This window comes from Kitasatospora sp. NPDC028961 (assembly GCF_055564815.1).
In genome coordinates, this window is the sequence record NZ_JBVHVO010000033.1 from 6297 (window position 1) to 63419 (window position 57123).

The 57123-nt window shown below is 73.1% G+C and carries 52 protein-coding genes; 10 read left to right on the forward strand and 42 right to left on the reverse strand.

Translation table 11 applies throughout. The features are described 5' to 3' along the window. Positions 1 to 299: 299 nt before the first annotated feature. On the forward strand, positions 300 to 2672 hold the full coding sequence (locus ACZ4UX_RS33010) for an immune inhibitor A domain-containing protein (protein ID WP_465709332.1): 2373 nt from the start codon (positions 300 to 302) through the stop codon (positions 2670 to 2672). Positions 2673 to 3089: 417 nt separating this feature from the next. On the opposite strand, the gene ACZ4UX_RS33015 is transcribed toward ACZ4UX_RS33010, so the two are convergent. The 5 genes from ACZ4UX_RS33015 to ACZ4UX_RS33035 are packed head-to-tail and all read right to left on the reverse strand — an operon-like array spanning position 3090 to position 8805. Beyond that, complete coding sequence (locus tag ACZ4UX_RS33015) at positions 3090 to 4103, reverse strand: ABC transporter ATP-binding protein (protein WP_329486897.1); 1014 nt, start codon at positions 4101 to 4103, stop codon at positions 3090 to 3092. Continuing rightward, positions 4100 to 5098 carry an ABC transporter ATP-binding protein gene (locus ACZ4UX_RS33020; protein WP_465709333.1) on the reverse strand — a complete coding sequence of 333 codons (999 nt, stop codon included), beginning with the start codon at positions 5096 to 5098 and terminating at the stop codon, positions 4100 to 4102. The genes ACZ4UX_RS33015 and ACZ4UX_RS33020 overlap by 4 nt, the downstream gene beginning before the upstream one ends. Beyond that, on the reverse strand, positions 5098 to 6084 hold the full coding sequence (locus ACZ4UX_RS33025; RefSeq protein ID WP_465709334.1) for an ABC transporter permease: 987 nt from the start codon (positions 6082 to 6084) through the stop codon (positions 5098 to 5100). Before ACZ4UX_RS33025 ends, ACZ4UX_RS33020 begins: the two co-directional genes overlap by 1 nt. Beyond that, complete coding sequence (locus ACZ4UX_RS33030; RefSeq protein ID WP_465709335.1) at positions 6081 to 7040, reverse strand: ABC transporter permease; 960 nt, start codon at positions 7038 to 7040, stop codon at positions 6081 to 6083. The genes ACZ4UX_RS33025 and ACZ4UX_RS33030 overlap by 4 nt, the downstream gene beginning before the upstream one ends. Positions 7041 to 7053: 13 nt before the next feature. Next, positions 7054 to 8805: an ABC transporter substrate-binding protein gene (locus ACZ4UX_RS33035; RefSeq protein WP_465709336.1), complete on the reverse strand. Its 1752-nt coding sequence runs from the start codon at positions 8803 to 8805 to the stop codon at positions 7054 to 7056. A 214-nt stretch (positions 8806 to 9019) separates the two neighbouring features. On the opposite strand from ACZ4UX_RS33035, the gene ACZ4UX_RS33040 reads away from it, so the two are divergent. Continuing rightward, the gene (locus ACZ4UX_RS33040) at positions 9020 to 10495 is read left to right on the forward strand and encodes an aminopeptidase P family protein (protein WP_465709337.1); all 1476 of its coding nucleotides are present in this window, start codon (positions 9020 to 9022) and stop codon (positions 10493 to 10495) included. Between the two features lie 30 nt (positions 10496 to 10525). On the opposite strand, the gene ACZ4UX_RS33045 is transcribed toward ACZ4UX_RS33040, so the two are convergent. The 5 genes from ACZ4UX_RS33045 to ACZ4UX_RS33065 form a co-directional block, all read right to left on the reverse strand. After that, positions 10526 to 10681, reverse strand: coding sequence for a helix-turn-helix domain-containing protein (locus ACZ4UX_RS33045; RefSeq protein WP_465709338.1), 156 nt, complete (start codon positions 10679 to 10681; stop codon positions 10526 to 10528). 11 nt (positions 10682 to 10692) lie between these two features. After that, positions 10693 to 10854 (reverse strand): hypothetical protein, encoded by a 162-nt coding sequence (locus ACZ4UX_RS33050; RefSeq protein WP_465709339.1) that lies wholly within the window; start codon positions 10852 to 10854, stop codon positions 10693 to 10695. A gap of 142 nt (positions 10855 to 10996) precedes the next feature. Beyond that, positions 10997 to 12025: a nitronate monooxygenase gene (locus tag ACZ4UX_RS33055; RefSeq protein ID WP_465709340.1), complete on the reverse strand. Its 1029-nt coding sequence runs from the start codon at positions 12023 to 12025 to the stop codon at positions 10997 to 10999. A gap of 61 nt (positions 12026 to 12086) precedes the next feature. Further along, complete coding sequence (locus ACZ4UX_RS33060) at positions 12087 to 12734, reverse strand: response regulator transcription factor (protein ID WP_359807237.1); 648 nt, start codon at positions 12732 to 12734, stop codon at positions 12087 to 12089. Then, complete coding sequence (locus tag ACZ4UX_RS33065) at positions 12731 to 13939, reverse strand: sensor histidine kinase (protein WP_465709341.1); 1209 nt, start codon at positions 13937 to 13939, stop codon at positions 12731 to 12733. Before ACZ4UX_RS33065 ends, ACZ4UX_RS33060 begins: the two co-directional genes overlap by 4 nt. 186 nt (positions 13940 to 14125) lie before the next feature. On the opposite strand from ACZ4UX_RS33065, the gene ACZ4UX_RS33070 reads away from it, so the two are divergent. Both ACZ4UX_RS33070 and ACZ4UX_RS33075 read left to right on the forward strand, forming a co-directional pair. Beyond that, complete coding sequence (locus ACZ4UX_RS33070; protein WP_465709342.1) at positions 14126 to 15202, forward strand: ABC transporter permease; 1077 nt, start codon at positions 14126 to 14128, stop codon at positions 15200 to 15202. After that, positions 15199 to 15879: an ABC transporter ATP-binding protein gene (locus tag ACZ4UX_RS33075; protein WP_465709343.1), complete on the forward strand. Its 681-nt coding sequence runs from the start codon at positions 15199 to 15201 to the stop codon at positions 15877 to 15879. The genes ACZ4UX_RS33070 and ACZ4UX_RS33075 overlap by 4 nt, the downstream gene beginning before the upstream one ends. Position 15880: 1 nt before the next feature. Here the strand turns inward: ACZ4UX_RS33075 and ACZ4UX_RS33080 are convergent, their stop codons facing one another. The 25 genes from ACZ4UX_RS33080 to arc form a co-directional block, all read right to left on the reverse strand. Next, positions 15881 to 16477, reverse strand: a complete 597-nt coding sequence (locus tag ACZ4UX_RS33080; protein WP_465709344.1) for a Uma2 family endonuclease — start codon at positions 16475 to 16477, stop codon at positions 15881 to 15883. Between the two features lie 103 nt (positions 16478 to 16580). After that, positions 16581 to 17294, reverse strand: a complete 714-nt coding sequence (locus tag ACZ4UX_RS33085; protein ID WP_352290960.1) for a GntR family transcriptional regulator — start codon at positions 17292 to 17294, stop codon at positions 16581 to 16583. A 183-nt stretch (positions 17295 to 17477) separates the two neighbouring features. Beyond that, positions 17478 to 18533 carry an ornithine cyclodeaminase family protein gene (locus tag ACZ4UX_RS33090; RefSeq protein ID WP_465709345.1) on the reverse strand — a complete coding sequence of 352 codons (1056 nt, stop codon included), beginning with the start codon at positions 18531 to 18533 and terminating at the stop codon, positions 17478 to 17480. Next, positions 18530 to 19558 (reverse strand): proline racemase family protein, encoded by a 1029-nt coding sequence (locus ACZ4UX_RS33095; protein WP_396489531.1) that lies wholly within the window; start codon positions 19556 to 19558, stop codon positions 18530 to 18532. Before ACZ4UX_RS33095 ends, ACZ4UX_RS33090 begins: the two co-directional genes overlap by 4 nt. Further along, on the reverse strand, positions 19558 to 20931 hold the full coding sequence (locus tag ACZ4UX_RS33100; RefSeq protein ID WP_465709363.1) for an aldehyde dehydrogenase family protein: 1374 nt from the start codon (positions 20929 to 20931) through the stop codon (positions 19558 to 19560). Before ACZ4UX_RS33100 ends, ACZ4UX_RS33095 begins: the two co-directional genes overlap by 1 nt. A gap of 22 nt (positions 20932 to 20953) precedes the next feature. After that, positions 20954 to 21958 carry a proline racemase family protein gene (locus tag ACZ4UX_RS33105; protein WP_329486915.1) on the reverse strand — a complete coding sequence of 335 codons (1005 nt, stop codon included), beginning with the start codon at positions 21956 to 21958 and terminating at the stop codon, positions 20954 to 20956. Between the two features lie 89 nt (positions 21959 to 22047). Beyond that, entirely contained in the window at positions 22048 to 22911 is an 864-nt protein-coding gene (locus tag ACZ4UX_RS33110; protein WP_380387401.1) for a dihydrodipicolinate synthase family protein, read from the reverse strand. Positions 22912 to 23028: 117 nt separating this feature from the next. Beyond that, complete coding sequence (locus tag ACZ4UX_RS33115; RefSeq protein ID WP_465709364.1) at positions 23029 to 24441, reverse strand: FAD/NAD(P)-dependent oxidoreductase; 1413 nt, start codon at positions 24439 to 24441, stop codon at positions 23029 to 23031. Between the two features lie 37 nt (positions 24442 to 24478). After that, positions 24479 to 24823, reverse strand: coding sequence for a (2Fe-2S)-binding protein (locus ACZ4UX_RS33120; RefSeq protein WP_329486918.1), 345 nt, complete (start codon positions 24821 to 24823; stop codon positions 24479 to 24481). A 94-nt stretch (positions 24824 to 24917) separates the two neighbouring features. After that, positions 24918 to 26081, reverse strand: coding sequence for an NAD(P)/FAD-dependent oxidoreductase (locus ACZ4UX_RS33125; RefSeq protein ID WP_465709346.1), 1164 nt, complete (start codon positions 26079 to 26081; stop codon positions 24918 to 24920). A 198-nt stretch (positions 26082 to 26279) separates the two neighbouring features. After that, on the reverse strand, positions 26280 to 27170 hold the full coding sequence (gene tatC, locus ACZ4UX_RS33130; protein ID WP_465709365.1) for a twin-arginine translocase subunit TatC: 891 nt from the start codon (positions 27168 to 27170) through the stop codon (positions 26280 to 26282). Positions 27171 to 27311: 141 nt separating this feature from the next. Continuing rightward, a complete protein-coding gene (gene tatA, locus ACZ4UX_RS33135; protein WP_329486921.1) occupies positions 27312 to 27611 on the reverse strand; it encodes a Sec-independent protein translocase subunit TatA in 300 nt (99 codons plus the stop codon). Positions 27612 to 27844: 233 nt separating this feature from the next. Next, on the reverse strand, positions 27845 to 28021 hold the full coding sequence (locus ACZ4UX_RS33140) for a hypothetical protein (protein ID WP_329486922.1): 177 nt from the start codon (positions 28019 to 28021) through the stop codon (positions 27845 to 27847). A 10-nt stretch (positions 28022 to 28031) separates the two neighbouring features. Then, positions 28032 to 28322, reverse strand: coding sequence for a hypothetical protein (locus ACZ4UX_RS33145; RefSeq protein ID WP_329486923.1), 291 nt, complete (start codon positions 28320 to 28322; stop codon positions 28032 to 28034). 3 nt (positions 28323 to 28325) lie between these two features. Further along, positions 28326 to 29282, reverse strand: coding sequence for a helix-turn-helix transcriptional regulator (locus ACZ4UX_RS33150; protein ID WP_352290955.1), 957 nt, complete (start codon positions 29280 to 29282; stop codon positions 28326 to 28328). Beyond that, entirely contained in the window at positions 29279 to 30295 is a 1017-nt protein-coding gene (locus ACZ4UX_RS33155; protein ID WP_329486925.1) for a helix-turn-helix transcriptional regulator, read from the reverse strand. Before ACZ4UX_RS33155 ends, ACZ4UX_RS33150 begins: the two co-directional genes overlap by 4 nt. 169 nt (positions 30296 to 30464) lie before the next feature. Then, positions 30465 to 30839 carry an FKBP-type peptidyl-prolyl cis-trans isomerase gene (locus ACZ4UX_RS33160; RefSeq protein ID WP_329486926.1) on the reverse strand — a complete coding sequence of 125 codons (375 nt, stop codon included), beginning with the start codon at positions 30837 to 30839 and terminating at the stop codon, positions 30465 to 30467. A 161-nt stretch (positions 30840 to 31000) separates the two neighbouring features. Then, on the reverse strand, positions 31001 to 32320 hold the full coding sequence (locus ACZ4UX_RS33165) for an FKBP-type peptidyl-prolyl cis-trans isomerase (protein ID WP_329486927.1): 1320 nt from the start codon (positions 32318 to 32320) through the stop codon (positions 31001 to 31003). 241 nt (positions 32321 to 32561) lie between these two features. Further along, the gene (locus tag ACZ4UX_RS33170; RefSeq protein WP_329486928.1) at positions 32562 to 33548 is read right to left on the reverse strand and encodes an FKBP-type peptidyl-prolyl cis-trans isomerase; all 987 of its coding nucleotides are present in this window, start codon (positions 33546 to 33548) and stop codon (positions 32562 to 32564) included. A 126-nt stretch (positions 33549 to 33674) separates the two neighbouring features. Continuing rightward, the gene (pafA, locus tag ACZ4UX_RS33175) at positions 33675 to 35036 is read right to left on the reverse strand and encodes a Pup--protein ligase (RefSeq protein WP_329486929.1); all 1362 of its coding nucleotides are present in this window, start codon (positions 35034 to 35036) and stop codon (positions 33675 to 33677) included. A gap of 274 nt (positions 35037 to 35310) precedes the next feature. Continuing rightward, positions 35311 to 36105 carry a proteasome subunit alpha gene (prcA, locus tag ACZ4UX_RS33180; protein WP_465709347.1) on the reverse strand — a complete coding sequence of 265 codons (795 nt, stop codon included), beginning with the start codon at positions 36103 to 36105 and terminating at the stop codon, positions 35311 to 35313. A gap of 30 nt (positions 36106 to 36135) precedes the next feature. Beyond that, positions 36136 to 36978, reverse strand: coding sequence for a proteasome subunit beta (prcB, locus tag ACZ4UX_RS33185; RefSeq protein WP_329486931.1), 843 nt, complete (start codon positions 36976 to 36978; stop codon positions 36136 to 36138). A 161-nt stretch (positions 36979 to 37139) separates the two neighbouring features. Next, positions 37140 to 37358 (reverse strand): ubiquitin-like protein Pup, encoded by a 219-nt coding sequence (locus ACZ4UX_RS33190; RefSeq protein WP_329486932.1) that lies wholly within the window; start codon positions 37356 to 37358, stop codon positions 37140 to 37142. A gap of 173 nt (positions 37359 to 37531) precedes the next feature. Beyond that, positions 37532 to 39043, reverse strand: a complete 1512-nt coding sequence (gene dop / locus ACZ4UX_RS33195; protein ID WP_359807198.1) for a depupylase/deamidase Dop — start codon at positions 39041 to 39043, stop codon at positions 37532 to 37534. 228 nt (positions 39044 to 39271) lie between these two features. Further along, positions 39272 to 41038, reverse strand: a complete 1767-nt coding sequence (arc, locus tag ACZ4UX_RS33200) for a proteasome ATPase (protein WP_465709348.1) — start codon at positions 41036 to 41038, stop codon at positions 39272 to 39274. Positions 41039 to 41323: 285 nt separating this feature from the next. On the opposite strand from arc, the gene ACZ4UX_RS33205 reads away from it, so the two are divergent. Continuing rightward, a complete protein-coding gene (locus ACZ4UX_RS33205) occupies positions 41324 to 41626 on the forward strand; it encodes a ferredoxin (protein WP_329486935.1) in 303 nt (100 codons plus the stop codon). 227 nt (positions 41627 to 41853) lie between these two features. Here the strand turns inward: ACZ4UX_RS33205 and ACZ4UX_RS33210 are convergent, their stop codons facing one another. From ACZ4UX_RS33210 to ACZ4UX_RS33220, 3 genes are all read right to left on the reverse strand, one after another. Beyond that, entirely contained in the window at positions 41854 to 42459 is a 606-nt protein-coding gene (locus tag ACZ4UX_RS33210; protein ID WP_465709349.1) for a hypothetical protein, read from the reverse strand. Between the two features lie 141 nt (positions 42460 to 42600). Next, positions 42601 to 43563 (reverse strand): tRNA (adenine-N1)-methyltransferase, encoded by a 963-nt coding sequence (locus ACZ4UX_RS33215; RefSeq protein ID WP_465709350.1) that lies wholly within the window; start codon positions 43561 to 43563, stop codon positions 42601 to 42603. Between the two features lie 45 nt (positions 43564 to 43608). Beyond that, complete coding sequence (locus tag ACZ4UX_RS33220) at positions 43609 to 44829, reverse strand: site-2 protease family protein (RefSeq protein WP_465709351.1); 1221 nt, start codon at positions 44827 to 44829, stop codon at positions 43609 to 43611. Positions 44830 to 45001: 172 nt separating this feature from the next. Here ACZ4UX_RS33220 and ACZ4UX_RS33225 point away from each other — a divergent pair, with 172 nt between their 5' ends. Continuing rightward, on the forward strand, positions 45002 to 45922 hold the full coding sequence (locus tag ACZ4UX_RS33225; protein ID WP_352290948.1) for a RecB family exonuclease: 921 nt from the start codon (positions 45002 to 45004) through the stop codon (positions 45920 to 45922). Next, the gene (locus ACZ4UX_RS33230) at positions 45923 to 46594 is read left to right on the forward strand and encodes a response regulator transcription factor (RefSeq protein WP_329486940.1); all 672 of its coding nucleotides are present in this window, start codon (positions 45923 to 45925) and stop codon (positions 46592 to 46594) included. A 99-nt stretch (positions 46595 to 46693) separates the two neighbouring features. Here the strand turns inward: ACZ4UX_RS33230 and ACZ4UX_RS33235 are convergent, their stop codons facing one another. The 3 genes from ACZ4UX_RS33235 to metH form a co-directional block, all read right to left on the reverse strand. Continuing rightward, complete coding sequence (locus tag ACZ4UX_RS33235; protein ID WP_329486941.1) at positions 46694 to 48307, reverse strand: ABC transporter substrate-binding protein; 1614 nt, start codon at positions 48305 to 48307, stop codon at positions 46694 to 46696. A 356-nt stretch (positions 48308 to 48663) separates the two neighbouring features. Next, complete coding sequence (locus ACZ4UX_RS33240; RefSeq protein ID WP_329486942.1) at positions 48664 to 49368, reverse strand: HAD family hydrolase; 705 nt, start codon at positions 49366 to 49368, stop codon at positions 48664 to 48666. A gap of 145 nt (positions 49369 to 49513) precedes the next feature. Continuing rightward, entirely contained in the window at positions 49514 to 53017 is a 3504-nt protein-coding gene (metH, locus tag ACZ4UX_RS33245) for a methionine synthase (RefSeq protein ID WP_465709352.1), read from the reverse strand. 254 nt (positions 53018 to 53271) lie between these two features. Here metH and ACZ4UX_RS33250 point away from each other — a divergent pair, with 254 nt between their 5' ends. After that, positions 53272 to 54249: a glycoside hydrolase family 18 protein gene (locus ACZ4UX_RS33250; protein WP_465709353.1), complete on the forward strand. Its 978-nt coding sequence runs from the start codon at positions 53272 to 53274 to the stop codon at positions 54247 to 54249. Between the two features lie 10 nt (positions 54250 to 54259). Here ACZ4UX_RS33250 and ACZ4UX_RS33255 read toward each other — a convergent pair whose 3' ends face one another. Continuing rightward, positions 54260 to 54778 carry an SRPBCC family protein gene (locus tag ACZ4UX_RS33255; RefSeq protein WP_329486945.1) on the reverse strand — a complete coding sequence of 173 codons (519 nt, stop codon included), beginning with the start codon at positions 54776 to 54778 and terminating at the stop codon, positions 54260 to 54262. A 156-nt stretch (positions 54779 to 54934) separates the two neighbouring features. Here ACZ4UX_RS33255 and ACZ4UX_RS33260 point away from each other — a divergent pair, with 156 nt between their 5' ends. Together ACZ4UX_RS33260 and ACZ4UX_RS33265 are read left to right on the forward strand one after the other, a co-directional pair. Next, entirely contained in the window at positions 54935 to 55747 is an 813-nt protein-coding gene (locus ACZ4UX_RS33260; RefSeq protein WP_465709354.1) for an SGNH/GDSL hydrolase family protein, read from the forward strand. Positions 55748 to 56022: 275 nt separating this feature from the next. Next, complete coding sequence (locus ACZ4UX_RS33265; RefSeq protein WP_465709355.1) at positions 56023 to 56973, forward strand: PAC2 family protein; 951 nt, start codon at positions 56023 to 56025, stop codon at positions 56971 to 56973. Positions 56974 to 57123: the final 150 nt, after the last annotated feature.

Genomic DNA, 57123 nt, shown 5'->3' on the forward strand with positions numbered 1-57123 from the left:
CCGCCTGCGCCCCGGCCGGTACGGCGGAGCCTGCGACGGGGGATCAGGACCCGGGCCGGGCCGGATGATCCGGCTGCCTCCGGCCGCCCGAGGCCCCCCCCCCCCCCCCCCTTCCACCCCCCCCCCCCCCCCCCCCCCCCCCCCCCCCCCCCCCCCCGCGTCCGGCCCGTCGCCCCGTCCCATCCCTTCCGTGTGACCCATGACATGTGAAATATTACCTGCGCTCCACCGACTGTTTCCCGACTCCACCGACTCCCCCGACTCCCCCGACCACCCACCGTCCGGAAAGGACCGGTCAGTTGCGCAGACTGTCCGCGGCACTCGCGGCCGCGCTCACCACGAGCGCGATAGCGGCCTCCCTCCTCGGCACCCCCGCCCAGGCCGCTCCCCCCTCCCCCGCCCTCACCGCGGCCGCCGCCGCCCAAGGCGCCGAGGAGGGCGGCGCCGAGGCCCCGCCCGGCCCGCTCGCCCCCCAGGAACGCGAGCGCCAGTCGCTTCGCACCAAGGCCCTGGAACAGGTCAACAAGGGCTCCGTGGCCAAGACTTCGCAGAAGCGGGCGCCCGCCAGGGTGAAGATCGGCAACGACTACGTCCAGCTCGCGCAGCAGCGCACGGACAAGGTCTTCGTGATCCTCGCCCAGTTCGGCGACCAGGTGGACAACACCACCGAGTACAACGGGCAGCCCCGCTACGGCGGCACGCCCGGCCCGCAGCACAACACGATCCCCGAGCCGGGCAGGAGCGACAACCACACGCTCTGGTCCAAGGACTTCGACCGCGACTACTACCAGCAGCTGTTCTTCGACGACGCGCCCGGCGCGGTCTCGATGCGCAACTACTACCGCACCCAGTCCTCCGGCCGCTACGACGTCGAGGGCACGGTCAGCGACTGGGTCACCGTGCCGTACAACGAGGCCCGGTACGGCAGCAACAAGGGCCCCCAGGGGTCCGGCGCCTGGACGCAGGGGCAGGAGTTCGTCCGGGACGCGGTCAAGGCCTGGTACGACGGCGAGGTCCGCAAGGGCCGCTCCGCCGCGGACGTCAAGGCCGAGCTGGCCCAGTACGACGTCTACGACCGCTACGACCACGACAAGGACGGGGAGTTCAGCCAACCGGACGGCTACCTGGACAACGTCATCGTGGTGCACGCGGGCGTCGACGAGACCTGGGGCGGCGGGGCGCAGGGCGCCGACGCCCTCTGGGCGCACCGCAGTTGGGCCTTCCCGGACCCGGCCGGCCAGACCGGCCCGGTGGGCAACCGGATCGGCGGCGCCCCGGTCGGCGACACCGGCCTGTACGTCTACGACTACGTGCAGGGCGGCGAGAACAGCGGCGTCGGCCTGTTCGCCCACGAGTTCGGCCACAACCTCGGCCTGCCCGACCTGTACAGCACCAGCGGCGGCGACAACAGCGTCAACTTCTGGTCGCTGATGTCCTCCGGCTCGTACCTCGGCAAGGGCAGGAACACCACCGGCGGCTACCCCGGTGACCTCGACGCCTGGAGCAAGCTGCAGTTCGGCTGGCTCGACTACGACGAGGCGCAGGCCGCCACCCGCTCCAGCCACGCGCTCGGCGTCAGCGGCTACAACACCGACCAGGCCCAGGCGGTGCTGGTGCACCTGCCCGACGGCACCACCAGCACCGACCTGGCCGACCCGAACCAGGGCGCCCACCACTGGTGGAGCGGGACGGGCGACAACCTGGACAACTCGCTGGCCCGGACGGTCGACCTGCGCCCGGTGAGCGGACCGGTCACGCTGACCGCCGCCACCTGGTACGACATCGAGCAGGACTACGACTTCCTCGCGGTCGAGGCCTCCACCGACGAGGGGAAGACCTGGAAGGCGCTCGGCGGCACCGTCGACGGCACGCCGATCGGCAACACCACCGCCAACACCCCCGGTCTGACCGGCACGTCCGGCGCCTACCGGCAGCTGTCCGTCCCGCTGGACGGCTACGCGGGGCAGCAGGTCCGGCTGCGCTTCCACGTCACCTCGGACAACAACACCCACGGCCGCGGTGTCCTGGTCGACACCGTCCGGGTCGCCGCCGGCGCCACCGAGCTCTTCGCCGACGGCGCCGAGAACGGGGCCAACGGCTGGACCGCGACCGGGTTCTCGGTGGTCACCGGCCGCACCGCGGTCACCTCGCACCCGCGCGCCTACCTGGTGGAGAACCGCCGGTACGCGGGCTACGGCGCCTTCCTGAAGACCGGCCCGTACAACTTCGGGTACACGGGCGTCGACGGCAAGAAGGACATCGTCGACACCTACCCGTACCAGGAGGGCGTGCTGGTCTGGCTCTGGGACACCGGGTACGGCGACAACAACACCAAGGACCACCCCGGCGGCGGGCTGATCCTGCCGGTCGACGCCCACCCGGCGCCGATCCGGTTCGCCGACGGCACGCTGGTCAACGCCCGCGCGCAGACCTTCGACGCGACCTTCTCGCTGAAGCGGACCACCGGCTTCACCCTGCACAAGGCCGGTGTCCCGGTGCGGATCGGCGCCGAGCCGGCCGTCGCCGCCTTCAACGACCGCACGGGGGTCTACTCCGACCCCGCCACGCCGCAGCTCGGCGTCAAGGTGCCGGACACCAACACGAAGATCGAGGTCGTCCGCGAAGCCCAGGACGGCCGGATCACCACCGTCCGGGTGGGCCCGGCCTCCTGAGGCCCGCCACCCGCGCGCACCGCACCACGGGCCGTGGCCCCCGGATCCGTCCGGGGGCCACGGCCTCGCGTCGTCCGGGGCCGGGCGCTCCCGCAGAGGCGGCCGGGCTCCGCGACCCGCCGGCCGCCCGGCCCGCACCGACCACGCCAGGCACGCCGGGCACAGCGTCCGCACCGGGCACCGCCCCCACCCCCGCCCCCACCGGCCCGCGAGACCCCCGCGCCCCGACCGCAGAAGGCCCGTACCCACCAGCGGGTACGGGCCTTCGAGACGTTGGAACCCGGTCGGACGCGGCCCTCAAGAGGTTCCCCGCCGCGCCCGACCGGGGGTCGGGAGGAGGGCCCGCGGACGGGCCCCCGGGGTGCCGCCGGACCGCCCGGCCCGCAGGCGGGCAGGGGTGGTCCGGTGGCCGGAGCGTCAGGCCTCCGGGAAGTGGCAGGCCGCCTGCCGGGTGCCCGGTCCGGCGATCCGCAGCAGCGGACGCTCCGTCCGGCAGAGCTCCTGGGCCTTCGGGCACCGCGGGTGGAAGCTGCACCCGGACGGCGGGTTGGCCGGGCTCGGCGGGTCACCGAGCAGCACGATCCGCTCGCGCGCCCGCTCGGCGGCCGGGTCCGGCAGCGGCACCGCGGAGAGCAGCGCCCGGGTGTAGGGGTGCGCGGCGTTGCCGTAGACCTCCGCCTTGTCGCCGATCTCGACGATCCGGCCGAGGTACATCACGGCGACCCGGTCGCAGACCCGCTTGACCACCGAGAGGTCGTGCGCGATGAAAACGTACGCCAGGCCGAGCTCGTCCTGGAGCCGCTCCATCAGATTGACCACCTGGGCCTGGATGGAGACGTCCAGCGCGGAGACCGGCTCGTCGGCGATGACCAGCCGGGGCGAGGTGGCCAGCGAGCGGGCGATGCCGATCCGCTGGGCCTGGCCGCCGGAGAACTCGTGCGGGTAGCGGTCCAGGTGTTCGGGGATCAGTCCGACCAGCTCCATCAGCTCGGCGGCCCGCTTGCGCGCCCCGGCCGCGCCGGCGCCCTGGACCAGCAGCGGCTCGGAGATGATCCGGGCCACCGTCTGGCGGGGGTTGAGCGAGGAGTACGGGTCCTGGAACACCATCTGGAGGTGCCGCCGGTGCGGGCGAAGCGCGGCCTGCGACAGGCCGCCGATCTCGGTGCCGTCGAAGGTGACGGTGCCCGCGGTGGGGTCGAGCAGCCGGACGATCATCCGGCCGGTGGTCGACTTGCCGCAGCCGGACTCCCCGACCAGGCCGAGCGTCTCGCCCTGGGCGACGTCGAAGCTCACGCCGTCGACGGCCCGGATCGGGGCGCCGGCCCGGCCGGTGCGGCTGCGCCGGCCGGGGAAGGTCTTCACCAGGTCCCGGACGGACAGCAGCGGCTCGGCGGAGCGCGGCCGGTCGGCCGTCAGCGGTCGGTCGTTCATGAGCGGGCTCCCAGCGGCACCAGCGGCAGGTGGCAGGCGGCCTGGTGGCCGAGGGCGAGCGGGCCGAACGCGGGGCGCTCGGCCAGGCAGCGGGCGTGCTCCTCGGCGGTGGCGGCGCTGGTGCGGGCGCAGCGCGGGGCGAAGGTGCAGCCGGGGGCGGGGGCGATCAGCGACGGCGGGCTGCCGGGGATGGCCCGCAGCGGGGCGTCGTCGGTGTCGTCGAGGCGGGGCAGCGAGTCGAGCAGCCCGCGGGTGTACGGGTGCGCGGGGGCGCCGAACAGCCGGTCGACGGGGGCCTGTTCGGCGGCCCGGCCGCCGTACATCACCAGCACCTCGTGGGCAACCCGGGCGACCACGCCGAGGTCGTGGGTGATCATGACGACGCCGAGGCCGCGGTCCTGTTGGATGCGGGCGATCAGGTCGAGGATCTGGGCCTGGACGGTGACGTCCAGGGCGGTGGTGGGCTCGTCGGCGATCAGCAGGTCGGGTTCGCAGGCGAGCGCCATGGCGATCATCACGCGCTGGCGCATGCCGCCGGAGAACTGGTGCGGGTACTCGTCGACCCGGCGGGCCGGCTCGGGGATGCCGACCTCGCCCAGCATCTCCACGGCCCGGGCGCGACCGGCCCTGCGGTCGGCCCTGAAGTGCACCCGGTAGTGCTCGGCGATCTGCTCGCCGACGGTGTAGAAGGGGTGCAGGCTGGACAGCGGGTCCTGGAAGATCATGGCGATCCGCCGCCCCCGGACGGTGCCCAGCTGCCGCTCCCCCAGGCCGTTCAGCTCCTGTCCGGCCAGCCGGATCGAGCCGGTGACGGCGGCGCCGCGGTGCAGGCCCATCACGGCCAGCGAGGTGACGGACTTGCCGCTGCCGGACTCCCCGACCAGGCCGAGGGTCTGCCCGGACGCGACGGTGAAGGAGATGCCGTCGACGGCCCGGACGGTGCCGCGCGGGGTGTCGAAGGAGACGGCGAGATCCTCGACCTCCAACAGTGCCATCAGTACCTCACTCTCGGGTCGACGTAGGCGTAGAGCAGGTCGACCAGCAGGTTCGCCGCGACGATGAAGAAGGCCGCGAGCAGGGTGACGCCGAGGATGACGGGCTGGTCGGAGCGGATCAGCCCGTCGTAGAAGAGTCGGCCGACCCCGGGCAGACCGAAGATCGACTCCGTGATGACGGCGCCCGCGAGCAGTCCGCCGAGGTCCATCCCGAAGATGGTGAGGATGGGCGTCATCCCGGAGCGCAGCCCGTGCTTGACCGTCACGGTGAAGGCGGGCAGGCCCTTGGCGCGGGCGGTGCGGATGTACGGCTCGGCCATCGTCTCGATCATCGAGTTGCGGCTCTGCCGGGCGTACATGGCCGCGTAGAGCAGGGCCAGCGCGATCCAGGGGAGCAGCAGGTTGGAGGCCCAGCCGAACGGGTCCTCGGTGAGCGCGTGGTAGGACGGGTAGGGCAGCAGGCCGGCGGTCCGCACGACGCCCCAGATCAGCATGATCGAGGTGAAGTAGACCGGCAGCGAGGCGGTTCCGACCGACAGCACCATCAGGGTGCGGTCGGTGAGGCCGCCCTTGCGCAGGGCCGAGGTGATGCCGGCGCCGAGGCCGAGGACCAGCCAGAGCGCCGCCGCGCCGAAGGCGAGCGAGACGGAGACCGGCAGGCGGTCGGTGAGCAGGTCCCAGACCGGCAGCCCGTACTCGTAGGAGTAGCCCAGGCAGGGGAAGCCGCAGTGCACGGCGCTCGGGCCGCTGCCGTAGTCGCGGCCGGCGAAGATGCCGCCCAGGTAGCTGCCGAACTGGTCCCAGACCGGCGCGTCCAGGCCCATCGCCGCCTTGACGGCGGCGAGCCGCTCGGGGCTGCAGGTCTTGCCGCAGGCGGCCGCGGCCGGGTCGTTGGGCAGCAGGTAGAAGATGGTGAAGGTGATGGCGCAGATGGCGAGCATGATGCCCGCGACGCCGATCAGCCGGCGGCCGAGGTAGATGATCACGACCGGCCTCCCCGGGGGTCGAGGATGTCGCGCAGCGCGTCACCGAGCAGGGTGAAGGCGAGCACCGCGATGAAGAGGAAGACCGTCGGGATGAGGAAGTAGGTCGGATCGGTCTCGTAGTGGAGGATGCTCTCGGCGATCATCTGACCCCAGGACGCGGTGGGCGGGCGGACGCCGACGCCGAGGTAGCTGAGGGCGGCCTCGGTGGCGATCATGCCGGGGATCAGCAGCGTGGTGTAGGCGATGATCGGGCCGGAGACGTTCGGCAGGATCTCCCGGGTGAGGATGCGCCAGGAGCGCGCGCCGCCGACCTTGGCCGCCTCGACGTACTCGCGGTGCTTGAGCGAGAGGGTCTGGCCGCGGACCACCCGGGCGATGCCGGGCCAGCCGAACAGGCCGATCACCAGGGTCATCAGCAGGATCCGGTTGACGTCCTTGGCCACCGACATCATGGCGATCATGAAGATCAGCGAGGGGAAGGACATCGTGAGGTCCATCAGCCGGGAGAGCGCCGCGTCGACGCGGCCGCCGAAGTAGCCGGCCACGATCCCGGCCAGGGTGCCGGCGATCACGACCAGCGCGGTGGCGGTGAACGCGATCAGCAGGGAGACCTGCCCGCCGTGCAGCACGCGGGCGAACAGGTCGCGGCCCGAGCCGGGTTCGACGCCGAACCAGTGCCGGGTGCCGATCCCGCCGAAGGCGCCGATCGGCGTGCCGCCCATGTAGGGGTCGATGGCGCGCTTGTCGAACTCCTCGGGGGTCCAGCCGCCGAGCGAGCTCAACGGGCCGGCCAGGGCCGCCGCCAGGACCAGCACGGCGACGGTGATCAGGCCGAACCGGGCCGAGCCCTGGGCCCACAGCCGCTCCCCGACGAGCCGCCAGGGCCCGCGCCCGGCGGCCTCCGCGGGGCCCGCCGCCGTGTCCTCCACGGCGGCGGGGTCAGTGGTAGTACTCATCGCTGACGTTCCCTCAGCCCTGGCTCTTCGCAGGGTCCTTGAGGCCGACCACAGCCATGTCGATCATACCGGCGTAGCCGGAGTTGCCGAACGCGCCGGCCACGTTGGTACCGACCAGCAGCGGGCGGCGCTGCCACATCAGCGGCACGGCGGGGGCCTTCTTCACCAGGTCCTCGTCCAGCTGCTTCCAGGCGGCGTTGGCCTCGGCCAGGTCGGTCATGGCCGCGATCTGGTCCATCCGGTCCATCGTGGCCTGGTCCCGGAACTGGCTGTAGTTGCCCTGGTTGCCCTTCTCCTTGATGGTGCGGCCGTCGAAGAGGAACGGCAGGAAGGTCGCGGCGGACGGGTAGTCCGGGCACCAGCCGTTGATGGTCAGCTCGGGGGCGTTCTTGGTGTCGCCGACGGTGTCGGAGAAGGCCGACGCGTCCACGGTGTTCACGGTGACCTGGACGCCGGCCTTGGCCAGCGACTGCTGGAGCGCCTCGCCGCGGCTCTTGTCACCGATGGACACGAGGAGCGAGACCTTGAGGTCGGTCTTGCCCGCCGCCTTGAGCAGGTCCTTGGCCTTCTCCGGGTCACCGGCGGCCGGGATCTTCAGCGGATCGGCCTTGGCCCCGGCGGTCAGCGAGGGCGGCAGGAAGGAGGTCGCGACGTCCGCCATCGCCGGGCCGCCGAAGGCGGTGACCTGGGCCTCGCGGTCGACCGCGTACATCATCGCCTCGCGCACCTTCGGGTCGTCGAAGGGCGCCTTGGCGGTGTTCAGGTACAGCATGTCGGTGCAGCCGGTCTGCTCGGCCACCATGCGGGCCTTGACGTCCGCCTTGGGCAGCACCTTCGAGACGGACTCGTGCTGCATCCACGGCATCTCGATGGTGGAGGCGTCGGCGCCGTCACTCGCGATGACCCGGTCGTCGGCCTGGCCGCCCTTGAGGCCCTGAGTGACCACGATCTTGTCCGGGTACGCCTTGCGGACCGTGTCGGAGGCCTGGTCCCAGTTGGTGTTGCGGACCAGCACGAGCTGCTTCCCGCGGTCGTAGGAGGCGATCTTGTACGGGCCGGAGGAGAACGGCCGCGAGTCGTACAGGGTGCCCTTCTCCTGCGACTGCGGCACGGGCGAGAAGGTCGGCAGGGTGGCGGTGTACGAGAACTCGGCGACCGGGCGCTTCAGGTGGAAGACGATGGTCTTGTCGTCCGGCGTCTCGATGCTGGGCAGGTGCTCGCCGTTCAGCGGGCCCTTGTAGTTCTCGCCGCCGGCCAGGTACTGGATGGCGTAGTCGGGGCCACCGGTGAGGTCCGGGGCGAAGGACCGCTCGACGTTGTACTTGACGTCGGCGGACTTGATCGGGCTGCCGTCCTCGTACTTGAGGCCGTCGCGCAGGGTGAAGGTCCAGGCCTTGCCCCCGTCGGAGGACTTGCCGAGGTCGGTGGCGAGGTCCGGGACGATCTCACTGCCGGCGCTGCCCGGCTCGGACTTGAAGGTGACCAGCGTGCGGTAGATCAGCCGGGTGCCGAAGTCCATGTGCGGCAGCACCCAGTTGCGGGCCGGGTCGAGGTGCGCGAAGTCCTGGTTGGTCAGCACGGTGAGCGTGCCGCCCTTGACCGGGGAGCCGCCGACGATGGAGCCGGCCGCCGCGCCCGGGCCCTTGGTTCCGGCGGCCGTGGTGTCACCGGCGGTGTCGCTCTTGTCGTTCTTGCAGGCCCCGAGGCCGAGGGTGAGTGTCGCCGCGAGGGCCGCCGCGAGGGCGGCGTGGGTGCGCCTGTTCATGTGCAACTCCGCAGTGGGGGGCCGCCGTTGATGGCCCGTCGTCCGACCCCGGAGGTGATCCGGGGATCGACCGGGAGGGCGCCTCGACAGGTCTGGCCGCTCCGCGGTGTGACCCGTAACATAGTAATGTGAAATTGCACTGCACAAGAGATGACGCGTCCCGTTATCGAGCTGTGTCCGTGCCACCCCGCCGCCCCGCATAGGAGACCCCCCGGTGACCCTCCGTCAGACCGGTCTCAACACCAGCAGCCACGACCTGCCGACCTCCCCCGCCCTGGAGGCCTACATGGCCACCGCCTGGGCCCCCACCCCGCTCGCCGACGACCGGCGCGTCCCCGGGTACGCCGCCATGCCCGGCCGCCGCGCCCGGCTCTCCGCCGCCTTCCCCGGCGAACGCCTGATCGTCCCGGCCGGCGAGCTCAAGGTGCGCAGCAACGACGACGACTACCGGTTCCGCCCGCACAGCGCCTACGCCTGGCTCACCGGCCTCACCGGCGAGGACCAGCCCGGCCACATCCTCGTCCTGGAACCCGCCGGCCCCGAGGGCCACGAGCCCGTCCTCTACCTGCGCCCCCGCTCACCGCGCGGCGGCGACTCCGCCCGCGGCGGCGAGTTCTACCGCGACCGCCGCTACGGCGAGTTCTGGGTCGGCCGCCGCCCCGACCTCGCCGAGGCCACCCGCCTCACCGGCCTGCGCACCGAGCACCTCGACGACCTCGACAAGCTGCTCACCGGACCGCAGCCCGCCACCCGCGTGCTGGCCGGCGTCGACACCGCCCTGGACGCCGCCACCGACCGGCCCGGCTCACCCGCCCGGCGCGCGGACGACGCCGCCCTCGCCTCGGTGCTGTCCGAGCTGCGCCTGGTCAAGGACGCCTGGGAGGTCGAACAGCTCCAGCTCTCCGTCGACCACACCGTGCTCGGCTTCCAGGACGTCGTCCGCGCCCTCCCCGCCGCCCTGCGCCACCCGCGCGGCGAGCGCTGGATCGAGGGGATCTTCAATCTGCGCGCCCGCGCCGAGGGCAACGGCACCGGCTACGACACCATCGCCGCCTCGGGCGCCCACGCCTGCGTCCTGCACTGGATCCGCAACGACGGCGCGCTCGACCCGAACGCCCTGCTGCTGCTCGACGCCGGCGTCGAGACCGACACCCTGTACACCGCCGACATCACCCGCACCCTTCCGCTGAGCGGCACCTTCAGCCCCGCCCAGCGCCAGGCCTACGACCTGGTGCTGGCCGCCCAGGACGCCGGCATCGCCGCGCTGCGCCCCGGCGCGCGGTTCCGCGACTTCCACCTCGCCGCGATGCGGGTCTTCGCCGAGGGCCTCGCCGACTGGGGCGTCCTGCGGATCCCCGCCGAGCAGGCCCTCGCCGAGGACAGCGGCCTCTACCGCCGCTACACCCTCTGCAGCAGCGGCCACATGCTCGGCCTGGACGTGCACGACTGCGCCAAGGCCCGCGCCGACACCTACCTCGACGGCGTCCTGGAGGAGGGCCACGTCCTCACCGTGGAGCCCGGCCTCTACCTCCAGCCCGACGACGAGACCCTCCCGCTGGAACTGCGCGGGCTCGGCATCCGCCTGGAGGACGACCTCGTCATCACCGCCGACGGCGCCCGGCTGATGTCCGACGCACTCCCCCGCACCGCCACCGCCGTCGAAGCCTGGATGGCCGAACTGCTCGCCTGACCACCACCGCGCCACGGGCAGGGGGCCGGCTCAGGCCACCTTGACCGTCCGGTCCCCCTGCCGCACGGTGACTTCCACCTCGCCGCCGATCGCCGCCGCGTAGGCCCGCAGGTTGTCCAGGCTGTCCACCTGCCCGTGCTCGATCTGCGACACCCGCGCCTGGCTCACCCCGAGCAGCCCCGCCACCTCCTTCTGCGTCAGCCCACCTTCCGCCGCAGCTCCGCCAGCTCGTGACCACGGATCCGCGCCAACGACTCCTGCCGCATCCGCGCCCGCTCCGCCTCCGCCTCCGGCGTCGCCGGCGCGGGATTGCGCCGCTGCGCCTCGGCCCACACCTCGGTCCAACTACGACCCTTCATGCGCGCGCTCCCTCACCGGCCCATTCCCCCACACCGGCCCGGCCGTAGCGCGACTCCGCCGTCCCGCCACCCTCGCGGGGGATGACACGGCCGGCTCTTCGCGCCCCCGGTGTGCGCCCGGTGGGGCGAGTGGCCGTCCGCCTCAGCCCCGGGCCGCCCGCCACAGCTCGCCGACGATCTCCGCGGCCGGGCCGCCGCGGGCCGCGCGGTGGCCGGTGCCGGCCCACAGGTGCATCGCCGCGGTGTCCGCCTGGGCGGCCGCCGCCGCCCGCAGCGGCTGGGTGAGGTGGTGCACCTCCGGGTAGGCGGCCGGGGCGTACGGCTCGTACCGGTCGATGAACGCGTTGCGCAGCCCGCGCGCCGGGCGGCCGGTGAACGCGCGTGTCACCACCGTCTCCGGGAGTTCGGTCAGCGCGGCCCGGTGCGCCGCGTTCGCCCCGGACTCGTCCGCGCGCAGCAGCGCCGTCCCCACCTGGACGGCCACCGCCCCGGCCCGCAGCGCGGCCGCGACCACCGGCCCGTCGGCGAGCCCGCCCGCCGCGATCAGCGGCAGCGCCGTCACCGCGCCCACGGCGGGCAGCAGTCGGAGCAGCGGGACGTCCCCCGGCCGGTCCGCCACGCCGTGCGTGGCCCGGTGGCCGCCCGCCTCCGGGCCCTGCACGCAGAGGGCGTCCACCCCGACCGCCTCGGCGCGGCGCGCCTCCTGCGGCGTGGTCACGGTGGCGATCTGGTGGATCCCGGCCGCCCGCAGCGCCCGCGCCTCCTCGGGCGAGGGCAGCCCGAAGGTGTACGACACCACGGGGACGGCCGGCGCCCCGGCGAGCAGTGCGGCGATCTTGGCGTCCCAGTCGTCGCGGTCCGGCGCGATCTCCTCCGGCAGGCGGACATCCAGGCGCCGCGCCTCCGGCAGCAGCCGCGCGCGGTAGGCGGCGACGGCCCCCGGATCGCCGGGCGCGGCGGGCACGAAGAGGTTCACGCCGAACGGCCGGTCGGTCAACTCGCGGACCCGGTCGATCTGTTCGACCATCGCGGTGGCGCTCCGGTACCCGGCGGCGAGGAACCCGAGGCCCCCCGCCGCGTTCACCGCGGCGACCAGCTCCGGGGTGGTCGCCCCGCCTGCCATGGGCGCGGCGATGACGGGCACGGCGAGTTCGTCGAGGCGGACGGCCATTCCGGGTTCCTCCACTGCGCGTGACGGCTTCGGGCTCCGCCCAACCCTACGCCCGCGGCCCTCAGGCCCCCCGGCGGATCAGCCCCCGCGCCCGCGCCTCGCGGACCGCCGCCGTCCGCGAGTCCACCCCCAACTTGGCGTAGACGTGCACCAGATGGGACTTCACCGTGGCCTGGCTCAGATGCAGCCGCTGGCTGATCCCCTGGTTGGTCAGCCCGTCCGCGACCAGTCCCAGCACCTCCGTCTCCCGCGCGCTCAGCGCCGCCGACGGCGTCCGCATCCGCTCCAGGAGCCGGTCCGCCACCGCCGCCGCCAGCGCCGTCCGCCCCTGCGCGGCCGAGCGGACGGCCCGGGCCAGCTCCTCCGGCGGCGCGTCCTTCAGCAGGTACCCGGTGGCCCCGGCCTCCAGCGCGGGCAGGGTGTCCGCGTCGCTGTCGTAGGTGGTGACGATCAGCACCCGGGGCGCCGCCGCCCGGGCCGTGATCGCGGCGGTGGCCTGGGCGCCGTTCATCGCCGAGCCCGGCCCGAACTGCAGGTCCATCAGCACAACGTCCACCTCGACCTCCGCCGCCAGCTGCACGGCCCGTTCGGCGGTGGCGGCCTCGGCGACGACGACGAAGTCCCGCTCGCTCTCCAGGACGGCCCGCAGCCCGGCCCGGACCACCGGGTGGTCGTCGGCGAGCAGCAGGCGGATCACGGCGTCGGTCACGGGGATTCCTCGGTGGCGGGGGCGACGGGCAGCAGTACGGCGAGCGCCGTCCCCTCTCCCGGGGCGGACTCCACGGCGAAGGTACCGCCCAGCGCCCGCGCCCTGGCCCGCATGGACGGCAGGCCGAAGCCGCCGTCCCCGCCGGCGTCGGCGGCCGCCCGCGCCGGGTCGAAACCCGCCCCGTCGTCGAACACGTCCAGCGCGACCTCGCCCTCCATGTAGCTGAGCGTCACCTCGGCGTGCGAGGCCTTCGCGTGCCGCACCGTGTTGCCCAGGGCGGACTGCGCGATCCGCAGCAGCGCGACCTCGTGCGGCACCGGCAGCCGCACCGGGTCGCCCGAGACGTGCAGCCGGACGGGCAGGCCGGCGTGCGCGGTCGTGGTGGCGCAGAGCCGTTCGAGGGCGCCGGCCAGCGAGCCGCTCTCCAGATCGGGCGGGGTCAGCGCGCGGACGAAGCGGCGGGCCTCGGCGAGGTTGTCCTGGGCCGCCCGACGGGCCTGTTCGACGTAGTCGGCGGCGGCCTCGGTCCGGTCGGGCAGGGCCCGCTGGGCGGCCCGCAGCAGCAGCTGGATGCTGGACAGGCTCTGGGCGAGGGTGTCGTGGATCTCCCGGGCCAGCCGTTCGCGCTCGGCCAGCACACCGGCGGCGTGGTGGGCGGCGTCGAGGCCGGCCCGGGCGGCGGTGAGCTCGTCGATCAGCCGGCGGCGCTCCTCGCTCTCCCGGTAGAGCGCCTGGTAGCCGAAGACGGTGACTACGGCGACGGCCGCACCGAGCGTGGGCCCGATCGCCGCGGCGAAGCCGACGGTGTGCTGGTGCCAGGACCACGCGACGACCGCGGTGACGGCGGTGACGGCGACGGCCACCAGCCCGCCCCGGCGGCCGAGCAGGTGCAGCTCCAGGAAGTACAGCGGGAAGGCCAGCCAGACGCCGTCCTGGGTGGTGGTCAGCACTCCCGCCCAGGTCACACCGAGCAGGGCCAGCCAGAGGACGGTGGACCACCGCGACCGCCGGACGGCCCCGACCAGCGGCCCGGCCGCGTACACCGCGGCCATCGCGGAACCGGCGGCGACGACGGCCGCCGCCTCGGCGCCGCGGCCGACCACCGCACGGGCCACGGCGAGTGCGAGCAGGCCCGCCACCAGCAGGTGCAGGCAGACCTGGAGCACGCGGGCGACAGGGGTGGTTCGAGGTCGTTCGGTCGCCATCCGTCCAGCCTAGGGTCCGTACCGCCCGGACGGATCAATCGAAAGGTTGAACTCCGCCTCTCCCCTTCGATGCCGAGGTTCCAATCCCGCGCGCGATGCCCGACGGCCCCCTTCCGCGGGACGGTGGTGAGCGTCGCCGCCGCTGCGGAAGCCGCGGCGGGACCCGAGGAAGAGGAGAGCCCGGACGTGTTCGTCGCCTGGAGGGACCTGCGGTTCGCGAAGGGGCGGTTCGCCCTGATGGGAACCGTCGTCGTGCTGATCACCGTACTGGTCGGCCTGCTGTCCGGCCTGACGGCCGGGCTCGGCCGGCAGAACGTCTCGGCGATCACCGGCCTGCCCGCCGACCACCTCGCCTTCGCCGTCCCCGCCGACGGGCAGCGGCTCTCCTTCACCGACTCCCAGGTCACCCCCGAACAGTGGCAGGGCTGGGCGCAGGCCCCCGGGGTCACGGCCGCGCAGCCGCTCGGGATCACCACCACCAAGGCCGCCGCCGGGCAGCGCACCACCGCGCTCTCCGCCTTCGGCGTACCGGACGGCTCGCCGCTGGCCCCGCGGGGCGATGCGGTCGGCCCCGGCCGGGCCGTGCTGTCGCAGGCCGCCGCCGAGGAGCTCGGCGGGCTGCGTCCCGGCGCGGCCTTCACCCTGGCGGGCCGCCCGCTCCAGGTCGCGGCGGTGGCCGGCGACGCCTCCTTCAGCCACACCCCGGTCGTCTGGACCAGCCTCACCGACTGGCAGGCGGTCGCCCCGGGCGGCGCCGGGCACGCCACGGTGATCGCCCTAACCACGGCCCCCGGCGCGGACCTCGGCACGGCGGACGCCCGGTACGGCACCGAGACCCGGAGCCGGGCGGACGCGCTCGCCGCGATCGGCTCCTACACCTCGGAGAACGGCTCGCTGCAACTGATGCGCGGCTTCCTGTTCGCCATCTCGGCGCTGGTGATCGGCGCCTTCTTCACCGTCTGGACGATCCAGCGCAGCGGGGACGTCGCGGTGCTGAAGGCACTCGGCGCCTCCACCCGCTACCTGCTCACGGACGCGCTCGGCCAGGCGGTCCTGCTGCTGGTGCTGGGCACGGCCGCCGGCACCGCGATCGCGGTCGGCGCCGGCACCCTGCTCGGCTCGGCGGTGCCGTTCGTCCTGGACGCCCCGACCGTCCTCGTCCCGGCCGTCGTGATGATCGCGCTCGGCGCGGTCGGCGCGGCCCTGTCCATCCGCCGGATCACCTCCGTCGACCCGCTGACCGCCCTGGGGAGTGCCCGATGAGCCTGCACCTCGACCGCGTGACCCTCACCTACCCGGACGGCGAGGGCCGGCTGACCGCGCTGGACGACGTCTCGCTGACCGTGCCGAAGGGCTCGATCACCGCGGTGGTCGGCCCGTCCGGCTCCGGCAAGTCCAGCCTGCTGGCGGTTGCCGCCACGCTGACCGCCCCGGACACCGGCCGGGTGGTGGTGGACGGCGTCGAGACCACCGGACTGAACCGCGCCGAGCTGACGGCGCTGCGTCGCGGCCGGATCGGCATCGTCTTCCAGCAGGCCAACCTGCTGCCCTCGCTCACCGCCGCCGAACAGCTCCAGGTGATGGCCCACCTCGACGGCCGCTCCCCGCGCAGCGCCCTCCCCCGCGCGCTGGAGCTCCTGGCCGCCGTCGGACTGCGCGACCAGGCGGCGCGCCGACCGCACCAGCTCTCCGGCGGTCAGCGCCAGCGCGTCAACATCGCCCGCGCCCTGATGAACGACCCGACGGTGCTGCTGATCGACGAGCCCACCAGCGCGCTGGACCACGAGCGCGGCGCCGCCGTGATCGACCTGATCACCGAACTCACCCACCGCCGCGCCACCGCCACCGTGCTGGTCACCCACGACCGGGCCCACCTCACGGCCGTCGACCGCGTCGCCGAGGTCCACGACGGCCGGCTCACGGTGCCGGCGGCGGTGTGAGCTACTTCTGGGGCCCCAGCATCCCGTCCACCGAGAAGGTCACCGCCGCCCCGATCGACCCCGGCAGCGTGAACGACTGCCCGGGACGGTGGACGGCGTGCACCCGGTACTCGCCGTCCCGCGGGTCGGTCAGCACCAGTACCCGCCCGTTCGTCCGGTCGACGATCACATAGACGGGGACGCCTGCGGACGCGTAGGCGGAAGGCTTCTTCTTCAGATCGTCGCTCAGGTTCGAGGAAGTGACCTCCAGCACGAGCCGAAAGACCGCGGGATCGTAGCTGTTGCGATCGACCAGATGGTCGGCGTAGTCCGCGTCGACCACCGACAGATCGGGGATGGCGAAGTCGGACGGACCGTCCGGCAGCCAGAGGCCCATCCCCTGGATTACGCGGGTCGTCTCCCCGTGAAGGCCCGCCAGGAGGAGCGGAATGCTGATGCTCGTCAGGGCATCGCCGTGCTGGCCATTGGGCGGCGGCGTCACTGTGATCTGACCCCCGATGATCTCGACTCGGTGCCCCACCAGCTGATTGGAGATCAGCTCAGCGGCTTCGAGCAGCGTCAGCTGCTCACCGGGTTCTTCCACTGTTGCGGCGGACATGGAGTTCCTCCTGACTGCCGAATGTCGAGAGCATCATCGTAGAGCGCCTGCCCCGCCCGCCGCCCGATCGTCGGTCTTCACCCGAACGAGCGGTCCGGGGCCGTTACCGGGCCCGCAGCCGCAGGGCCGGGCGGGCCTCCTCCTCGGCCTCCTCCTGGCCGGCCGCCCAGAGCGAGCGGACGTGGCCGAGGTGGCGGGACATGCAGGCCTCGGCGGCCTCCGCGTCGCCGGAGAGCATCAGGTCGAGCAGCTCCAGGTGCTCCTCGGCGGAGGAGACCAGCTCGCCGCGCTGGTCGAGGCGGTTCAGGCCGTAGAGCCGGGAGCGCTTGCGCAGGTCCCCGACGACCTCCACCAGGCGGGCGTTGCCGGCCAGGCCGAGCAGGTCGAGGTGGAACTGGCGGTCCGCCTCCAGGTAGCCGATCAGGTCGTGCTTGCGGGCGGCGGCCACGATCGCCTCCGCCTGCGGGCGGAGCGCCTCCAACTGCTCGGCGGTGGCGGTGCGGGTGACCCGGCCGACGGTCGGGACCTCGATCAGGGCGCGGATCTCGGTGAAGTCGTCGAGGTCGCGTTCGGTCAGCTCGGTGACCCGGAAGCCCTTGTTGCGGACGGCCTCGACCAGGCCCTCCCGGGCGAGGTCGAGCATCGCCTCGCGGACGGGGGTGGCGGAGACGCCGAAGTCGGCGGCGAGCGCGGGCGCGGAGTACACCACGCCGGGGCGCAGCTCGCCGGAGATCAGTGCGGCGCGGAGGGCGTGGGCGACCTGGTCGCGCAGCCGCTCCTGCACGGAGATCAGGGTGCGGGCTTTGAGGTCGGCCATGGTGTTCCTCCGGATGGGTCGCAGAACACCAGCGTACAATGTCACGTTACGTTGAGTGTGCAACATTTCGTGATTCGGACAGCCGGCGGCGGCCGCGTGCCGGCGGGCCCATCGTGGCAGTGGCCGCCGCCCGTCGCAACGGTCGGCGGCCCACCCCGGCGGGGACCTCCACCCCCGCCCCGCTCAGCCCCGCCGGTGGACCTCCGCCGCGACGGCGAGGTCCTGCCAGGCCATCCCGACGCTCTTGAAGAACCGCGGCCGGTCGCTCGGCACCGGCACCTCGCCGCGCACCAGTTCGGCCAGGTTCCAGAGCGGACCGGCGCCGGTGACCCCCGCCATCAGCAGGTCCCCCGCCTCCCGCAGCGCGGCCGCCCGCGCCTCCACGTAGAGCTCGGCCCGGCCAACCAGCACCGCGTCCACCTCCCGCGCGTCCGGCTCGTGCGAGCCGACCGCGGCCACCGCCGCGTGGTCGGGCACCAGCGCGCCGTCGAACAGCGGCGTACGCGCGGTGGTGCAGCAGACCACCAGGTCCGCCTCGGCCACCGAGGCGGCCGTGCCCACCGCGGCCGCGAGCCCGAGCCGGCGCGCGTACCCGGCCAGCGCCTCGGCGGGCGCCTCACTGCGGGCCACCACGGTGACCCTGGTCAGCGGCCGGACGGCGAGCAGCGCGTCCAGGTGCCCGTACGCCTGCGGGCCGGCCCCGAACAGGACCAGGTGCGCGGCGTCCGGCGCGGCGAGGCGCCGCAGCGCGACGGCGGTGACGGCGGGCGTGCGCAGCGCGGTGAGCGCCGCGCCGTCGAGCAGGGCGACGGGCCGCAGGGTCGGGCCGTCCAGCAGCAGGTAGCTGCCGGTGATCCGGGGCAGGCCGAGGGCGGCGTTCCCGGGGGCCACCCCGGCGATCTTCACCCCGGCGTACTCGGCCGTGGCCGCCGGCATCAGCAGCAGTTCGCCCGCCGGCACCGGTACCGCCGACCGGGCGGGCCCGGCCTCCGGGTCGAGCCCGGCCAGCAGCACCCGCTCGATCGCCTCGGCGGCCCGGGCCGGGCCCAACGAGCCGACCGCGCCCGCCCCGACGACGTGGACCGGCCCGGCTTGGGAAACAGGCCCGGCCTCGGAAACCGGCCCGGCTTCGGGAACAGGCGCGGCCGCGCCCGGCCGGTCGGAGCCCGGCGCGACGCGCTGGAGCGGCTCAGCCGCCGCGCCGGGCAGCAGGAGGGGTTCGGAACGGCGGGCGGTCACAGCAGGAACCCCGTCCCCAGCGTGTCGTCCGGGTCGAGCAGGAAGGTGTGCTCGCCGGTGCGGTGGGCGGTGCCGGTGACCTCGGTGACCACACCGGCGCCGAGCGGGTCGCCGCCGGGCAGCACCCGGCCGGTGAACACCGTCCCGATCAGCGACTCGTGGCGCAGTTCCCCGCCCGGGGCCAGCCGCCCCTCGGCGGCGAGCACGGCGAGGCGCGCCGACGTCCCGGAGCCGCACGGCGAGCGGTCGATCTGGCCGTCCGCGAAGACGGTGACGTTGCGCTGGACGGGCCCGGCCGGGCCCTCGGGCAGCTCGTCGTGGAGGATCACCCCGTAGACCCCCGAGAGCCGCGGGTCGGTCGGGTGCCGGACGGCCGGCGAGTCGGCCAGGGCGGCCCGGATCTCCCGCCCGACGGCGGTGAGTTCGGGCAGCAGCCCGGGCTCGACGGCGAGCCCCAGCGCGGCCGCCGGCACGCTGGCGTAGCAGGCGCCCGCGTGCGCGACGGCCACCTCCACGGTGCCGCGCGAGGTCCGCACGGCCAACTTCGGCGCGCTGACGACGGCCGGTACGTTGCGGAAGGTCACCCCGGTGGTCCGCCCGCCCGCGCGGTGCACGGCGGCGGTGACCCGCCCGGACGGCACGTCGATCCGCACCCGGGCCACCCCGTCGTCCGGGGCCCGGACCAGCCCCGAGTCCACCGCCCAGGCGCCGAGCGCGATGGTGCCGTGGCCGCAGGCGGTGGAGTAGCCGTCCTTGTGCCAGAAGAGCACGCCGAGGTGCGCCTCGTCGTCGTCCGGCGGCACCAGGAAGCCGCCGTACATCCCCGCGTGCCCGCGCGGCTCCCGGACGAGCAGTCGCCGCACCTCGTCGAGCGGGCCCGGCCGGGGCGCGGTGGCCGTGCCGCCCGCGCCGATCGCGACGGCCCGCCGCTCGGCGACGCTGTCCCCGGGCACGCCGGGGGCGCCGCCGACGACGATCCGGAACGGCTCGCCGGCGCAGTGGTAGTCCACGGCGCTGACCCGCATCACGCGCCACCGGCCGGGAGGACGCTGACGGTACGGCTCGCGGTGTAGAAGTCGAGCGCGGCCGCGCCCTGTTCGCGCTCGCCGTGGCTCGCGCCCTTGGCGCCGCCGAACGGCAGGTGGAAGTCGACGCCGCTGGAGGGCGCGTTGATCCGGATCATGCCCGCGTCCAGCCGGTCCGCGGCGGCCAGCGCCACGTCCAGGCTGCGGCTGTGCACCGAGGTGGCCAGCGAGTGCGGGGTGCCGTTGGCGAGCGCGATCGCCTCGTCCAGGTCCGCGGCCGCCAGCAGGACGGCCACCGGTCCGAAGAACTCCTCGCGCCGCAGCGGGTGTTCGGCCGGCACGTCGGCGAGCAGGGTCGGCTCGACGTACCAGCCGGGCCGCTCCGGGACGCCCCCGCCGGTGAGCACGGTGGCCCCGGCGGCGCGGGCGGACTCGACGGCCCCGGTGAGCCGGTCCCGGGCGGCGGCCGAGATGACCGGCCCGCAGGCCGCGTCGTCGACCAGGCCGAGCGCCTTCACCAGGGCGGCGCGCAGCGGCTCGTAGGCCGCGCCGACGGCGATCACCCGGCTGGTGGCGGTGCACTTCTGCCCGGCGTACCCGGCGATGGCGGCCGCCAGGTGGGCGGCGGCCTGCTCGGGGTCGGCGTCCGGCAGCACCAGGGCCGCGTTGAGGCCGCCCAGCTCGGCCTGGACCGGGACGCCGCGCTCGGTGGCGGCCCGCACCACGGCCCGCCCGACGCCCGTCGAGCCGGTGAACGACACCACGTCCGCCGTGTCGACCAGCGCCGCGCCCTCCTCCGCCCCGCCCGGCAGCACGGTGAACACGCCCTCCGGCAGACCCGCCGCCGAGGCCAGCTCCGCCAGCCGCAGCGCGCAGGCGGTGGCCTCCGGCGCGGGCTTGAGCGCCACGGTGTTGCCGACCGCCAGCGCCGGCGCGGCCTTCCAGGCCGGGATCGCCAGCGGGAAGTTCCACGGCGTGATCAGCCCGGCCACCCCGTACGGGCGGCGGCGGGTGAGCAGCAGGCCCTCGCCGGCGGCGGTCTCGTGGACGGCGCCGGCGGGCGCGTACGGCGCCTGCGCGTAGTAGCGCAGGATCGCCGCGGTGCGGCCGACCTCGCCGCGCGCCTCGGCCACCGGCTTGCCGACCTCGCGGACGATCAGCGCCGTCAGCTCCTCGGCGCGCTCCTCGACCGCCCCGGCGAACCGGGTGAGCGCGGCCGAGCGCGCGGCGGCCCCGGCGGCGAGCCAGCCGGGCTGCGCGGCCCGGGCCCGCCCGACGGCGGCCCGGACGGCTTCGGCACCGGGCGCGTCGACCTCGGCCACGAGGTCCTCGGGATCGGCGGGGTTGTACGAAAGGATCGTCACAGCAGGCAGCCCTTCGGGGTGTTCAGGCGGTTCAGAGCAGGAACCCGGCCGGGAACGGGTCGCTCGGGTCGAGGAAGTACTGGGCGGTGCCGGTGATCCAGGCCCGGCCGGTGACGGTCGGCACCACGGCGGGCCGCCCGGCCACCTCGGTCTCCTCGACCAGGCGGCCGGTGAAGGTCGTCCCGATGAAGGAGTCGTTGCGGAAGTCCCGCCCGAGCGGGAGTTCGCCCCGGGCGTGCAGCTGGGCCATCCGCGCGGAGGTGCCGGTGCCGCACGGCGAGCGGTCGAACCAGCCGGGGTGGATGGCCATCGCGTGCCGGGAGTGCTCGGCGGTGGAGCCGGGCGCGAGCAGTTGGACGTGGTGGCAGCTGTGGATCGACGGGTCCTCGGGGTGCACCGGCCGGTCCGGGCCGCCGTTGACGGCCTCCATCAGGGCGAGTCCGGCGTCCAGGATGTCCTGCTTGCGCTCGCGCTCGAACGGCAGCCCGAACTCGGCGAGCGGCAGGATCGCGTAGAAGTTGCCGCCGTACGCGAGGTCGTAGCCGACCGTGCCGTACCCGGGCACCTCGATCTTGCGGTCCAGGGCGACCGCGTACGAGGGCACGTTGCGGATGGTCACCGCGGTGGCGGCGCCGTCCTCGACCCGCACGTCGGCGGTCACCAGCCCGGCCGGGGTGTCCAGCCGCACGGTGGTGACCGGCTCGACCACCGGCACCATGCCGGTCTCGACCAGGACGGTGGCCACACCGATGGTGCCGTGGCCGCACATCGGCAGCAGGCCGGAGACCTCGATGTAGAGCACCCCGAAGTCGGCGTCCGGGCGGGTCGGCGGCTGGAGGACGGCGCCGCTCATCGCGGCGTGGCCGCGCGGCTCGTACATCAGCAGCGTCCGGAAGTGGTCGAGGTGCTGCTGGAAGTGCACCCGGCGCTCGGCCATGGTGGCACCGGGGATGACACCGAAGCCGCCGGTGACGACCCGGGTCGGCATGCCCTCGGTGTGCGAGTCGACGGCGTGGAACACGTGGCGGCTGCGCATCTGGTGGCGACTCCCGTCGGGGGTGGATGGGGTGGTGGGCCGGGCCGGCTGCCCCAGCAGCCGGCCGCACCCGGTGGCAGCGGGGTCGGTTACCCGAGCCCCTCGGCCAGCGCCTTCTCGGTGGCCGCGCGGACGGCCGCCTCGATCTCCGGGCCGAGCGGCAGCCGCGGCTCGCGGGTGGGACCGCCGGGGCGGCCGACGATGTCCATCGAGAGCTTGATCGCCTGGACGAACTCGGTCTTGGAGTCCCAGCGCAGCAGCGGGTGCAGGGCCTTGTAGAGCGGCAGCGCGACGTCCAGGTCGTGGGCGACGGCGGCCTGGTACAGGGCGACGCTCGCGGCCGGCAGGGCGTTCGGGTACCCGGCGATCCAGCCGACCGCGCCGGCCAGGGCCAGCTCCAGCAGCACGTCGTCGGCGCCGATCAGCAGGTCGAGCCCGGGGGCCAGCTCGGCGATCTCGTACGCCCGGCGGACGTCGCCGCTGAACTCCTTGACGGCGACGATCGAGCCCTCGCCGTGCAGCCGCGCCAGCAGCGCGGGGACGAGGTCGACCTTGGTGTCGTACGGGTTGTTGTAGGCGACGACCGGCAGGCCGGCCTTGGCCACCTCGGCGTAGTGCGCCCGGACGGCGTCGTGGTCGGCGCGGTAGGCGTTCGGCGGCAGCAGCAGGACGGAGCCGGCGCCCGCCTCGGCGGCCTGCTCGGTCCAGCGGCGGGACTCGGCACTGCCGTACGCGGCCACCCCGGGCATCACCCGGGAGCCGTCGCCGGCCGCCTCGACGGCGACCTCGACGACCTTGGCCCGCTCCTCGGCGGTGAGCGTCTGGTACTCCCCCAGGGAGCCGTTGGGGACGACGCCGTCGCAGCCCGAGTCGATCAGCCAGCGGACGTGCTCGGCGTAGGCGTCGTAGTCGACGGAGTGGTCCGGGCGCAGCGGGATCGTGGTGGCGACCATGATGCCGCGCCAGGGACGGGTGGTGTCGTGCGGGGTGTGGGACACAGCTGACTCCTTGGTGAGGTGTGACATTTTATTAGACGTCGCAGGCGGAGACAAGAGCCCCGCGCCACGTGTTCAGGGGGCCGGCGGACCGGCCGCGAGCTGCGAGAGCGGGACGGGGCAGGACAGCGGGCGGCTGTCCGCCCGCGACTCGCCGGCGCCGGAGAGGCAGGCCACCGCCGGACCGCACATCCGGCCCTGGCACCAGCCCATCCCGGCCCGGGTGAGCAGCTTGACGGTCCGCGCGTCGCCCGCGCCGAGCTCCTCCACCGCCTCGGTGATCCGGGCCACCGGCACCTCCTCGCAGCGGCAGACGTCGGTGTCCGGGCGCAGCCACCCCGTCCAGCCGGGGCCGGGCCGGTGCGCCGCCGCCATCAGCTCGGCGAAGGCGCGCAGCCGGGCACGGCGGCGCAGCAGCGCCGTCCGGGCCGGGGCCCCGGCGACCGCGTGGGCCGCCAGCTCCCCCTCGGCGATCGCCAGGTCGGCGCCGCCGACCCCGCAGGTCTCCCCGGCCGCCCAGAGGCCGGGGAGGGTGGTCCGCAGCCGGGCGTCCACCGCGAGGGCGACGGCCCCGTCGGGCGTCGTCCTGGTCGCGGCGCCCAGCTCGGTGGCCAGCTCGATCTGCGGCAGCAGCCCGTGGCCGACGGCGAGCGCGTCGCAGGCGATCCGGCGCTCGGTGCCGGGCACCGGCCGCCAGTCGGCGTCCAGCCGGGCGACGGTGACGGCCGTGACCCGGTCGGTGCCGTGCGCCTCGACGACGGCGCTGCGCCGGCGCAGCCGGACCCCGTGGCGCAGCAGCGCGGCGCCGTGGCCGGCGCCCTCGACGAGCTTGGCCGGGACGGCGGCCAGCACGTCGGGGCGCCGCGCGTAACCGAGGTAGCCGGTGGCCTCGACCACCTCGGGCACCTCCGCCCCGGCGGTGACCAGCGAGGACGCCGCCGCGAGCAGCAGCGGCCCGCTGCCGGCCACCACGATCCTCCGGCCCGGCAGCACCAGGCCCGCCTTGAGCATGGCCTGCGCCCCACCGGCGGTGACCACCCCGGGCAGCGTCCAGCCGGGGAACGGCAGCTGCCGCTCATAGGCGCCGGTGGCCAGCAGGACGGCGGCGGCCCGGACGGTGGCCCGCTCGTCGGCGGCCGGCCCGAGGGTGGCGTGCACCGCCCAGCCGGTGTCGGCCGGGCGCTCCAGGGCCCAGACCTGGTGACCGCCCAGGAGGTCCACCCGGCCGGTGCGGCGGTGGACCGCGAGCCGGTCGGCCAGCCCGGTGTAGACGGACCAGCCGTGGTGCAGCCGGTCGGGCCGGGTGGCGCCCAGCCCGGGCGCGGGGTGGCGGTAGTACTGGCCGCCGGTGCGCGGGCCGGCGTCGAGCAGGGCGCAGCGCAGGCCGAGGTCGGCGGCGGCCACGGCCGCGGCGAGGCCCGCCGGGCCCGCACCGATCACGGCGAGGTCGTAACCGCCCCGCTCGGCGGGCCCGGACGCCGCGGACAGCCCGGACGGCTCGGACGCTTCGAACGGTTCAGACGGTTCAGACGGCGAGGTCGGCACGGCCGTTGCCCTCCTGGGTGGTGACGACGGTACCGGGCTCGGCCGGCACCAGACAGGTGCGCTGGTTGGGGCGGCCGTCCACGACGGCCAGGCAGTCGAAGCAGGCGCCGATCCCGCAGAACGCCCCGCGCGGCCTGCCGCCGACCCGGGTGGTGCGCCAGGCCAGCACGCCGTCCGCCCAGAGCGCGGCGGCGATCGACTGGCCAGGCAGGGCCGGCACCGGCCGGCCGTCGAAGTCGATGGTGTGGGCGGGCCCCGGCTCCGCCCCGACCAGCGCGGCCGGGGTCCGGCGTCGCATCGGCGGGTTCATCCGCGCGTTCTCCATTCCGAAGTTCCTCTGATCCGCCCGCGCGGTCCTGCGCCGCGCGGCCGCCCCACCCGGCCTGTCCGTCCCTGAGCCCGTCCGTCCGCGGACGGGCTCACGCCCCGACCGGGAAGCGGTCCGCCCGGAACGGCGCGAGGTCCAGCTCCGGTCGCTTGCCGGTGAGCTGCTCGCTGATCAGCAGCCCGGTCGCCGGGGCGAGCCCGATGCCCGCCCCTTCGTGGCCGCAGGCGTGATGGAGGCCCGGCACCCTCGGGTCGGCGCCGATCGCGGGCAGGTGGTCCGGCAGGTACGGGCGGAACCCCCGGTAGGCGCGGACCACGCTGACGTCGGCGAGCACCGGGAAGAGCGCGGCGGCCTGCGCGGCGAGCCGGTGCAGCACCTCCACCGAGAGGGTCCGGTCGAAGCCGACCCGCTCCCGGCTGGCGCCGATCAGCACCGGACCGCCGGGGGTGCCCTCGACCACCGCCGAGGTCTGCAGTGCGGCCGAACCGCTGGCCACGTCCGCGACGTAGTCGGCCGCGTAGACCTTGCGCCGGACGATCCGCGGCAGCGGTTCGGTCACCAGGACGAAGCCCCGCCGGGGCAGCACCGGCAGGTGCACGCCGGCCAGCGCGGCCAGCTCGCCGCCCCAGGTGCCGGCGGCGTTGACCACGGCCGGCGCCGCCAGCCGGCGCCGGTCGGTGACGACGCCGCGTACGGCGCCGTCCGGCCCAGTGGTCACCGCCCGGACGGTCTCGCCGGTGTGCAGGACCGCGCCCGCGCGGCGGGCGGCGCGCAGCAGGTGCGCGGCGGCCAGCGCGGGCTGGACCTGGGCGTCCTGGGGGTAGAGGAACCCGCCGGCCAGCCCGGGGGCGAGGTGCGGTTCGAGCTCGCGCAGCCGCTCGCCGGGGATCTCCTCGGCGGTGACGCCGACCGTCCCCTGCTCGGCGGCGAAGGCGCGCAGGGCGTCCTGGCGGGCCTGGGTGTCGGCGACCACCAGGCCGCCCTTGGGCTCGTACTCGACGGCGGCGCCGAGCTCCTCGGCGAGCTCGCGCCAGAGCCGGGTGGACAGCAGCGCGAGGTCGAGTTCCGGCCCGGGCTCCTTGTCGGAGACCAGCAGATTGCCCTCACCGGCGCCGGTGGTCCCACCGGCGACCGGTCCCCGGTCGATGACGGCGACGGCGAGCCCGGCGCGGGCGGCGTAGTAGGCGCAGGCGGCGCCGACCACGCCGGCGCCGACCACGACGACATCCAGGGGAGGTCTCTGAGGCGTGGACACCGCAGTAATATGTCACATGCCATCGTGCCTGCCAAGAGCGCCCCGCCGACCGGTCAGCTCCGGGCCGAGAGGCCGGCCCCGGCGCCCCCGTGCACGGCGCCCCACCGGCGGCTTCCCCGACGACGGGGCCCATGCGAAAGACCCCGGCCCCACCGGGAAACGGCGGGGCCGGGGTCTCTTTCGAGGCGGGTCAGCCCATCACGTGATGTCGTCCATCTGCTCGTGCCGGGCGGCCGGCACCGGCGCCGGGATCACCGGCGCGCTCGAGGCCTCGACGGCCTCCGTGCCCCCCACCGGCTGCACCGAGAGGTCCAGGTGCGAGGCCTCCTCGTCGTCCAGCCCGAGGTCCGGGTTGCGACGGGCCTTGCGCCGGTCGTTCACGATGGCGATCCCGACCGCGACGAAGTACAGCGCCCAGATCGGCGCGGCCAGCACCAGCATGCTGACGGGCTCGGCGCTCGGCGTCGCGAAGGCGGCGAAGACGGTGATCCCCAGCACCATGCCGCGCCACCAGCCGAGCAGCCGCTTGCCGGTGACCATGCCGACCATGTTCAGCATCACCAGCAGCAGCGGGAACTCGAAGGCGAGGCCGAAGACCAGCACCATCCGGGTCGCGATGTCGAGGTAGTCCTCGGGCGGCAGGATCGGCGTGGTGTTGTTCGGGGTGAACGAGATCAGTACGTCGACCGTGGTCGGCAGCACCAGGATGGCGCAGGTCACGCCGGCCAGGAACAGCGGCGCCCCGCAGGCCATGAAGATGATCGTGTACTTCTTCTCGTGCCGGTGCAGACCCGGCGCGACGAAGGCCCAGACCTGGTAGAGCCAGACCGGCACGGCCGCGACCACACCGGCCGTCAGCGACACCTTGAGCATCCAGGTGAAACCGGCGGTCAGACCGATGTTGGAGACCTGGGCGCACTTGCCGTGGTACTGGTCGGCGGTCTCCACGGTGCAGTGCGGCAGCGGCTTCAGCAGGAAGTCTTCGAGCTGCTTGTGGTAGATCGCAGCGACGATCGTGATGACCACGATCGCCAGGACCGACTTGACCACCCGGTTCCGCAGTTCCCGCAGGTGGTCGGCGAGGGCCATCCGCCCCTCAGGATCCTTGGACGTCTTCGACGCCTTCGAGAGCTTGCTCAACCCCGGTCCTCAACTCGTGCGTCGAGCCCCGCCGGTCGACGGGCCTCAGTAGTCGCTTGCGTCACGTGCACCACGTGCGCCGCGGACCGCTCAACGCGGGCCGCCACCGTCCGTTCCCGTCCCGGTGGGCTGCTCGGCCACCGGCCGGGCCGTCCCGGACGCCCCCGGCGCGGCCTGGATCGTCTTCGCGGGGTCGGCCGCGACGGCGGGCGCGGGCTGGGCCGGCGCGCTCTCGTCCGCCGCACCGTCCGAACGCATCGCCTTGGTCTCGCTCTTCAGGATCCGCATGGACTGGCCGAGCGAGCGCGCCAGGTCGGGCAGCCGCTTGGCGCCGAAGAGCAGAATGGCAAGAACCACGATCACCAGGATCGCGGTCGGCGAGATCCGCATGTTCGACCACCTTCAGTCATGGCGGCACACCGGCAGGCCACCGCTGCGGGGATGGTAACCGCTGCGAGTGACGCCCTGACGACGGCCGCCCGAACAGGACAGCGGCCCCCGTCGCACTTCAGGAGCCTGCTGAGAGCGTAACCCGCCCGAACCTCCGGGCAGCAGCCCCCGTACCCCCGAAGTCCTCGCGACGGTCAACCGTTACCGGCCGCCCGCCCGGGCCGGCCGCCCGCTCAGCGGCCCGGAACCGCCGCGGCGAGGTCGCCGGCCGCCTCGGCCAGCGCCCGGGAGGCGGTGTCCACTCCCTTGGCCAGCGTCCGCACGTCCAGCCAGAGCCGGATCGCGAGGACACCGAGGACCAGCAGACCGGCGGTGGCGAGCAGGACGGCGGCGACGAGCATCCAGGACATGGCCCCCACCCTATCCGCCGGCTTCGGCCCGACCCGTCCCGCCCGACGGCAGGACGGCCCCCGCCGCACCCGGCCCCCCGGCCGGGACGAGACGCATCGTCCGCACCCCGGCGCCGGTCAGCGCCGACACGATCTTCTCCCCCGCCTGCTTGCGGACCGAGGCGCCGCAGAGCGGGCAGCCGAAGCTGTAGTGCGCCTGGGCCGGCGTCCGGCCCAGCGTGAGGCGGAACTCCTCGGCGGGCAGCTCCACCTTCTCCCGGCACTCCGAGCAGTAGACCTTGAATCTGGTACCCGGCTCCACGGCTCAGACCTGCCCCTCCCCGTAGCCGGCCAGCGCCTCCAGCGCCGCCGACCGCGCCTGCTCGGCGAGCGCCGGCGGCGAGACGATCCGCCCGTCCCGGCCGAGCCGCAGCGCCAGCGGGCGCAGCTGGGACGGGTCGGCGCTGCGCAGGGTGATCCGCAGCCCGCCGTCGGGCAGTTCCTCGGCCCGGTCGTGGGTGTAGTACTCGGCCACCCAGCGCCCGCCGGAGGACACCTCGACCACCACCTCGGGGTCGGTCGCGGACGGGTTGACCAGCCCGCCCGAGAGGTCGCGCGGCTCCCGCCTGGGCGGGTCGGAGGGAATGTCCAGCACCTTGATCTCGGCGACCCGGTCGAGCCGGAACATCCGGTGGTCCTCGGAGGTCCGGCACCAGGCCTCCAGGTACGTGTGGCCCTCGGTGAGCAGCCGGATCGGGTCGACCTCGCGCTCGGTCATGCCGCCGCGCCCGTGCGAGTAGTACCGCAGCCAGAGCCGCCGGCCCTCGCTCAGCGCACGGTCGATGTCCGCGAAGACGTGGCTCTCCGCCTCGAAGGTGACACCGACCCGGGCGCTGCCCTCGGCGCTGTCCCCGGCGGCGTTCTCGATCTTGGCGACGGCCCGGGTGAGCGCCTCCCGGTCACCGGCCCGCAGACCGGGCAGGCCCGCCACCGCGCGGGCGGCGACCAGCAGCGCGGTCGCCTCGTCCGCGGCCAGCCGCAGCGGCTGGGCGACGTCGTCGACGTTGTGCCACCAGATCCGCTCGCCGTCGGTGTCGATGTCGAGCAGGTCACCGCCGCGGAAGCTGGTGCCGCACATCGGCAGCACGTTGAGGTCGCCGATCAGCTCGCGCTCGGTGATCCCGAAGGCCCGGGCCACCTCGGCGACCTCGGCGCCGGGCCGCTCGCGCAGGTAGGTGACCAGCGAGAGCATCCGCCGGGTCTGGTCGATCGCGTTGCTCATGCCCGCACTCCTTCAGCACTCTCCACCGCGGCGCCCTCGGCGCCACCCGCCCCGGCCACCGCGCGCAGCCGCTCGATCACGTCGGCGCGCAGCTCCTCGGGGCCGATCACCAGCACGTCCGGCCCGAACTCGGCGAGGTCGGCGCCGAGCCCGTTGCCGTACGGGATCTCCAGCTCGTCCCAGCCCTCGTCGGCCGCGGACTGCGGCCGGGTGCTCAGCGCCTTGGTGCGCAGCGGGAAGCCGGCACCGCGGCGGACCCTGACGACCGCTGTCGCGGTGGCGCCCTCACCGGCGAACTTGGCGACCGTGGCGCGGACGTCGACGTGCTCGGGGACGGTGCCGAGGAACGCCCCGGAGCGGGTGCGGACCTTGCCGGTGATCCGGCTGAGCCGGAAGACCCGGGCGTCGGAGCGGTCGCGGTCCCAGCCCGCCAGGTACCAGTGGCCGCGCCAGCACTCCAGCGCCCAGGGCTCCACGGTGCGCTGCTCGGCGGCGGCGGCGCCGGCCTTGCGGTACTCGAAGGTGACCGGGCGGCGGTCGCGGGCGGCGGTGAGCAGCGGTTCGAACGCGGCCTCCCGGGCGGGGATGCGCGGTTCGAGGGCGCTGCGGCTCTCGGTCTCGGTGAACGGGACGCCGGCGGCGCGCAGCTTCTGCAGGGCGCCGCTGGCCGCGCCGGACATCTTGGCCTGCTGCCAGACCCGGGCGGCGAGGGTGAGCGCGGCGGCCTCCTCGGCGTCGAGGGCGATCTCCGGCAGCCGGTTGCGGTCGGCGCGGGCGAGGTAGCCGAGCTCGCCGTCCAGGGCGTTCTCGTCGACGTCGATGACCAGACCGAGTTCGCGCAGGTCGTCCTTGTCCCGCTCGAACATCCGGTTGAAGGCGTCCTCGCTGCTGTTCTGCCAGGCCTCGCGGTACGCCTCGATGGATTCCCGCAGCTCCTTCTTGGAGAGCGGACGTCTGGTGTTCATCAGGCACAGGGCGAGATTCATCAGCCGCTCTGCCTTGGCGATCGCCATCGCTGACCCTTCCGGTGTGCCGCGCCGCGCGCGGGGTGCGCCCGCCGGGCAGTGGTCGACCCGGCGGGACCGACCGTACCGGTAGCGGTACGCACTGCAAAAGCCGAGTCCGCGAACGCGCGAGGGCCGCACCCCCGGGGTGGGGGTGCGGCCCTCGGTCACGACCGGCTCAGACGCCCAGCAGGTCGACGACGAAGATCAGGGTCGAGCCCGCCGGGATGAGCGGGGACGGCGACTGGTTGCCGTACGCCAGGTGCGCCGGGATGACCAGCTCGCGGCGGCCGCCGACCTTCATGCCGACGACGCCCTGGTCCCAGCCCTTGATGACGCGGCCGGCGCCGAGCGGGAACTTGAAGCTGCTGCCGCGGTTCCAGCTGGCGTCGAACTCCTCACCGGACTCGAACGTGACGCCGACGTAGTGCACCTCGACGACCTGGCCGGGCTTGGCCTCCTCGCCGGTGCCGACCTCGATGTCGCGGATCTGCAGCTCGGTGGGCGCGTCGCCGCCCGGGAAGTCGATCTCCGGCTTCGTCTTGTTGCTCACATCTGCCTCTTCTCGCGGTTGGTTCGGTTCATGACCAGGCGGCGGGCACCCGTACCCGGTCCGTTACCCGGACCACGGTACGGGCGCCCGCCGCCCGTGCGGGCTCGGCCACGCGGCCGGTCCCGAAGGTCACACACCCACCATTGTCACCCGAAAGTGGATCAGCCCTGACCCGCATCGAGAATGTCGACGACGAACACCAGGGTGGAGTTGGCCGGGATGTCGCCCTGCGCCTGGTCCTTGTAACCCAGCGAGGCGGGGATGACCAGCTCGACGCGGCTGCCCACGGTCTGGCCCTCCAGACCCTGGTCCCAGCCCGCGATGACCTGGCCGCCACCGACCGGGAACGAGAACGCCTGGCCCTTGCTCAGCGAGGAGTCGAAGACCTTGCCGTCCTTGAACAGCGCGCCGGTGTACTGGACGACGACCTTCTCGCCCTTCTCCACCTTCGGGCCGGTGCCCTTGATCAGGACGTGCGACTTCAGCTCGGTCGGGTCGGCGGCGCCGGGGACCGGGGTGATGTCGGCCGGCTTCTTGCCGTTGTCCTTCACCTGCGGGAAGTCCGCGGGCGGCGGGGTCACGGTGCCGCTGAGCACCGCGTCGGGCGCGTTGCTGTTGCGGATGTCGATGACGAAGACCAGGTTGTCCTTGGCCCCGATCGACATGTTCGGGTTGCCCTGCGCGCCGAACGCGGCGGCCGGCGGGGCCACCACGAGCACCCGGCTGCCGGCCTTCTTGCCGACCACGGCCTGGTCCAGCGCCGGGATCAGCGCGTCGGTGCCGGCCTGGAAGATCTGCGGCTTGCCCGCGTCGTCGTACGAGCTCGGGATGTCCTTGCCCGTCGTCCAGTCCTTGGCGGTGTAGTCGACCGAGGTCCAGGAGTTCTTCTCGACCTTGGGGCCGGTGCCCTCGGAGAGGACCTTGACCACGAAGCTGCCGTCGGCCTGGTCGCCGGGCACCTCGATGCCGGCCTTCTTGCCGAACTCGCCGGTGATGGTCGGCAGCACCTTGGCGGTGTCCTTGATCGGCGGCACCGGCTCGGCGGACGGCGTCGGCGGCGCGGACTTGGCCGCGTCGGCCTGCGTGGTGGTGTCCGACTTGGACCCGCCGTCGCGGTTCACCACGTACAGCGTGATGCCGCTGCCGACCAGCAGCAGGGCCAGCACAGTGCCGAGCACCACGCCCAGCCTGCCGACCCCGGGCGGGTTCTCGTCGTACCCGGCCTCCGAGGTGTCCTGGCGGCGCACGTTCGAGGCGAAGATCTGCGGGGCCTCGTCGGTCTTCGTCCCGCCCGCGGCCCGCTTCGCCTGGGCCTCGTCCGGCCGCACCCAGCCGGGCGAGTGCTTCAGGATCGACGGCGGGACGACGATCGACTCACCGTCGCCGGGCAACGGGCCACCGGGCCGCGAGTCGGCCGGGTCACCGGCGGAGTTTCCGTTCGCGGTGCCGGCCCCGCCCGGGCTCGACGCTTTCTCAGACATGACTCCCCATCCATCTCGCCACGAGGTCTTCGAGGTCTTCGGCCGGCGTGGTGAGCGCCGGAGTGCTGTCGCACTGCCGCCCGGAACCCGGACGCCGACGGCGCCTACCACAGTGCGAGGGCAGTATGACAGGTCAGGATGAGGGCGGACGCTTCCGTGTGCGAGCGCCCGCCCAAGCGTACGGACCCCACCCGTCACTTCCTAGGGTCTGCCGGCACCCGGCGCCGGCCGGGGCGCCCGGTCAGACCGCCTCAAGGATGTCGATCACGAACACCAGCGTCGAGTTCGGCGGGACGGAGCCCTGCGCCTGGTCCTTGTACCCGAGGGCCGGCGGCACCACCAGCTCCACCCGGCTGCCGACGGTCTGGCCGACCAGCCCCTTGTCCCAGCCCTCGATCACGCTGCCGGTGCCGATCTGCAGCGCCTGCGCGCCGCCGTGGCTCCAGGACGAGTCGAACTGCTGGCCGTTGCTCCAGAGCACCCCGGTGTACTGCACGACCAGGGTCTGGCCGGACTTCACCGGCTTGCCCTCGCCCTTGATCAGCACGGCCTGCTGGAGGTCGGTGGGCGCGGCCTGGCCTGGCGGGATGGTGATCGTCACAGCGGCCTTGCCGTTGTCCTTCACCTGCGGGAGGTTCGCCGGCGGCTGGGTCATCGTGCCGGAGAGCGTGGAGTCCTGCGGCAGGCTCTCCATGATGTCCAGCACGAACACCACGGTGTCGCCCGGCGCCACCCCGAGCTGGTTGTTGCCCTGGGTGCCGAACGCCGCGGCCGGCGGGGCCACCACCAGCAGCCGGCTGCCGACCTTCTTGCCGATCACGCTCTGGTCGAAGGCGGGCACCAGCTGCCCGCTGCCCGCCTGGTACAGCTGCGGCTTGCCGCCCTCGTCGTAGGAGCTGGGCAGGTCCTTGCCCGTCGTCCAGTCCTTCGCCGAGTAGTTCACCGTCACCCAGTCGCCCTTGTTGACCGTGGAGCGGTCGCCCTCACTGACGGTGTTCACCACGAACTGACCGCTCGGCGCGCCGTCCGGGATGGTGATGGTGGCCTTGCTCCCGAACCCGCCGCCCGACAGGGTCGGCATCGGCGAGGCCTCGTTCACCGGCGCGGGCACCGTGGGGGCCGCGCTGGACGCCGTGGGCGTCGCCGGGCTGGTCGCCTTGGTGGAGCTGCTGCAGGCGACCGCCAACAGCAGGGGCAGGGTGAGAAGCAAACCGGCGGTGCGGCGCACGGCGTTCCTAACTGTCGGTCAAAGTCGGTTCTCCGGACTCGACGGACAGCGTATTCCCCGACGTCGTCCGGCCCCGGTAGACACCACCGGGGCCGGACACCGCAAAGATCACATCGGGACGGGCCCTCACATGCCCGCGATCAGCTTCTCCACTCGCTCGTCCACCGAACGGAACGGGTCCTTGCAGAGCACCGTCCGCTGGGCCTGGTCGTTCAGCTTCAGGTGCACCCAGTCGACCGTGAAGTCCCGGCGCTGCTCCTGCGCCCGGCGGATGAAGTCGCCGCGCAGCCGGGCCCGGGTGGTCTGCGGCGGCACGGACTTGGCCTCGAAGGTCTTGAGGTCGGTGGTCATCCGCTTCGCCTGGCCCTTGCCCTGGAGCAGGTAGAACAGGCCGCGCCGGCGGTGGATGTCGTGGTACGCGAGGTCGATCTGGGCCACCCGCGGGTTGGACATGCTCATCTGGTGCTTCTCGCGGTAGCGCTCGATGAGCTTGTACTTCATGATCCAGTCGATCTCGGTGGCCACCCCGTCCAGCCGGTCGGTGCGGATCGCCTCCAGGGTGCGGCCCCAGAGGTCCAGCACCAGGGCGATGGTGCCGGTGTTGATGCCCTTGCGGTCGGCGAACTCCAGCGCCTTGCTGTAGTACTCCTCCTGGATGTCCAGCGCGCTGGCCTCCCGGCCGTTGGCGAGCCGGACCTGGTGGGTGCCGGTGAGGTCGTGGCTGACCTCGCGGATCGCCCGGATCGGGTTCTCCAGGGTGAGGTCGCGCATCACCACGCCGGCCTCGATCAGCCGGAGCACCAGGTCGGTGGCGCCGACCTTGAGCAGCGTGGTGGTCTCGGACATGTTGGAGTCGCCGACGATGACGTGCAGCCGGCGGTAGCGCTCGGCGTCGGCGTGCGGCTCGTCGCGGGTGTTGATGATCGGGCGGGAGCGGGTGGTCGCGGAGCTGACGCCCTCCCAGATGTGCTCGGCGCGCTGGCTGACGCAGAACACCGCGCCGCGCGGGGTCTGCAGCACCTTGCCGGCGCCGCAGATCAGCTGGCGGGTCACCAGGAACGGGATCAGCACGTCGGCCAGCCGGGAGAACTCACCGTGCCGGGCCACCAGGTAGTTCTCGTGGCAGCCGTAGGAGTTTCCGGCCGAGTCGGTGTTGTTCTTGAACAGGTAGACGTCCCCCGCGATGCCCTCCTCGTGCAGCCGCCGCTCGGCGTCCACCAGCAGCCCTTCGAGGATGCGCTCGCCCGCCTTGTCGTGCGTCACCAGCTCGACGACGTCGTCGCACTCGGGAGTGGCGTACTCGGGGTGGGAGCCCACGTCGAGGTAGAGGCGGGCGCCGTTGCGCAGGAACACGTTGCTGCTGCGGCCCCAGGAGACAACGCGGCGGAAGAGGTAGCGCGCCACCTCGTCCGGTGACAGCCGTCGCTGACCCCGGAACGTGCAGGTGACGCCGTACTCGTTCTCCAGCCCGAAAATTCGACGGTCCATGGCACCTTCTCTCGAAGGAATCACCGGTTTCGGCCGGTGCGCGGATCGGGATCCTGAACTCTGCGGCACCGGGCCGCAGCTGGCCTTGTAGGCCGATCCCCTGCTTCGGCAACGGGCAGGGCTCGTCCGGGGGCGCCGGCCGTCAGGTCGGCGTGGAGCCCCACGGTCTCGACCGCTGGGGAGGAGTCACGAGGCGTCCGTTCTCTGCGTGGGCCACCGGAGGGGGCCCGTACGGCGGCGGGCGACGGCCGCCGTACGGGACTCCTCCGCACTGCTAGTCGGACTGCTCCGACACGTCCGGCACGTCCGACCGGTCGGCCGGCGGCTTGGCCGCCGGCTTCTCGTCCTCGTCCGTCTCGGCGGACTCGTCGCCGTCGAGCAGCCGGGCGAGCTGGCCGCCCAGGATGCGCTTGAACTTGCGCTGCTGGAAGCGCTGGCGGTCCAGGACCGCCACCTCCAGCTGCTCGGGGGTCATGGTCCGCGGGGTGCCGCCGTTGGGGTCCCGGGCGAGCGAGTCCACCGCGACCTTGATCGCGTCGGTCAGGGACAGCCCGCTGCGGTGCCGCTGGCCCAGGTAGTTGCCGATCGAGTCGGCGTTGCCCCCGACCACCACGTAGTTCTTCTCGTCGACGACCGAGCCGTCCGGGGTGAGCCGGTAGATCTGGTCCTCGTCCGGGGTGCGGCCGACCTCGGCCACGATCAGCTCGACCTCGTACGGCTTCTCGCCGACCGAGGAGAAGATGGTGCCGAGCGTCTGGGCGTAGACGTTGGCCAGGCCCCGGGCGGTGACGTCGGCCCGGTCGTAGGAGTAGCCGCGCAGGTCGGCGTAGCGGACGCCGCCGATCCGCAGGTTCTCGAACTCGTTGTAGCGGCCGACCGCCGCGAAGGCGATCTTGTCGTAGATCTCGGAGACCTTGTGGAGCGCCCGCGAGGTGTTCTCCGCGACGAAGACGATGCCGTCGGCGTAGGTGAGCACGACCACGCTGCGACCACGCGCGATGCCCTTGCGGGCGTACTCCGCGCGGTCCGCCATGGCCTGCTGGGGCGAGACGTAGAACGGTGTCGACACCGGCGGTCGTCCCTTCCTTGGTAGGTGTGGCTAGAGCAGCGGGGCCTGCGGGCCGTTGGGGCGGATGAGGCGCTCGTCGGTGATCGAGACGGCGATCGCGGAGACCTCGGCCTCGGTGAGCCGGCGGAAGCCGTCCTCGGTGATCAGCGAGACGATCGGGAAGATCTTCCGGGCGAGGTCCGGACCGCCGGTGGCGGAGTCGTCGTCGGCCGCGTCGTAGAGCGCCTGGACGACCAGGGTGGCGGCCTGCTCGGCGGTCAGGTCCGCGCGGTAGAGCTTCTTCATCGAGCCGCGGGCGAACACCGAGCCGGAGCCGGTGGCGGCGAACCCGCGCTCCTCGGAGCGGCCGCCGGTGACGTCGTAGGTGAAGATCCGGCCGCGACCGAGGTCGAGGTCGTAACCGGCGAAGAGCGGGACGACCGCGAGGCCCTGCATCGCCATGCCGAGGTTGCCCCGGATCATGGTGGTGAGGCGGTTGGCCTTGCCCTCCAGCGAGAGCACGGTGCCCTCGATCTTCTCGTAGTGCTCCAGCTCCAGCTGGAACAGCCGGACCATCTCGACGGCGAGGCCGGCGGTGCCGGCGATGCCCACCGCGCTGTACTCGTCGGCCGGGAAGACCTTCTCGATGTCACGCTGGGCGATCACGTTGCCCATGGTCGCCCGGCGGTCACCGGCGATGACCACACCGCCGTCGAACACCGCCGCGACGATCGTCGTCCCGTGCGGGGCCTCGACGACCGCTCCCATGGGCAGCTCGCGGCGCCCGGGGATCAGCTCCGGCTGGTGGTCGGCCAGGAAGTCGAGGAACGAGGAGGACCCCGGGGTCAGGAAGGCAGCCGGTAGACGCCCGGTGCCACGAGTGTTGGCTTCCACACGATTCCTTCCAGGTAGCTTGAAGCGCACGCTGCCCGCACCCTACCCGCCGACGATCACCGTCCATGCGTGGTGGGCCGGACCGGGGCGGACGGGCGGCCGTTGCCGCCCGTCCGCCCTCGGCGGTCGCGACCGTGAATTCCCTGAATGCCCGAACGGGGCTACTCGCCGCCCTTTTGCACGAATTGGCGTACAAAATCCTCGGCATTCGACTCGAGGACCTCGTCGATTTCGTCGAGAACCGCGTCGACGTCGTCGCCGAGCTTTTCCTGGCGCTCCTTGAGGTCGTCGGAATTCTGCGCTTCCGCGGCCTGCTCCTCGACCTCCTCGGAGGAGCGGTTCGCCCGCTGCTGGCCGCCGTCGGTGTCCTTGCTCGCCATTTCCCTCACCCCGCTCGATCTGTCTGGCACGGTTTGGTCGCTGCTTGCTGCACCGACCCTATACACAGGGCGCGGCTACCGCTTCCGGTTTGCCGTGGCGCTTCCTGTCCAACACCCGCTGTCACCCCGGATGATTCCCATTCGGCGGACGTTCACCCGTGGTGATCGAAAAGTTACCCGCCGGCCAGCACCCGGAGCAGGTCCTCGGCCGTGCGGCAGCGGTCCAGCAGCTCCTTGACGTGGTTGCGGGTGCCGCGCAGCGGCTCCAGCGTCGGGACCCGCTGGAGCGAGTCGCGGCCGGGCAGGTCGAAGATCACCGAGTCCCACGAGGCGGCTGCCACGTGGTCCGCGTACTGCTCCAGACAGCGCCCGCGGAAATAGGCCCTGGTGTCCTCCGGAGGCTTGGAGACGGCCCGCTCGACCTCCTCGTCGGTCAGCAGCCGCTCGAACCGCCCACGGGCCACCAGACGGTTGTAGAGGCCCTTCTCGGGCCGTACGTCGCTGTACTGCAGGTCGACCAGGTGCAGCCGGGAGTTGTCCCACTCCAGCGCGTCGCGGCTGCGGTAGCCCTCCAGGATCTCCCGCTTGGCGATCCAGTCCAGCTGCCGGGAGAGCGACATCGGATCGCGCTCCAGCCGCCCCAGCACGTCCTCCCAGCGCGCCAGGACGTCCACCGTCTGCTCGTCGGCGTCGGTGCCGAAGCGGTCCTCGACGTACTTGCGGGCCAGCTCGAAGTACTCCAGCTGGAGCTGGACGGCGGTGAGCCGGCGCCCGTTGCGCAGCGTGATGAGGTGCTTCAACGACGGGTCGTGGGAGATCCGGTGCAGGGTGCGCACCGGCTGGTCGACGGCGAGGTCGGCGGCGATGAAGGAGTCCTCGATCATCGCCAGTACCAGGGAGGTGGTCCCGAGCTTGAGGTAGGTGGAGATCTCGGAGAGGTTGGCGTCCCCGATGATCACGTGCAGCCGGCGGTACTTCTCGGCGTCGGCGTGCGGTTCGTCGCGGGTGTTGATGATCGGCCGCTTGAGCGTCGTCTCCAGGCCGACCTCGACCTCGAAGTAGTCGGCGCGCTGGCTGATCTGGAAGCCGTTCGCCGAGCCGTCCTGGCCGATGCCGACGCGGCCGGCGCCGGTGACCACCTGGCGGGAGACGAAGAACGGGGTGAGGTGGCGGACGATGTCGGCGAACGGCGTCGCCCGCTTCATCAGGTAGTTCTCGTGGGTGCCGTAGGAGGCGCCCTTGTTGTCGGTGTTGTTCTTGTACAGGTGGATCGTCTGCCCGTTGGGCAGTTCCAGGGCGCGCTGGGCGGCGGCCGCCATGACCCGCTCGCCGGCCTTGTCCCAGAGCACGGCGTCGCGCGGGTTGGTCACCTCGGGCGAGCTGTACTCGGGGTGCGCGTGGTCCACGTAGAACCGCGCGCCGTTGGTGAGGATGATGTTCGCGAGGCCGATGTCCTCGTCGGTCAGCTGGCTGGCGTCCGCCACGTCGCGCGCGAGGTCGAAGCCCCGGGCGTCGCGCAGCGGATTCTCCTCCTCGAAGTCCCAACGGGCCCGCCGTGCCCGGTGCATCGCCGCCGCGTACGCGTTGACGATCTGGGACGAGGTGAGCATGGCGTTGGCGTTGGGGTGCCCGGGTACGGAGATCCCGTACTCGGTCTCGATGCCCATCACGCGCCGTACGGTCATGCGGCCCTCCTTGCCCGGTGTACCGCCCCCCACGGGCGGAACACGCTGACGTACCGCTGAACAACACCGACGCGGGCGGTGTGCCCGCGAACGGTGGGTCGAGCCTAGAACGCGGCACCGACAGGCGGGCCCCGAGACGCGCCGTCCGGCTGCGGGGCCGCGAGGCGCCACAGCCGGACGGGGTGCGTGCTGGTCCGGGGTCCGCTGCCGGCGCCCGGAGTGGTGCGGTTACAGGTACTGCCCGGTGTTGGCGACGGTGTCGATGGAGCGGCCGGACTCGGCGCCCTGCTTGCCGGTGACGAGCGTGCGGATGAAGACGATCCGCTCGCCCTTCTTGCCGGAGATCCGGGCCCAGTCGTCCGGGTTGGTGGTGTTGGGCAGGTCCTCGTTCTCCTTGAACTCGTCCACGCAGGCGGCGAGCAGGTGGGAGACGCGCAGACCGCGCTGGCCGTGGTCGAGGAAGTCCTTGATGGCCATCTTCTTCGCACGGTCGACGATGTTCTGGATCATCGCGCCGGAGTTGAAGTCCTTGAAGTACAGGACCTCCTTGTCACCGTTGGCGTAGGTGACCTCCAGGAAGCGGTTCTCCTCGGTCTCGGTGTACATCCGCTCGACGACCGCCTGGATCATCGCCACCACGGTGGCCTCGACGGAGCCGTCGTGCTCCTTGAGGTCGTCCGGGTGGAACGGCAGCGAGCCCTTGAGGTACTTGGAGAAGATGTCCTTCGCGGCCTCGGCGTCCGGGCGCTCGATCTTGATCTTGACGTCCAGGCGGCCGGGCCGCAGGATCGCCGGGTCGATCATGTCCTCGCGGTTCGAGGCGCCGATGACGATGACGTTCTCCAGGCCCTCCACGCCGTCGATCTCGGCGAGGAGCTGGGGGACGATGGTGTTCTCCACGTCCGAGCTGACGCCCGAACCGCGGGTGCGGAAGAGCGACTCCATCTCATCGAAGAAGACGATGACGGGGGTGCCCTCGCTCGCCTTCTCCCGAGCCCGCTGGAAGACCAGGCGGATCTGCCGCTCGGTCTCGCCGACGTACTTGTTGAGGAGCTCGGGGCCCTTGATGTTGAGGAAGTAGCTCTTGCCCTGGGGCCGGCCGGTGACCTCGGCGACCTTCTTGGCGAGCGAGTTGGCCACCGCCTTGGCGATCAGCGTCTTGCCGCAGCCGGGCGGGCCGTAGAGCAGGACGCCCTTGGGCGGGCGCAGCTCGTACTCCTTGAAGAGCTCGGCGTGCAGGTAGGGCAGCTCGACCGCGTCGCGGATCAGCTCGATCTGGTTGCTGAGACCGCCGATCTGGCGGTAGTCGATGTCGGGGACCTCTTCGAGGACGAGCTCCTCGACCTCGGACTTGGGCACGACCTCGTAGACGTAGCCCGAGCGGGGTTCGAGCAGCAGGGCGTCCCCCGCCCGGATGGTGAGCTCGCGCAGCGGTTCGGCGAGGCGCACCACCCGCTCCTCGTCGGTGTGGCCGATGACCAGGGCGCGTTCGCCGTCCTCCAGGACCTCCTTGAGGGTGACGATGTCGCCGATGCGCTCGAAGGCCATCGCGTCCACGATGTTGAGGGCCTCGTTGAGCATCACCTCCTGGCCGCGCCGCAGCTCGTCGAGGTCGACGTTGGGGCTGACGTTCACGCGGAGCTTGCGCCCCCCGGTGAAGATGTCGGCGGTGCCGTCCTCGTTCTGGCTGAGGAAGGTGCCGAATCCGGCCGGGGGCTGTGCCAGCCGGTCCACTTCCTCCTTGAGGGCCACGATCTGGTCGCGGGCCTCTCGCAGGGTGGAGGCGAGCCGTTCGTTCTGGGCGGACACGCCGGCCAGGTTGGTCTGGAGCTCGACGATCCGCTCTTCGAGGATTCTCGAATTGCGCGGCGAGTCGGCGAGCTTGCGGCGCAGCACGGCGATTTCCTGCTCAAGGTACGAGACCTGAGCGGCCTCGTCGGAACCACGAGCGGGCCGGCCGGTGCTGCGGTTGTAGTCGTCATCGTGGGCTGCCACGGTCCTCACCTCCTCCGGGGAGCTGGACGCTTCCAGACCCTACCTGGGACCAGGGGTCCGTAAACCCCTAGATCAAGAAAGATGGAACGGGCGTGTCCGATCTTCGCCCTCGCGTGCTTCCCCTCTGCTTAGGGGATACCCAGCGCGCACCACCCAAAGCCGACCAGATGTATCGTCGAACGAGTCGATATCCGATCGCGACCGAGGGTCGCGGTCAGATCGTTGTACGAATGGCGGGATTGCCTCCCAATTGGGGGCGACCCGGGACAGAAACGGCAGGGGACCATGTCGGTGACCGAAGAGGCGAAGGCCGGCGAGGCGCTGGAGGTGTGGATCGACCAGGATCTGTGCACCGGCGACGGCATCTGCGCGCAGTACGCGCCCGAGGTCTTCGAGCTGGACATCGACGGCCTCGCCTATGTGAAGGGCTCGGACGACGAGTTGCGCCAGCAGCCCGGCGAGACCGTGCCGGTGCCGCTGACGCTGCTTCAGGACGTGGTGGACTCGGTGAAGGACTGCCCGGGCGACTGCATCCACGTGCGCCGGGTCTCCGACCGGGCCGAGGTCTACGGCCCGGACGCCGAGTAGCCCCGGCCCGCGGGCACCCGCCCCGAGGCGACCGCGATCCCGCCCCGAGCCGAAGGGGCGCGCCGGTGCCGAAAGGGAGAAGCGAGGACACCCCGAGGAACGAGGGGTGTTGGAGCGCCGACCGTCGGCACCGGGTCAAGCGCCCCGGAGGCGAGCGGGCGAGGACACTGAGCGCCGACCGTCGGCACCGGGTCGAAGCGCCCCGGAGGCGAGCGGGCGAATAGCAGTCAGGCCTGCGCCAGTGGAGCGGTGGTCTGGGAGCGGTTCCAGCCGGCGTCCTTGCGCGTCCAGGTGAGGTCGAGTGAGATGTCCGGGCTGAACCGCGGCACGTCGTCGCCGGAGTACCCCTGCGCGTGGCCGGTGATGGTGCCGTCGCTGCGCAGGCCGAGCCTGCCGACGGTGAGGTTCTCGCGCTCGGAGAGCAGGGTGGCCACCACGACGGGCCGGCCGTCGGGGCCGGGGCCGAGCAGGTAGACGGCGTCCGGCGGGGTGCCGTTCTCGGCCGCGCAGTGCGCGGCGGCGACGGTACCGGGCCGGCCGTCGCCGAGGTCGGCGGCGAAACTGACGGATATCTTGACCGGGAACGGGCCGCAGTCCAGCGGGAGTTCGGCCTTGGCCGGATCGGGCGCGGCGGCGGCCGGGAGGGCCTTCACGGTGGGGCGGGCCGGTTTCGGCGTCCCGGTGGCCGGATCCGCGGCGAGCACGGTGGCCACCACGGCGGCGCAGCCGCCGATCGCGAGGGCCCAGTGCCAGGGGGCCGATCGGGCGTGTCCGGGCCCGCTGCGGGCCTGCGGTGTCTGCTGCTCAACCCTCGCCGTGACCGCGGTCTCCACCAGGCGTCCCCTCCAGTGGGTCGGTGTGAGCGAGCATCGTCCCACACCGGCGTGGACGGGGGGTGGCGCGGGTGCGGGGGTAGCACGAAGGGGTGGTACGCGGGCGCGAAACCCGCTGTACCACCCCTGGTGGACGTACCGTCAGCCGAGCTGCTCCGGCTGCTCGACGTCGCCGGTGCGGGCGGCGGCCCGGGCGGCGGCGCGCTCCTGCAGGCTCGGCTCGGCCGAGCCGTTGTCGTAGTCCTCGCCGTACGCGCCCTTGGCCGGGCGGCGGCGGCGCAGCGGCGGCTCGACGCCGTCGGCGAGGCGGCGGGAGGTGAGCAGGAAGCCGGTGTGCCCGATCATCCGGTGGTCCGGGCGAACGGCCAGGCCCTCCAGGTGCCAGGTGCGGACCATGGTCTCCCAGGCCTGCGGCTCGGTGAAGGTGCCGTGCTCGCGCAGCGCCTCGACGGTCTTCGACATCTGCGTGGTGGTGGCCACGTAGCAGCAGATGAGGCCGCCGGGGACGAGCGCCTTGGAGGCGACGTCCAGGCACTCCCAGGGGGCCAGCATGTCGAGGATGACGCGGTCGACGTCGGACTCCACCAGGTTGTCCTGGAGGTCGCCGACGGTGAGCTTCCACGCCGGGTGGGGCCCGCCGAAGTAGCGCTCGACGTTGCTCCGGGCGATGTCGGCGAAGTCCTGCCGACGCTCGTAGGAGGCCAGCATGCCGGTGTCGCCGACGGCGCGCAGCAGGTAGGTGGAGAGCGCGCCGGAGCCGACGCCGGCCTCGACCACGCGGGCGCCGGCGAAGATGTCGGCCATGGCGAGGATCTGCCCGGCGTCCTTCGGGTAGATCACGGCGGCGCCGCGCGGCATGGACAGGACGTAGTCGGGGAGCAGGGGGCGCAGCGCGAGGTACGGGACGTTCCCCGTGGTGCGCACGACCGTGCCCTCGGGGGCGCCGATCAGCTCGTCGTGCGGGAACGCACCCTTGTGGGTGTGGAACTGGTTCCCGGCCTGGAGCGTGAACGTGTAGTGGCGGCCCTTCGGGTCGGTCAGCTGGACCTGGTCCCCGACCTGGAAGGGCCCGCGTCGGCGGGTGGCACCGGTCGGTTCGGACATGCGGACAATCCTAAGGGAAGCAGGCGCTCCGCCCGACCACGATGATCACCGGCCGGCGATCGCGGCGGTCAGCCGCCGCTCGATGTCGCTGAGCGTGGCGACGCCGTAGACCCGGCCGTCGGCCTCCACCACCAGGTACTCGGTGGCCGGGTGGGCCCGCAGGGCGCGCAGCAGGTCCTCGCCGGCGAGTTCGACGGGCAGCCGCAGACCCGGTTCGAGGTCGCGGGCCAGTGCGCCGACGGCGATCCAGGGGCGGCGGTGCTCGGGGACCTCGCGGACCTGGGACTCGCGGACCAGGCCGATCGGGTCGCCGCGGCCGTCGACCACGACGACGGCGCCGGCCTGCTGCTCGCGGACCCGGCGCAGCGCCTCGCCCAGCGGGGTGTCCGCGCTGACCTCGACGCCCCGGCGGACGAGGTCGCGCAGCCGCAGGTCGGGCAGCACCTCCTTGAGCCGGGCCTGCTGCACGCCGGCGCCGGCGCCGTTCCAGATGATCACGGCCAGGACGGCGGCCAGCACGGCGTCGATCAGGGTGTCGGTGGTGGTCCGGTCGGCGCCGCGGGCGGCGCCGAGCAGCGGCAGGCCGATCAGGACGGCGACGGCCAGCACGCGGCCGGCCCAGGCGGCGGCGACGGTGCCGGTCATCGGCCGGCCGGTGACGGCCCAGACGACGGCGCGCAGCATCCGCCCGCCGTCCAGCGGGAGGCCGGGCAGCAGGTTGAAGGCGGCGACGACGAGGTTGGAGACCATCAGGCCGGTGAGCAGCACGCCGGGGACGCTGGAGAGCTCGACGGCCTGGACGGCGAGGTAGAAGACGCCGCCGAGGAGCAGCGAGAGCAGCGGGCCGACGAAGGCCAGCCAGAACTCCCGCCAGGGGCTGTCGGCCTCCTTCTCGATCTCGGAGACGCCGCCGAGGAACTGCAGCCGGATGCGGCGGACCCCGAGCCGGTAGCGGAGCGCGACCACGGTGTGGGCGAGCTCGTGGATCAGGACGGAGCCGTAGAACGCCACCGCGAAGAAGAACGCGACCAGGTAGCGGTTGGCGCCGAGCCCGGGCAGGACGTTCTCCAGCTGGCCGCCGAAGACCCAGGTGATCAGCGCGGCGATGACGAACCAGGAGGGGGTGACGTAGACGGGTACGCCGAAGGGCCGGCCCATCAGGATGCCGTTGCGGCCCTCCGGCTCCTCGGGCGGCCGGGGACCGGGCCGGGAGTCGCCGTCCTGCGGGGGCCGGTCGGAGGTCTGACGCCCCCTGCTGTCGCTCACCGTGATCCCTTCGGTCGGTTCACTGTCGTGCGCCGTGCGCCGGTGCGCCCACGCTACGTGATCAGGGCCGGGTACCGTCGCGCGCCCCTCTCGCAGGGTTCTTACCCACTGGGAGGCCGGTGTGGCAGCACCGTGGCAGCGGGATGACAGCTCAGGGCAATAGGGTCGGGGTATGCAGCAGACCGACACCAGCAGCGCCGTCGTGGCCCCGGCGCGTCCACCGGCGCCGCCGACCGGCCTGTCCCCGTCCCGCGCGGGGGACTTCCTGACCTGCCCGCTGCTGTACCGGCTCCGGGTGATCGACAAGCTGCCGGAGCCCCCGAGCGCGGCGGCGACCCGGGGCACCCTGGTGCACGCGGTGCTGGAGCGGCTGTTCGACAGCCCGGCGGCCGACCGGACGCCGGAGCGGGCCCTGGGGCTGCTGCGGCCGCAGTGGGAGCGGCTGCTGGGCGAGCGCCCGGAGCTGGTCTCGCTGTTCCCGGAGGACCCGGACGGCGCGGCGCTGACCCGCTGGCTGGCGGACGCCGAGAAGCTCGTCGAGCGCTGGTTCCGGCTGGAGGACCCGACCCGGCTGCATCCGGTGGAGCGGGAGCTCTACGTGGAGACGGCCCTGGAGTCGGGCCTGCTGCTGCGCGGCTACATCGACCGGGTCGACGTCGCGCCCACCGGCGAGGTGCGGCTGGTGGACTACAAGACCGGCCGGGCGCCCTCGCGGGACTTCGAGGGCAAGGCGATGTTCCAGATGAAGTTCTACGCGCTGGTGGTGTGGCGGTGGAAGGGCGTGATCCCCAAGCGGCTGCAGCTGGTCTACCTCGGCGGGGGCGGGGACGTGGTCAGCTACGACCCGGACGAGGCGGACCTGCTCGCGGTGGAGCGCAAGCTGCAGGCGCTCTGGGAGCGGATCGGCGAGGCGGTGGCCACCGGCGACTTCCCCGCGACCCGCAACCGGCTCTGCGACTGGTGCGACCACCAGGCCAGTTGCCCGGAGTTCGGCGGCACTCCCCCGCCGTACCCGCTGCCGCTGGCGCTGCCGACGGCACGAACGTCTGACGAGGACGATCCCACGGGGGATCCGATGAGCAAGGAGTCCTAGGTGACGATCCGAGTGCTGCTGGTCGACGACCAGCCGCTGCTTCGCACCGGTTTCCGGATGATCCTGGAGGCCGAGGCCGACCTGGTGGTGGTCGGCGAGGCCGGCGACGGTCAGCAGGCGCTGGACCAGGTCCGGGCACTACAGCCCGACGTGGTGCTGATGGACATCCGGATGCCCCGGATGGACGGCGTGGAGGCGACCCGCCGGATCGCCGGCCCGGGCCGCGACGGCCCGGCGAAGGTCCTGGTGCTGACCACCTTCGACCTCGACGAGTACGTGGTCGAGGCGCTGCGCGCGGGCGCCAGCGGCTTCCTGCTGAAGGACGTGCCGGCCGAGGAGCTGGTGCAGGCGATCCGGGTGGTCGCGGACGGCGCGGCGATGCTCGCGCCGAGCATCACCCGGCGGCTGCTGGACATGTACGCCACCAAGCTGCCCTCGGGCGAGGAGGCGCCGCCGCAGGCGCTGAACGCGCTGACCGAGCGTGAGCTGGAGGTGCTGAAGCTGGTGGCGCGCGGCCTGTCGAACGCGGAGATCGCGGCGGAGCTGTTCGTCAGCGAGACCACGGTGAAGACGCACGTCGGCCATGTGCTGACCAAGCTTCAGCTGCGGGACCGGGTCCAGGCCGCGGTCTACGCGTACGAGAGCGGGCTGGTGCGCCCCGGCGCGCTCTGAGCCCGGACCGGTCCGGACATGACGGTGGCCCGTCCGCTCCCCTTGCACCCTGGGGGGAGTGGACGGGCCACCGTGCTGAGGGTCACCCGGTGGAACGGGTCACTTGCCGAGTCGGCCGATCTCCCAGAAGCGGAAGAAGCCGGTGGTGTCCACGGTCGACTCCACGCCGGTGATGTTCGAACGCGAGGCGAAGAAGGCCTTGTTCTGGAACAGCGGGATCAGCGGCGCGTTGTCGGCGACGATGCCCTGGATCTGCGCGTAGGTGGCGGCCGCGGCGGCGCGGTCGGCCTGCTTGAGGCTCTCGGGCACCAGCTTCTGGCTGATCCGCGGGTCGTCCCAGCCGTGGTGGTAGGCCCCGCCCTCGACGATCAGCGGCGCGACGTAGTTGTCCGCGTCCGGGTAGTCGGCGAACCAACCGATGGTGTAGGCCTGGTACTTGCCCTCGACCCAGCCCTTCTTGTAGACGTCCCAGTCCGCCTCGTGCTGGACGGTCACCTGGAAGACGCCGCCGGCCTCCAGCTGCTTCTTCAGCGCGTCGGCCTCGGCGCCCTCGGCGCGCGAGCGCGACCAGGTGAGGTTCAGCTTGACCGGCATCGGGACCTTGGCCGCGGTGAGGATCGCCTTGGCCTTGGTGACGTCCTGGTCGCCGTACTTGTCGAAGAAGGCGGTGTTGTGGCCGGCTACACCGGCCGGGACCATCGAGTAGAGCGGCTGGACGGTGCGCGCGAAGACGTCGCGGGCGAGCGACTTGCGGTCGATCAGCTGGGCGGCGGCCTGCCGGACGGCGACGTTGCCGCCGGTCGCGTCCTTGGTGTTGAAGACCAGGTAGCGGGTGTCGTTGCTGTCGCCCTCGACGACCTGCAGGTCGCTCTTGCCGCCCTGCTGGTCGGACAGGACCTGGGCCGCGGTGTTGGGCTCCAGGCTGTTGTCGGCGAGGTCGATGTCGCCCTTGTCGAGCGCGGCCTTCAGCTCGGCCGGCTTGTCGAAGTACCGGAGGGTGAACTTCTTGTTCCGGAGCTTGGCGTCGCCGGTGTACTTGTCGTTCGGGGACAGCGCGACCTTGCCGGGGACCTTGGCGCCGCCCTCGATGGTCGTGGTCTCGATCGAGTCGATCTTGTACGGGCCGGAGCCGACCAGCTTGTCGTTGGCGAGCAGCTTGTCGGCCGGGAAGACCTCCTGGTCGACGATGGCGCCCGCCGGGCCCGCGAGCTTCGCGGGGAGCGTCGCGTCCGGCGCCGAGAGGTGGAAGACCACCTCGGTGTCGCCCTTGGCCTCGACCGACTTGATCGACTCCAGCAGGCCCGCCGGGCCGCTCTGGTCGGCGATCTTCTTCGTCCGGTCGATGGAGAAGGCGACGTCGGCGGCGGTCAGCGCGTGGCCGTTGGAGAACTTCAGGCCGCCCTTGAGCGTGCAGTGGTACTGGGTGACGTCGCCGGCGGTGAACTCGCAGGACTGCGCGGCGTCCGGGCCGGGGGTGCTGGAGGCGGCCGGGTAGGACAGCAGCGACTGGAAGGTGTTGCGCAGCAGCAGCCAGGAGCCGGCGTCGTACGCGCCGGCCGGGTCCAGCGTGTTGGTGACCGAGGTGGTCCCCATCGTGATCGCCTTGTCGCCGTCCCCCTTGACGGCGTCGGTGACCGAGCCGCAGCCGGCCACCGAGACGGCCACCAGGCCGGCGCAGCCGAGCACTGCCAGTCGTTCAGCTGAAGTCTTCACGGGTCGCGTCCTTCGGGTGCGGTCCGGCCGGGGGCCGGCGGCCCGCGCTCGGTTGATCCTCCGGGGTCGTGGAGGTCGTGCACGGACCGGGCGCCGTGCGACCGCGGGCAGGACGGGGTTGCCCGTCAGCGGCGATGGCAGGGCTCGGGGGTGGGGAACGAACTGGAGTAGCGTGCCATATCGAACAGACCCCACCGATACCCGTACAGGTGACAGTTGGGACACGAGGGGGCGGTGTGGGCGCGACCATTCGACGAGTTGTCAGGCAATGCCCGTTTTCTCCCTGGGGACTCGCCGTGAGCGGACGGGGCCGACCACGTACCGGGCGGTAAGCGGTCTCCGCAATGAGACGACAATCACACTCGTGAGGCGACGAGCGAGCGGAGCAGTTCAAGATCGACGCCCTCCAGCGAGGGCAGCACCAGCCGCCCGGGAGCCGGCTCGATCGGCGCCACCGACGGCACCGCGATCACCGGGCAGCCGGCCGCCTCCGCCGCGCGGACACCGGTCGGCGCGTCCTCCACCACCACGCAGCGGCCCGGCTCCGCCCCCAGTCGCCGCGCCGCCTCCAGGTACGGGTCCGGGTGCGGCTTGGTGCGCGGCACCTCGTCCCCGGCGACCGTGAAGGCGAAGTGGTGGGCGCCCAGCGACCGCAGCACGATGTCGATCACGTGCCGGTGCGAGGCGGACACCAGGGCGGTCGGAACGCCGTGCGCGGCAAGGGTGTTGAGCAGTCGCTCGGCGCCCGGCATGAGTGGCACGCCGCCGCCCAGCAGGTCCACGAAGCGCTGGTTGATCAGGACGGTCAGATCGGCCGGCGCGAGGTCCACGCCGGTGGCGGCCAGCAGGTAGTCGATCACCCGGCTCATCGGGCCGCCGACCACGTGGGCGCGGTCGTTCTCGTCGAGCGTGTAGCCCAGCTCGGCGAAGAGCGAGGCCTCGGCCTGCCACCAGAGGTTCTCGGTGTCGACCAGCGTCCCGTCCATGTCCAGCAGCACCGCCTGGAGGCCCCGGCCGTCGCCGTGGTCGAGGGTCCGGGTGGCGGTGGAGATGGTGGTCATGGCGCGGGTCCTTCCGTCCGTGCCCCGGGGCGCTGCCCCTGGGGATGGCACAGGCCGGCCCGCTGGTGAGCGGACCGGCCCGTTCAGGATGATCCAGGATACGCCCCGGTCCGCCGAAAGGAACGAACGGTGCGCGACGCGGGGGTTACCGCGCGTTGAAGTACTTGGCCTCCGGGTGGTGGATCACGATCGCGTCCGTGGACTGCTCGGGGTGCAGCTGGAACTCCTCCGAGAGCACCACGCCGATCCGCTCGGGCCGCAGCAGCTCGGTGATCTTCGCGCGGTCCTCCAGCTCCGGGCAGGCCCCGTAGCCGAGCGAGAACCGGGCGCCCCGGTACTTCAGCGCGAACATGTCCTTGACGTCCTGCGGGTCCTCGCCGGAGAAGCCCAGCTCGAAGCGGACCCGGGCGTGCCAGAACTCGGCCAGCGCCTCGGCCAGCTGCACCGAGAGGCCGTGCAGCTCCAGGTAGTCGCGGTAGGAGTTGTTGGCGAACAGCTCGTTCGCCGCCTCGGAGATCCGGTTGCCCATGGTGACGACCTGGAGGCCCAGCACGTCCCGCTCGCCCGACTCCTCCGGGCGGAAGAAGTCCGCCAGGCAGAGCCGGCGCCCGCGCCGCTGGCGCGGGAAGGTGAAGCGGGTCCGCTCGGTGCCGTCCTCGTTGTGGACGATCAGGTCGTCGCCCTTGGAGTTGGCCGGGTAGTAGCCGTAGACCACGGCCGGCTCCAGCCAGCCCTCGGTCTGCAGCCGGTCCAGCCACATCCGCAGCCGCGGCCGGCCCTCGGTCTCCACCAGCTCCTCGTACGAGGGGCCCTCCCCGGTGCGCGCGGCCTTCAGGCCCCACTGGCCCTTGAACAGCGCGTCCTCGTCCAGCCAGGAGGCGTAGTCGGCGAACGGCACGCCCTTGACGATCCGGTCGCCCCAGAACGGCGGCTCCGGCACGGTGTTGTCGACCGAGACGTCCGAGCGGACCTGGCCGAGGTTGACCTCCTCCGGCTCCTCGACCTCGACCCGGGCGTGCCGGCGCTGCTTGAGCTCCGGCAGGGCCGCCCCGGGCACGCCGCGCTTGACCGCGATCAGCGCGTCCATCAGCCGCAGGCCCTCGAAGGCGTCCCGGGCGTAGCGGACCTCGCCCTCGTAGATCTCGTGCAGGTCCTGCTCGACGTAGGCCCGGGTGAGCGCGGCGCCGCCGAGGATCACCGGGTAGTCGGCCGCCAGCTTGCGCTGGTTCAGCTCCTGCAGGTTCTCCTTCATGATCACGGTGGACTTCACCAGCAGGCCGGACATCCCGATGACGTCCGCCCGGTGCTCCTGGGCGGCGTCCAGGATCGCCGAGACCGGCTGCTTGATGCCCAGGTTGACCACGGTGTAGCCGTTGTTGGACAGGATGATGTCGACCAGGTTCTTGCCGATGTCGTGGACGTCGCCCTTGACGGTGGCCAGCACGATGGTGCCCTTGCCCTCGTCGTCGGACTTCTCCATGTGCGGCTCCAGGTGGGCCACCGCGGTCTTCATCACCTCGGCGGACTGGAGCACGAACGGCAGCTGCATCTGGCCGGAGCCGAACAGCTCGCCGACCACCTTCATGCCGGCCAGCAGCGTGCTGTTGACGATCTCCAGCGCCGGGCGCTGCGCCAGCGCCTCGTCCAGGTCGGCCTCCAGGCCGTTGCGCTCGCCGTCGATGATCCGGCGCTGCAGGCGCTCCTCCAGCGGCAGCGCCGCCAGCTCCTCCGCCTTGGACGCCCTCATCGAGGTCGAGGAGACGCCCTCGAACAGCTGGAGCAGCTTCTGCAGCGGGTCGTAGCCCTCGCTGCGGCGGTCGTAGACCAGGTCCAGGGCGACGTCGCGCTGGTCCTCCGGGATCCGGGCCATCGGCAGGATCTTCGAGGCGTGCACGATCGCGGAGTCCAGGCCCGCCTCGACGCACTCGTTCAGGAAGACCGAGTTGATCACCATCCGGGCCGCCGGGCTCAGCCCGAAGGAGATGTTGGACAGGCCCAGGGTGGTCTGCACGTCCGGGTGGCGGCGCTTGAGCTCGCGGATCGCCTCGATGGTCTCGATGCCGTCCCGGCGGGACTCCTCCTGGCCGGTGCCCAGGGTGAAGGCCAGGCAGTCGACCAGGATCGAGCCCTCGTCGATGCCGTACTCGGTGGTGAGCTGGGCGATCAGCCGCTCGGCGATGGCGACCTTGGTCTCGGCGGTGCGGGCCTGGCCGTCCTCGTCGATGGTGAGGGCGATCAGGCCGGCGCCGTGCTCGCGGGCCAGCGAGGCGATCCGGCCGAACCGGGTGTCCGGGCCGTCGCCGTCCTCGTAGTTGACCGAGTTGAGCACCGCGCGGCCGCCGAGCGCCTCCAGACCGGCCCGCAGGACCTCCGGCTCGGTGGAGTCCAGCACGATCGGCAGGGTCGAGGCGGTGGCCAGCCGGCCGGCCACCTCCTTCATGTCGGCGACGCCGTCGCGGCCGACGTAGTCCACGCAGAGGTCCAGCAGGTGGGAGCCGTCCCGGATCTGCTCGCGGGCGATCTCCACGCAGGCCTGCCAGTCACCGGCCAGCATCGAGTCGCGGAACTTCTTCGAGCCGTTGGCGTTGGTGCGCTCGCCGATCGCCAGGTAGGAGGTGTCCTGGCGGAACGGCACCGCCTGGTACAGCGAGGCGGCCGAGGGCTCCGGGCGCGGGGTGCGGGCGACCACCGGGCGGCCCTGGACGCGCTCGACCACCTGGCGCAGGTGCTCGGGCGTGGTGCCGCAGCAGCCGCCGACCAGCGAGAGGCCGTACTCCCGGGTGAAGACGTCGTGCGCCTCGGCCAGCTCGGCCGGGGACAGCGGGTAGTGGGCGCCGTCCTTGCCCAGCACCGGCAGGCCCGCGTTCGGCATGCAGGAGAGGCCGATCTTCGCGTTCTTGGCCAGGTAGCGCAGGTGCTCGCTCATCTCGGCCGGGCCGGTGGCGCAGTTCAGGCCGATGTAGTCGACGCCCAGCGGCTCCAGCGCGGCCAGCGCCGCGCCGATCTCCGAGCCGAGCAGCATGGTGCCGGTGGTCTCGACCGTCACCTGGACCAGGACCGGCAGGTCCAGCCCCGCCTCGGCGAGCGCGCGCTTGGAGCCGAGGATCGCGGCCTTGGTCTGCAGCAGGTCCTGGCTGGTCTCCACCAGCAGCGCGTCGGCGCCGCCGGCGATCAGGCCGGCCGCGTTCAGCTGGAAGCCGTCGCGCAGCACCTCGTACGGGGCGTGGCCGAGGGTGGGCAGCTTGGTGCCGGGGCCGATCGAGCCGAGCACCCAGCGGGTGCGGCCGTCGGTGAAGGAGTCGGCGGCTTCCCGGGCGATCCGGGCGCCCGCCTCGGACAGCTCGAAGATCCGCTCGGGGATGTCGTACTCGCCGAGCGCCGAGAAGTTGGCGCCGAAGGTGTTGGTCTCCACGCAGTCCACGCCGACCGCGAAGTACGCGTCGTGGACCGAGCGGACGATGTCGGGCCGGGTGATGTTGAGGACCTCGTTGCAGCCTTCCAGGTTCTGGAAGTCCTCCAGGCTCGGGTCCTGGGCCTGGAGCATGGTCCCCATCGCCCCGTCGGCCACCACCACCCTGATGGCGAGCGACTCACGCAGCGCGTTCGCGCGGCTCTGCTGGGTGACGGACGGGTCGGCTGCAGTGGCCATGGGGCTTCTCCCTGGGTGCGACGGCTGTCGGCTTTGCACGCCCGCTGAATCGGGCACGCACGTCGCCAGGGTATCCGGCCGGTGGCATGGATCGGGTGACCATTTCGTATCCTGAGCACTCGCCGCGACGGGGGAGCGACTGCATGGCGGGTCGAAGCGCACGGATACGACGGCTCGGACGGGCCCTGGGGGCGGCGCCACGGGCGCTGCGGACGCGCTGGCGGGGGTGGTCCCGTTGGCGCAGAACCCTTGCCGTGGCGCTGGTCGTCCTCGCCGTCGCCCTGCTGCCGATCGGCTCCGCGGCGCTCGCCCTGCGGCTCCAGTACGCCGGTGAGCCCTCCCCCGAGGCCCGGACCCGCGGCAAGGACGCGGTCTGGCTGGGCCACGCCTGGGTGGACGGCCGAAAGGGTGACGCCGACGTCGCCGACCTCGCCCGGCGGCTCGCCGGGACGGGCGTGCGCGACCTCTACGTCCACACCGGCCCGCTGGAGCACGACGGCTCGCTGCCGCCCGCCGTCCACCCCCGGGCCCAGTGGTTCACCGAGGCCGCGCACCGCGCGCTGCCCGGCATCCGGGTGCAGGGCTGGCTGGGCGACGAGGTCAAGCCCGAGAAGGACGCCCTGGACCTGGAGGACGCGCCCACCCGGGACCGGGTCACCGCCGCCGCCCGCCAGGTGCTGGACCTCGGCTTCGACGGGGTGCACTTCGACATGGAGCCGATCCGCCCCGGCTCGGCCGGCTGGCTCGCGCTGCTGGACCAGGTCCGCCCGGTGACCGCCGGCCGCGGCGCCCGGCTCTCGGTGGCCGCGCCGCAGATCGACCCGCTGCCCTTCCAGCACGACATCGCCATCGCGCTCACCGACCACGGCAAGTGGTGGGACCAGGCGTACTTCACCGAGACCGCCCGCCGGGTCGACCAGGTCGCGGTGATGACCTACGACTCCAGCATGCCGACCGCGTCGCTCTACGGGGGCTACAACGCCTACCAGACCGAGCTGGCCCTGGAGGCCACCCCCGAGGACGTGGACCTCCTGATGGGCCTGCCGTTCTTCTGGGAGGACAAGTGGGGCCACTGGGGGCACGCCGAGACGGTGGACGCCGGCATCCGGGGCATCCGGCTCGGCCTCGGCCGGTACGACCTGCGGCGGGAGAACTTCGGCGTCGGGCTGTACGTGGACTTCGCCGCCACCGAGCAGAACTGGGCCGACTACCGGCGCGGCTGGGTCCGCTGAGGCGCCGCCGTCACGCCATCCGGTGCGCGAGGGCGCCCAGGTAGCGCCGGACGGTGGCGTCCTCGCCCAGCACGTAGTGCGAGACGGCGCGGTGGAGCGGCCGGTGGACCTCGCCGCGCTCGGTGACCGTCAGGCTGCAGCCCTGTCCGGCCGGCGTCAGCACGAGCGTCCAGGTGCCGCCGTAGGGCAGGTCCGGGTCGGCCACGCCGGTCACCAGCCGGTGCGGGGCCTCGCTCTCCAGCACCTCGTAGGTGGCGTGGCCGTGCGGGCCGTACTCGCGCCAGCGCGGCCGGCCGCCCGCGCCCTCCGGCAGCCGCTCGACGTGGGACAGGCCCGGGCGCCACGCCGGATAGAGGTCGACGTCGGTCACGACGTCCCACACCGCGCCCGGCGGCTGGTCGAGCTCCAGGCCGCCCTCGGTCACGTGCTCCACCGGCAGGCGCCGGCCCGCCGCCAGGGCCGCCAGCACCACCGCGCCGGCCCCGGCGGCCGCCACCACGCCGATGCCGATCCACCACCGTCCGTCCATCCGCCCGGCTCCTCACGCCCTGTCCGGCCCCTTCCTCCATCATCGCGCCGCCGCGCCGCGCGGGCGCGCCACGACTCTGCGTCACCACTCCGATACGATCCGTGCCCGATGGGCCGAGGCGGACCGCGCCCGGCCACCGGACCCCGGAGAACCGCCGTGCAGCGCCACCCGCTCCTCGCCGCCCTGGCCGCCGTCCCGCTCCTGCTCTGCGCCGCGCCGGCCGCCGCCGCGCCCGCCGACGCCCCGCCCCGCTACGCCGCGCTGGGCGACTCCTACGCCGCCGGGGTCGCGGCCGGCGCCTACGACCCGGCCGCCGGCGACTGCCACCGCAGCGCCAACGCCTACCCGGCGCTCTGGGCCGCCGACCACGGCGCCACCGGCTTCCTCGCCGCCGCGTGCAACGGCGCGACCACCGCGGACGTCCGCGGCGGACAGCTCCCGAAGGTCGGCGCGGACACCACGGTGCTCACCCTCACCGTCGGCGGCAACGACCTGGGCTTCGCCGGGGCGGCCGCCGACTGCCTCCAGCCGCTGACCACCGAGGCCCGCTGCGCCGCCACCCTGGACGAGTCCGGCCGCCGGCTGCGGGAGGAGCTGCCCGGCCGGCTCTCCACCCTGTACGACGACGTGCGGACCGCCGCCCCGCGGGCCCGGGTGGTGGTCACCGGCTATCCGCACCTGCTGCGCACCGGCACCACCTGCCTGATCGGCACCGATGCCCGCCGACAGCGGTTCAACGCGCTGACGGACGAGCTGGACGAGCTGATCCGCCGCGAGGCCGAGGCGCACGGGTTCGCCTTCGCCGACGTCCGGACGGCGTTCGAGGGCCACGGGGTCTGCGCGGGCGCGGGGCGGGAGTGGATCACCGGCATCGTGCTCCCCCGGCTCTGGGAGTCCTTCCACCCCACGCCCGAGGGGCAGTCCCTCGGCTACCTGCCGGCCGTCACCGCCGCGACCGGACCGCGCTGACCCCCCGGCGCCCGGCGGCCGCCCCGCGATCTTTCCCGGGGCGCCCAGGGCCCGGCGCGGCGATAACCGCTGGATCCCGGCGCCCCGCTCCCCCAGACTGTCCCGGTGCCCCGCCGGGAGGCGCATCAAAGCCCGTAGGCTGGGCAGGTAGGGAACCATGGAGCGAGGCGTTCCATGGGTGACGAGAGGTTCGACAGTCGGCAGCCGGACCGCCGGCGCCTCGGCAGGCCGGCCGGGGCGGGCACGTCCGACCGCCGACCGGAGGGAGACGCTGGGTGATCGAGCTGGAAGATGTTCCCGAGTTGATCGACCCGGTCATGGTCTGCGCCTTCGAGGGCTGGAACGACGCCGGGGACGCGGCCTCCGCGGCCGTGGCGCATCTGGACGACACCTGGGGCGGCAAGGTGTTCGCCGCCCTGGACGCCGAGGACTACTACGACTTCCAGGTCAACCGCCCCACGGTATGGCTGGACGGCGGCATCCGCCGGATCACCTGGCCGACGACCCGGCTCTCGGTGGTCCGGGTGACGGAGCCCGCGACCCGGGACATCGTCCTGGTGCGCGGCATCGAGCCCAGCATGCGCTGGCGCTCGTTCTGCAACGAGCTGCTCGGCTTCGCGCACGAGCTGGGCATCGAGCTGGTGGTGATCCTGGGCGCGCTGCTCGGGGACACCCCGCACAGCCGCCCCGTCCCGGTCAGCGGGGTCACCTCCGACCCGGAGCTGGCCCAGCGGCTGGACCTGGAGGAGAGCCGCTACGAGGGCCCGACCGGGATCGTCGGGGTGCTCCAGGAGGCCTGCACGCACGCCGGGGTGCCCGCCGTGACGCTCTGGGCGGCGGTGCCGCACTACGTCGCGCAGCCGCCGAACCCGAAGGCCACGCTGGCGCTGATCAACAAGCTGGAGGACCTGCTGGACCTGCGGATCCCGCCGGGCGAGCTCGGTGAGGACTCCCGGGCCTGGCAGCTCGGCGTGGACCAGCTGGCCGCCGAGGACACCGAGGTGGCCGAGTACGTCCAGCAGCTGGAGGAGGCGCAGGACACGGCCGAGCTGCCGGAGGCCTCGGGCGACGCGATCGCCCGGGAGTTCGAGCGCTACCTGCGGCGGCGGGAGAACGTCGGCCCGGCCGGTGAGAAGCCGGTCGCCGGGCACGCCACGGCGGAGCGGCCGAGCGAGCCCGAGCCGCCGGCCGCGCGGGAGAGCCAGGACGGCAACGAGGAGGACTGACCCCGCGGCAGCGGGAACGCCGGAGGGGGGGGGGGGGGGGGGGGGGGGGGGGCCCCCGGTGGGTTGCGGCTCCACGACAAAGGGCGAGCAAACGGTCCCACCGAGGGGGGGGAAAGGAAGGGGGATACAACGTGGTGGGTGCCTCGGGCA

Excerpts from the sequence above, each read along its gene's own strand:
- ACZ4UX_RS33215 (WP_465709350.1), bottom strand. The coding sequence starts at position 43,563 with ATGTCCGAACCGACCGGTGCCACCCGCCGACGCGGGCCCTTCCAGGTC.
- ACZ4UX_RS33055 (WP_465709340.1), bottom strand. The coding sequence starts at position 12,025 with ATGGCCGTCCGCCTCGACGAACTCGCCGTGCCCGTCATCGCCGCGCCC.
- ACZ4UX_RS33140 (WP_329486922.1), bottom strand. The coding sequence starts at position 28,021 with ATGTCCTGGATGCTCGTCGCCGCCGTCCTGCTCGCCACCGCCGGTCTG.
- ACZ4UX_RS33095 (WP_396489531.1), bottom strand. The coding sequence starts at position 19,558 with ATGCGGGTCAGCGCCGTGGACTACCACTGCGCCGGCGAGCCGTTCCGG.
- ACZ4UX_RS33085 (WP_352290960.1), bottom strand. The coding sequence starts at position 17,294 with ATGGCCGACCTCAAAGCCCGCACCCTGATCTCCGTGCAGGAGCGGCTG.
- ACZ4UX_RS33110 (WP_380387401.1), bottom strand. The coding sequence starts at position 22,911 with ATGGTCGCCACCACGATCCCGCTGCGCCCGGACCACTCCGTCGACTAC.
- ACZ4UX_RS33150 (WP_352290955.1), bottom strand. The coding sequence starts at position 29,282 with ATGAGCAACGCGATCGACCAGACCCGGCGGATGCTCTCGCTGGTCACC.
- ACZ4UX_RS33240 (WP_329486942.1), bottom strand. The coding sequence starts at position 49,368 with ATGACCACCATCTCCACCGCCACCCGGACCCTCGACCACGGCGACGGC.
- ACZ4UX_RS33120 (WP_329486918.1), bottom strand. The coding sequence starts at position 24,823 with ATGGAGAACGCGCGGATGAACCCGCCGATGCGACGCCGGACCCCGGCC.
- ACZ4UX_RS33075 (WP_465709343.1), top strand. The coding sequence starts at position 15,199 with ATGAGCCTGCACCTCGACCGCGTGACCCTCACCTACCCGGACGGCGAG.
- ACZ4UX_RS33015 (WP_329486897.1), bottom strand. The coding sequence starts at position 4,103 with ATGAACGACCGACCGCTGACGGCCGACCGGCCGCGCTCCGCCGAGCCG.
- metH (WP_465709352.1), bottom strand. The coding sequence starts at position 53,017 with ATGGCCACTGCAGCCGACCCGTCCGTCACCCAGCAGAGCCGCGCGAAC.
- ACZ4UX_RS33205 (WP_329486935.1), top strand. The coding sequence starts at position 41,324 with ATGTCGGTGACCGAAGAGGCGAAGGCCGGCGAGGCGCTGGAGGTGTGG.
- ACZ4UX_RS33225 (WP_352290948.1), top strand. The coding sequence starts at position 45,002 with ATGCAGCAGACCGACACCAGCAGCGCCGTCGTGGCCCCGGCGCGTCCA.
- ACZ4UX_RS33065 (WP_465709341.1), bottom strand. The coding sequence starts at position 13,939 with ATGGCGACCGAACGACCTCGAACCACCCCTGTCGCCCGCGTGCTCCAG.
- tatA (WP_329486921.1), bottom strand. The coding sequence starts at position 27,611 with ATGCGGATCTCGCCGACCGCGATCCTGGTGATCGTGGTTCTTGCCATT.
- tatC (WP_465709365.1), bottom strand. The coding sequence starts at position 27,170 with ATGGCCCTCGCCGACCACCTGCGGGAACTGCGGAACCGGGTGGTCAAG.
- ACZ4UX_RS33020 (WP_465709333.1), bottom strand. The coding sequence starts at position 5,098 with ATGGCACTGTTGGAGGTCGAGGATCTCGCCGTCTCCTTCGACACCCCG.
- ACZ4UX_RS33080 (WP_465709344.1), bottom strand. The coding sequence starts at position 16,477 with ATGTCCGCCGCAACAGTGGAAGAACCCGGTGAGCAGCTGACGCTGCTC.
- ACZ4UX_RS33255 (WP_329486945.1), bottom strand. The coding sequence starts at position 54,778 with ATGGACGGACGGTGGTGGATCGGCATCGGCGTGGTGGCGGCCGCCGGG.
- ACZ4UX_RS33030 (WP_465709335.1), bottom strand. The coding sequence starts at position 7,040 with ATGAGTACTACCACTGACCCCGCCGCCGTGGAGGACACGGCGGCGGGC.
- pafA (WP_329486929.1), bottom strand. The coding sequence starts at position 35,036 with ATGGACCGTCGAATTTTCGGGCTGGAGAACGAGTACGGCGTCACCTGC.
- ACZ4UX_RS33035 (WP_465709336.1), bottom strand. The coding sequence starts at position 8,805 with ATGAACAGGCGCACCCACGCCGCCCTCGCGGCGGCCCTCGCGGCGACA.
- ACZ4UX_RS33105 (WP_329486915.1), bottom strand. The coding sequence starts at position 21,958 with ATGCGCAGCCGCCACGTGTTCCACGCCGTCGACTCGCACACCGAGGGC.
- ACZ4UX_RS33190 (WP_329486932.1), bottom strand. The coding sequence starts at position 37,358 with ATGGCGAGCAAGGACACCGACGGCGGCCAGCAGCGGGCGAACCGCTCC.
- ACZ4UX_RS33050 (WP_465709339.1), bottom strand. The coding sequence starts at position 10,854 with ATGAAGGGTCGTAGTTGGACCGAGGTGTGGGCCGAGGCGCAGCGGCGC.
- ACZ4UX_RS33165 (WP_329486927.1), bottom strand. The coding sequence starts at position 32,320 with ATGTCTGAGAAAGCGTCGAGCCCGGGCGGGGCCGGCACCGCGAACGGA.
- dop (WP_359807198.1), bottom strand. The coding sequence starts at position 39,043 with ATGACCGTACGGCGCGTGATGGGCATCGAGACCGAGTACGGGATCTCC.
- ACZ4UX_RS33155 (WP_329486925.1), bottom strand. The coding sequence starts at position 30,295 with ATGGCGATCGCCAAGGCAGAGCGGCTGATGAATCTCGCCCTGTGCCTG.